This is a genomic window from Terrabacter sp. R4-6 (assembly GCF_057529065.1).
This window is the reverse complement of sequence record NZ_CP197224.1, coordinates 2,769,965-2,827,232: the sequence shown is the minus strand read 5'-3', so window position 1 is coordinate 2,827,232 and position 57,268 is coordinate 2,769,965. Positions and strand designations below refer to the sequence as shown.

The window sequence follows — 57,268 nt, the reverse complement described above, 5'->3', positions numbered from 1 at the left end:
GGGCGTCCCTGACCGCGAGAGGCCACGATCCGGGGAAATTGAGCCCGGTTTGTGGCCTCTCGACGGTTGAAAAGAGGGTGGTGGGTCAGCGGGAGCGGCGGCCACCGGCACGGGTGCCGGCGGAGAACGCCGCGGCGCTGCCGCTGCTGCTGCTCGTGTAGACCGTCGACGAGCCGCCACGACGGCCGGAGCCGCCTGCGCCGCCGGCCGACCGGCGACCGCCGGTCTGGCCCTCGCCGCCCTGACCGGAGCGACCACGGCCCGAGCCGCGGCCACCGGCACCGGGCCCACGACCGCTCTCGCCGGCCGCGCGGCCTGCGCCACGGCCACCACCGGTGATGGTGGCGCCGCCCTGGCCACGCGCACGACCACGGCCGCGGCCGGAGCCGCCGGACGCCGAGTTCGAGCCCGAGCCTGAGCCCGAACGGGCCGGGGCGTCCTCGCGGACGAGGCCGCCGGCATACGACCGGTCGCCGGGGGCGAGCTCGGTCAGGAGCGGGTGGCCGAGCTGGACACGCGTCGTGGTCGGCTTGATGCCGGCCTTGCGGGTCAGGTCGCGCACGTCACGCACCTGCTCGTCGAGCATCATCGTCACGACGATGCCGTCGTTGCCGGCGCGGGCCGTGCGGCCCGAGCGGTGGAGGTAGGCCTTGTGCTCGACGGGCGGGTCGGCGTGGATGACGAGCGCGACGTCGTCGACGTGGATGCCGCGAGCGGCGATGTCGGTCGCGACGAGCGTCTGCGCCCGGCCCGAATGGAAGTCGTCCATGTTGCGCGTGCGGGCACCCTGGCTGAGGTTGCCGTGCAGCTCGACGGCCGGAACTCCCGAGGCGTTGAGCTGCTTGGCGAGCTTCTTGGCCCGGTGCTTGGTGCGCGTGAAGACGACCTTGCGGCCGGGGGCCGCGGTGAGGTCGAGGATGACCGGCAGGTGCGAGCCGTTGTCGACGTGGAGCACGTGGTGGCTCATCGTCGAGACGGGCGACTGCGCGGAGTCGGCCTCGTGCGTCACGGGCTGGTGGAGGAACTTGTTGACGAGCACGTTGATCGCACCGTCGAGCGTCGCCGAGAAGAGGAGACGCTGGCCGTTGCGGGGCGTCTTCTCCATGATCCGGCGCACGCCCGGCAGGAAGCCGAGGTCGGCCATGTGGTCGGCCTCGTCGAGGATCGTGACCTCGATGCTGTCGAGGTTGACGTGGCCCTGCTGCATGAGGTCCTCGAGGCGACCGGGGCAGGCGACGATGACGTCGACGCCGTTGCGGAGGCCCTGGACCTGCGGGTTCTGGCCGACGCCGCCGAAGATCGTCTGCGAGTTGAGCCCGAGCGCCTTGGCGAGCGGGGCCATCGCGGTGTCGATCTGCGTGACGAGCTCGCGGGTCGGGGCGAGGACGAGCGCGCGCGGACGGCGGGCCAGACGGCTCCGACGCGACTGCGAGAGGCGCGTCAGCAGCGGCAGCAGGAAGGCGTACGTCTTGCCGGAGCCGGTGCGGCCACGGCCGAGGACGTCGCGCCCGGCCAGGGAGTCGGGCAGCGTCGCGGCCTGGATGGGGGTCGGGGTGGTGATGCCGAGACCGTCGAGGATCGTGACGAGGTCGGCGGGCACGCCGAGAACGGCGAAGTTCGTGTCAGTGGACACAGGTGGGTACTCCAAAAAAGTGGAAGCGGTCGTTCTGCCCGGCGCGAAGGGCCTCAGCTGTGAGGTGTCGCGGCGCAAGAGCGAATCGACGGGGCCGGCGATTCTCCGCCAGGCCAAGAAGAAGCGGCCCGAGGCAGAACTGGGCGGGCCACTGGGACAAAGACTACCCGAGCGGACGCCGAGGACGTTAACCGGGTCGATTCCGGGGACAGACGCGCCCTGCGCTCCTACCGTCGAGGGCACGACGTCAAGGGACGCCACAGGGGGCGGTCGGGCGCGGGGACTCAGGCCCCCCTTGATATCGAGTAGGGGGTTTGACACATGGCACGAAAGCTACGCGTGAAAGCCGTGGCTGCGGTCGCATGCGGGGTGGCCGCGATCGGACTGGCGGGAGCACCGGGGGCGACCGCCGACAGCATGAACTGGCACAAGGTCCTCTCCGAGTTCCAGCTCGGACCGTTCAACCTCGCGGTGAACCAGCAGAAGGTCTACGTCGCCGACGGGTTCTCCGGGACCCTGACGCGCACCGGCGCGTCGGCGCCCCTCGCCGAGGCGCCCGGGCTGGCCGGCATCGACTTCTCGCCCGACGGCACGGCATACGCGTACGCGTGGAGCAACGACGACCACTCCGTGGCCGCCCTCACCATCCACGCGAGCGGCCGACCGGATGTCGTGGCCGACCTCGCCCAGTACGAGGCCGTGCACAACCCGGACGGGGCCGTCACGTACGGGATCGTCGCCAACGGCAACCCGTGCGCCGAGGAGATCCTCGGCGGGCTCACCGGAGGCCCGGCCACCTACACCGGCATCACGGACACGCACCCGTACTCCGTCGCGTGGAGCGCGTCGGGCTGGTACGTCGCCGACGCCGGCATGAACGCCGTGCTCAAGGTCGACCGGACGGGACACGTCTCGACGGTCGCGGTGCTCCCGCCACAGCCGGTGACGCTGACCCAGCCGATGGTCGACGCCATCGCGGGTGAGGCCGGGGCACCCGCCGGCGCCTTCGACTGCCTCGTCGGGGTGACGTACGCCTTCGAGCCCGTGCCGACCGACGTCGAGGTCGACCAGAACGGCGCCCTCTACGTGTCGATCCTGCCGGGCGGCCCCGAGAGCCCGGCCCTCGGCGCCCGCGGCAAGGTCTTCAAGGTCAACGCCTCGACCGGAGCGCGCACCACGGTCGCGAGCGGGCTGCTCGGCGCGACGAACGTCGCCGTCGCCTCCGACGGAACCCTCTACGCCACCGAGCTCTTCGGGGCGAAGGTCACGAAGTTCGCGCACGGCACGCGGTCCACCGCCGTCACCGTCGACCGGCCGCTCGCCGTCGAGGTCCACGGCGGCTACCTCTACGTGGGTCAGTTCGCCGACATCAGCTTCGGGCCCAACGGGCCGGAGATCAACGCGCCGGGCAGCGTCATCCGCTTCAAGCGCTAGCCCGCGACACGGCATACGCACGTATGCCGTCAGGGAGCGCCCCGGGCCGGCTCGCCCGGGGCGTTCCTGTGTCCCCGCTAACGGTTCGGCACCATCCGTGGGCACCCGCACCGAAAGGTGGAAGGATCGGCCAATCAGCCGGCGCCCCGTCGCGCCTGATCGCCCAGAACGACCTGTTCGCCCCGGAAGGACCATCTTGATGCGTCGCATGTCCCTCATCGCCGTCACCGGTTTCGTCGCCGCCGGCCTCACGCTCTCCGCCTGCGGGTCGGACTCGATGTCCACCACGCCCGGCGCGGGCGGCACCCCGGCCGGGACGTCGGCCGCCGGGGGTGGCGTCGACCAGGCCCTCGCGGCCAAGGTCCCCGCCAAGATCAAGTCCGCGGGCAAGATCGTCGTCGGCACCGACCCGACCTACGCCCCCAACGAGATGCTCGGCACCGACGGCAAGACCGTCGAGGGCTTCGACATCTCGGTGTTCAACGCCGTCGCCGCCAAGCTTGGCCTCAAGACCGAGTACGTCCCGGCCGGGTTCGGCACGATCATCCTCGGCGTCACGAGCGGCAAGTACGACGTCGGCGTCTCGAGCTTCACCATCAACCCTGAGCGCAAGAAGCAGGTCAACATGGTGAGCTACTACAGCGCCGGCACGCAGTGGGTCGTCGCCAAGGGCAACCCCGAGAAGGTCAGCATCGACGACGCCTGCGGCAAGAGCATCGGCGCCCAGAAGGACACCGTGCAGGCCGAGGACCTCGCCGCCCGCAGCAAGAAGTGCACCGACGCCGGCAAGCCGGGCATCACCCAGGTCATCCAGACCGGTCAGGACCAGGTCACGGCCGACGTCGCGAGCGGCAAGACGGTCGCCATGCTCGCCGACTCGCCGGTCGGGCTGTATGCCGTGAAGCAGACGGGCACGCTCGAGGCCCTCGGCGAGATCTACGACTCGGCCCCCTACGGCTACGTCGTGCCGAAGGACCAGACCGACTTCGCCAACCTGCTCGTCGAGGCGCTCAAGGCGGCCAAGGCCGACGGCAGCTACGAGGCGGCGCTCAAGCAGTACTCCGTCGAGGCCGGCGCCGTCGACACCTTCGCCGTCAACCCCTGAGCACGCCGATGACCGACTCCACCTCGGAACGGCCGGGCGTCATCGACGCCCGGCCGGTGCGCCACCCCGGCCGATGGGTCGCACTGGCCGTCATCCTCCTGCTCATCGGCATGATGGTCAGCTCGTTCCTGACCAACCCGCGCTGGAACTTCGCCAAGGCGGTGGAGATCATGCAGCAGACGCCGGTGCTCGAGGGGCTCTGGAAGGGCACCATCGTCGGCACCATCGGCTCGATGGCCATCGGCATCGTGGGCGGCATCATCATCGCCGTGCTCCGCCTGTCGGAGAACCCCATCCTGCGCGGGGTCTCCTTCGTCTACACGTGGTTCTTCCGCGGCATCCCCCGCCTCGTGCTCCTCGCGATGATCGGCAGCGGTGTCGGCTTCCTCTACAACAAGCTCGACTTCGGGGTGCCGTTCGGCCAGCAGCTCGCCTCGTTCATAGGGCTGTCGAGCGACTTCACCTTCTTCACCCTCAACGTCAACCAGTTCTCGAGCACGCTGCTCGCCGGCATCATCGGCCTCGGCCTCTCCGAGGCCGCCTACATGGCCGAGATCGCCCGTGCCGGCATCCTGTCGGTCGACCGCGGCCAGGCCGAGGCGGCTGCCGCACTCGGCATGAACCGCGGCCAGGCCATGCGCCGGATCGTGCTGCCCCAGGCGATGCGCGTCATCGTGCCGCCGACGGGCAACGAGACCATCGCCATGGTGAAGGACACCTCGCTGCTCTCGGCGATCCCCGTCATCACCGAGCTCTACTACCAGACGAGCGCGATCGGCAACCGGACGCTGCTCATCATGCCGGCGTTCGTCGCCGTGACCGCGTGGTACCTCATCGTCGGGTCGCTCCTCATGGTCGGGCAGTACTTCCTCGAGAAGCGCTTCGGCCGAGGTTTCGGCACGGGTGCACCCAACAAGCGCTTCGCGCGACCGGCCGGGGCGGGAGGCGCCTGATGTCAGACACCACCACCACGTCGGGGCCCGACGCACGCTCGCGCACCGGCGAGGACCAGCCGCTCGTCCGGGCCCTCAACGTCCTCAAGAGCTTCCACGGCAACGAGGTGCTCAAGGGCATCGACCTCGACGTGCATCGCGGCGAGGTGGTCTGCCTCCTCGGGCCGTCGGGCTCGGGCAAGACGACGTTCCTGCGCTGCATCAACCAGCTCGAGGAGATCGACGGCGGCCGCATCTGGGTCGACGGCGACCTCGTCGGCTTCCGCGACGACGGCGGGCAGCTGCACCACCTCACCGACAAGCAGGTCGCCGCGCAGCGCCGCGAGATCGGCATGGTCTTCCAGCGCTTCAACCTCTTCCCGCACATGACGGCCCTCGAGAACGTCATGGAGGCACCAGTCCAGGTGCGGGGGACGGGCAAGAAGCAGGCGAAGGCGCGGGCTCTCGAGCTGCTCGAGCAGGTCGGGCTCGGTGACAAGCCGAGCGCCTACCCGGCCCAGCTCTCGGGTGGCCAGCAGCAGCGCGTCGCCATCGCCCGGGCGCTCGCCATGGAGCCGAAGCTCATGCTCTTCGACGAGCCGACGTCGGCCCTCGACCCCGAGCTCGTCGGTGAGGTGCTCCGCGTCATGCGCGACCTCGCCGACCAGGGCATGACGATGATCGTCGTGACGCACGAGATGGGTTTTGCGCGCGACGTCGCCGACCACGTCGTCTTCATGGACGGCGGGGTCGTCGTCGAGGAGGGCAAGCCGAAGGACGTCATCGGCAACCCCCAGCACGAGCGGACGCGGTCGTTCCTCAAGCGCATGCGCACGGAGCGCGACGAGGCACGTGCCGACGACGACGCGGCCGCGGCCGCTGCCCAGGGCTCCGACTCCGCCTCGGCGGGCGCGACGCCCCCGGACGCCTGACCCTCGAGAGGCCACTTCCGGTCGCCTCCGCCCTTCGAGAGGCCACGTCGTGCGACACGACGTGGCCTCTCGTCCGTCTCGGGGGGCCACCATCCGCCTCTCGACGGGCACCGGGGACAACGGGCGGCCTCTCGATGGTTGGGCCCGGGTCTCGTGGGACACAATGGCGGCCATGACGACGGAGTCACCCGAGAGCCGCCCGAGCCTGCCCGACCACGAGATCCCCACGATCGGGGTCGACGAGCTGCGGGACACCCAGTTCGAGCGGCTCAAGCGGACGGTGCGGACGGCATACGACAACGTCCCGCACTATCGGGAAGCCTTTGACGCCAAGGGTTTCCACCCCGACGACCTGACGTCGCTCGACGACGTGGGCCGTATGCCGTTCACGACCAAGGCGGACCTGCGCGCCAACTATCCCTTCGGGATGTTCGCCGTGCCGCGCGAGCAGGTCGTCCGCGTCCATGCGAGCTCCGGCACCACGGGACGCCCGACGGTGGTGGGCTACACGAAGGACGACATCGACACGTGGGCCGACCTCATGGCCCGGTCGATCCGGCTGGCCGGCGGCCACCCGGGTGACGTCATCCACGTCGCGTACGGCTACGGCCTCTTCACCGGCGGCCTCGGCGCGCACTACGGCGTCGAGCGGCTCGGCGCGACCGTCGTGCCGGTCAGCGGCGGCATGACCGAGCGGCAGGTGCAGCTCATCCGCGACTTCCGACCGCGCGTCATCATGGTCACGCCGAGCTACTTCCTCAGCCTGCTCGACGAGATGGAGCGCGAGGGCATCGACCCCGCCGCGACGAGCCTCGAGGTCGGGATCTTCGGCGCCGAGCCGTGGACGGAGTCGATGCGCCGGGAGATCGAGCGCCGCACCGGGATGGACGCCGTCGACATCTACGGCCTCTCGGAGGTCATGGGGCCCGGCGTCGCCCAGGAGGCCGCGACGACCAAGGACGGCCTGCACATCTGGGAGGACCACTTCTACCCGGAGGTCATCGACCCGGTCACCGAGGAGGTGCTGCCCGACGGCGAGGTCGGTGAGCTCGTCTTCACGTCGCTGACCAAGCAGGCGATGCCGGTCATCCGCTACCGCACCCGCGACCTGACCCGGCTGCTGCCGGGCACGGCCGTGCCGTCGATGCGGCGGATGGAGAAGGTCACCGGACGCACCGACGACATGATGATCGTCCGCGGCGTCAACGTCTTCCCGACGCAGATCGAGGAGCACGTCCTCGCCGACCCGCGCCTGTCTCCCTACTTCCAGTGCGTCCTGACCCAGCCCGGCCGGATGGTCGAGCTGACCGTGCTCGTCGAGCCGCTGGAGCGTCTCGAGGCCGGCGCCGCCGAGCAGATCGCCCGCACGCTCGAGCACACGATCAAGGCCCGCATCGGCACGACGTGCCGCGTCGAGGTGCGCGATCCCGGGTCCATCGAGCGGTCCATCGGCAAGGCCCGCCGCATCGTCGACGAGCGGCCGAAGGCATGAGCACACCGTCCGGCGGGCCGGTGCTCGAGCCGTATGCCGTCACGGCACCCGACGGGGCACGTCCCCTCGGCGTGCCGCCCTTCCTCGAGCCCGGCGACGTCGTCATGTGGCGCTACCGCGACCACGCGTGGGAGCCGGGACGCCCCGAGACCGCGTCGCCGATGCGGGTCGTCCGCGACGACGAGAGCGGCCTCGTCGCGTGGCTCGCCCCCGGCACCGTGCACCTGACCAAGCGGTATGCCGACGGCTCGGACCTGCGTGACGTGCCGATGGGTGAGCGCTTCCTCCGCGACGCCCGTCGGGTGCAGGCCCGGTCGCGCTGGCGCGGCGCCGGCATCCTGCGGATCGCCCCGGTCGGGGTGCCGTGGTCGGTCTGGCTCTTCTGGGACGTCCCCGATGTCGAGGGTGCGCCGACGGACCCGGCCGACCCGGCGGCATACGACCGCTGGGAGTTCGAGGGGTGGTACGTCAACCTCGAGACCGTCCACCAGCGCGCCGGCACCGAGACGTTCACCGGCGACCACGTGCTCGACCTGTGGATCGAGGCCGACGGCACGGTCAACGTCAAGGACGCCGACGAGCTCGAAGCCGCGGTCGAGCAGGGCCGCGGGAGCGCCGAGCAGGCCGACGCCATCCGGCACAACGCCGAGCACGCCCGCGCCTCCTTCGCCGCCAAGGACTGGCCCTTCGCCGACGAGTGGACGCGGTGGCGGCCCGAACCGACGTGGACGGCACCAGGCCTTGGTGACGAGCGCTGGGACATCGACCTCGTCGACTGACGCTCGCCGCGACCTGCCCCGGCGGCTCGCCGGCGCGGGTCAGGTGGCCTGGACGCCGACCTCCCACAGCGAGTAGCCGTACGACGTGGCGCGCTTCGTGCCGACGACGCGGACGTAGCGGGCCGTCGTCGGGGTGAAGGCGAGCACGTCGAGGCCACCGTCGGCTCCCGTGCGGCTCGCGACCGTCGTCCAGCTCGACCCGTCGGTCGAGACCTCGACGCGGTAGTCGCGGGCGTGGGCCGACTCCCAGTCGAGGACGACGCGGCCGACCTGCCGCGCGGACCCGAGGTCGACGCGCCACCACTGGTTGTCGCTCCAGGCGCTCGCCCAGCGGGTGTCGCGCCGGCCGTCCAGGGCGCGGGGCGCGCGGAAGTCGGTGAAGAGGTCCCACTGGTAGCTGCTGGCCGTCGCCGGGCGACCCGTGGCGAGGTCGGTCGGCGACGTCCACGTCTGGGCGGCGCGGGCCGTCCGCAGGTAGGACTCGGCGCCCAGGGCGAGCTCGTCGACGACCTGCTGGCCGCCGAGCCGACGCATGTCCTCGACCCAGTCGGGGATGAGGCCGTAGTGCGGGACGCCGTCGACGTTGTAGTCCCACGTGCGCTGGCCCGTGACCTGACGATCGGCCGAGGCGCTCCCCAACGTCGTGAAGGGGTAGGTCACGGTCGAGCCCGGCCGCGGTGCCGGAGTGCCGCCGAAGCCGTTCATGTCCATGCCGAAGCCGTAGCCGACGTGGTACTTCGCGCGCAGCGCCTCGTCGGTGTGCATCGTGTCGACGAACTCGTCGGCGTCGTGGCCGTACTGGGTGACGAATCCGCCCAGCCGGTAGAGGCGCTCGGTGAAGTGGGTGTCCATCCACGAGTGCGACGAGACGACGCCGGGGTAGTTCGCGGCCTCGAGGAGGTCGAGGGTGCGCGAGGCCGCCTTGACGCTCATGTGGTCGACCTCGACGACCATGCCGCGTCGCATCATCCCGGCCAGGGCGTACTCCCCCAGCGACGAGAGCCCGCGCGGGTTGCAGTGCGGCCCCTCGGGATAGATCGGCAGGACGAGGCCGAGCGGGAGGTAGGGCGCGAGCTCCTTGGGGATGACGCCGTTCGCGACGGTGTGGTCGTGCAGCTCACCCGTGCACGTCTGCACCTGCCACCACTGGCCGGTGTTGAGCAAGTTGCCGACGTTGACGATGACGCCCTGCGTGCCCTCGTCGAAACGCACGCCGCACAGGGCGTTGTCGAACTTGTGGCAGAGGAACATCGAGCGCACGCCGAGGCCGTGCAGCTCGGTCAGCCCGGCGTCGATCTGCGCCTTGGTGCAGCCGGGGACACCGAGGATGAGCGTGCAGCCGAAGGGGTTGCTCACCTCGACGCCGAGGATGACGGCGAGCTTGCCCTGGGCGACGTAGGTGCGGGCCTCGTCGGCGGAGTACGCGATCCGGAACCAGCCCTTGCCGGTACCGCCGTACTGCTGGTCGACGAACGCCTCGAGCTTAATCGTCTCGGCGATCTGACGGCGCACCGTGTCCATGTCGTCGCAGGAGTAGCGGTTGACCTGGGTCGGCAGGCTGCACAGGACGTTGTTGTTGACGGCGTCGGCGACCATGATCCGCTGGCCGCCGCGCCAGGCCCGCTCGACCCACCTGTAGTACATCTGCTGGTGGGTGAGGCTGCTCCAGGCCGGCCAGTCGGCGAAGGTGGGCCAGCCGACGGGGTCGTGGGTGGCGAGGGGGTTGCCGCCGGACTTGTTGGTGAGGTTCTCGATGAGCGCGGCCTGGCCGTTGGGGTAGTGGTTGTCGCAGTCCTTGAGCGCATCGGCGATTCCGTTGGCGCTGAAGGTCGCCCCGCAGACGATGTTGCCGCCGAAACCGACGTTCGACATGAGGTGGGTGTGCGCGTCGACGTAGCCGCGCACCGTGCCGTCGGGCTGCGTGCCGCTGAACGGCGGTCCCGTGACGTCGACCTGCGAGTCGGGACTCTGCGGGTTGACCGGCGTGTACGGATCACCTGCGGCGGCGGCCGTGCTCAGTCCCGCCGCCCCGACCACGGCAGCAGCCGCGGCGGCGACGAGAGGTCGACGGATGGCCCGGAACCAGCGCTTCGTCATCGAAGCCTCCCCGAGGAGTGAGGGTCTCCTGATTCCGGCGAAGTTACCACCGGTAAGGGCGCTGCGCGCGCCGAGAACGTATGCCGTCCCGCGGGCATGACGTATCACCGTCGCGACCCTCCACTCTGACCGTCGAGGCTCGCAGACTCCGCGAGCCGTACGAGCACGAGGAGCACAAGGAGCACGTCATGGGCCTCCCTCCACACGCCGCACGCCTTGCCGGAGCCTGGGCCGTGCAGACGACCCGGCCGGCCACCGCGCCCGCCCCGGCCGTTGCACGCACGGGCCGTCGTGACCGGTCGCGCCGGATCGACACGAGCCGCCTCCTGCACCCGCTGCGCCGGCCGATCCCGCTCTCACGCAACGACGCCCAGAGACCGCTCGGCACCCAGCCCGCCCGGCACGCCTGACCTGCACGCCTGACCCGGCGACCCGGCATACGACCGCTCAGCCGGTCTGCGCCTTCAGCGCCGCCCGGACGAGGTCGACCGCTGCAGCGGCGTCGAGTCCCGCGTCGCGGGCAGCCGCGGCGAACTTTGCCGCGAGCGCCATGACGGCGACGTCGGCCGTGTGCTCCCCGGAGGCCACGACGGTGCCGGCGCGCCGCCGCGTCTCGACGAGACCGGCGGCCTCGAGCTCCTTGAAGGCGCGCGCCACGGTGTTGGCGGCGAGGCCGAGGTCGGCGGCGAGCGCCCGCACGGTCGGGAGCCGGTCGCCCGGCAGGAGACGACCCGTCGCGATGAGCCCGGCCAGCTGCGCGCGGACCTGCTCGAAGGGGGGCTCGGCGACCTCGAGGTCGACGACGATGCGCAGGTCGTCGGTCACCGGGACGTCACCTCCACCCGCAGGTTCCCGGCGACGGACTCAGCCGCACGGTGCGACCGCGGCACGGCAGGCGCGCCCCACAGGAGGGAGCAGAGCGCCACGACCAGGGCCACGAGACCGAGGGCGATGAGGGAGAAGGCGACGTTCTGCGTCCAGGCCGGGCCAGGCGCGGCACCCACCGCTCGAAGAGTGCGCCGACGAGGATCCCCGCGACCGCGGCGAGGGCAGGGACGGCCGGGTGCGCGGTGGCGCCCTCGTCGGACGACGACGCGACGGCACGGTCGACGCCTCCGAGCACGACGGCATACGCGAGCAGTGCTCCGACGACGGAGCCGAGCGTCGCCCGGCGGCGGGCCCGGGACGCGAAGGCGTCGAGACGCCGCGAGCCGAGCCACCGCGCGAGGTTGACGACCAGCGCGAGCAGCACCACCGGCCCGAGGTACCACGAGACGACGCGAGCATCCATGCCGAGCCCTTCCCTGACTTTGTCGCAATCATTTAATCCACTGCTACAAAGAACGTCAAGGGCGACGCGTGAGCGGCGTCACGCACGTCCTTGGACAGCATGGCCGTCCGGCGCACGACCACCGGCTAGCATCTACTACGTCATGTAGTTCTGGAGCGACCTCGCGGAGCCCCCATGGGTGCAACGGACCTGGCACGGTGGCAGTTCGCCATCACCACCGTGTACCACTTCCTCTTCGTGCCGATCACGATCGGCATGTCCCTCATCGTCGCCGTCTTCCACACCGCCTGGGTGCGCACGCACAACCCGCAGTGGATGAGGCTGGCCAAGTTCTTCGGCAAGCTCTTCCTCATCAACTTCGCGCTCGGTCTCGTCACCGGAATCGTGCAGGAGTTCCAGTTCGGGATGAACTGGAGCGACTACTCGCGCTTCGTCGGTGACATCTTCGGCGCGCCGCTGGCCGTCGAGGCCCTGCTCGCCTTCTTCCTCGAGTCGACCTTCCTCGGCCTGTGGATCTTCGGCTGGGGGCGCCTGCCCGAGAAGCTGCACGCGACGACGATGTGGCTCGTGCACATCGGCACGGTGCTGTCGGCGTACTTCATCCTCGCCGCCAACTCCTTCATGCAGCACCCGGTCGGTTACACGTACAACGCCGCGAGCGGCCGCGCCGAGCTGACCGACTTCTTCGCGGTGCTCACCAACAAGGTCCAGCTCGTCACCTTCCCGCACGTCATCTTCGCCGCCTACATGGCCGGCGCCGGTGTCGTCATGGGCGTCTCGCTCTGGCTGATGCGCCGCGAGGCCAAGCGCGCCGTCGACGACGCACAGGACGTGGCCCGGACCGACGCCCCGATGTACCGGACGGCCACGCGCATCGGCGCGGTCATGACGCTCGTCGCCGCCATCGGTGTCACCATCACCGGCGACGTCCAGGGCAAGATCATGACCGAGGTGCAGCCGATGAAGATGGCGGCGGCCGAGGCGCTCTACGAGTCCGTCCCCGCGGGCGAGGGAGCACCCTTCTCGGTGCTCACGGTCGGCTCGCTCGACGGCTCGCACGCCAACGCGATCATCGAGGTCCCCGGCCTGCTCAGCTTCCTCGCGACCGGCAACTTCCAGGGCGCGGTGCGCGGCATCAACGACCTCAAGACCGAGTACGCCAAGACGTACGGCGCGAGCGGCAACCCCCGGGTGGCCGACGTCGCGACCGCCTTCGTCCCCAACATCCCGACCACCTACTGGACGTTCCGTCTCATGATCGGGCTCGGCATCGTCACGGCGCTCATCGCCATCGCGGTGCTCTGGATGACGCGCAAGGGACGCACGCCGACGGCGAGGTGGCTGACGTATGCCGCCCTGGCCGCTCCGCTCCTTCCCGTCCTCGCCAACAGCTTCGGCTGGATCTTCACCGAGGTCGGCCGACAGCCGTGGCTCGTCTTCGGCCTCATGACGACGGCCAACGGGGTCTCCCCGAGCGTCTCGATGGGCGAGGTCATCACGTCGATGGTCGTCTTCACGCTCCTCTACGGAGCGCTCGCCGTCGTCGAGATCAAGCTCTTCCTGCACTACGTCCGCAAGGGGGCCGAGCCCTTCGAGGAGCCGCAGGACCCCGCCGACCGGGACGAGGACGCACCCCTCGTCTTCGCCTACTGAGAAGGGCTGAGCTGCAATGGATCTCGCCACCTTCTGGTTCATCGTCCTCGGCGTCCTCTGGACGGGCTACCTCGTGCTCGAGGGGTTCGACTTCGGCGTCGGCATGCTGCTGCCCGTCCTCGGCGGCAAGCGCTACGCGTCCGACGCCGTCGACGCCGAGAAGCGCCGCCGCGTCCTGCTCAACACCATCGGCCCGGTCTGGGACGGCAACGAGGTGTGGGTGCTCACCGCCGGTGGCGCCACGTTCGCGGCGTTCCCGCACTGGTACGCAACGCTGTTCAGCGGCTTCTACCTGCCGCTGCTGCTCATCCTCGTCGCGCTCATCCTGCGCAACCTCGGCTTCGAGTACCGCCACAAGCGGCCCGAGGCACGGTGGAAGGCCCGCTGGGACCTGGCGATCTTCTGGGGCTCCCTCGTGCCCGCGCTCCTCTGGGGTGTCGCGATGACCAACATCGTGCGCGGCGTGCCGATCGACGCGAACAAGGAGTTCACCGGCAACCTCTTCACGCTGCTCAACCCGGCCGGGCTCCTCGGGGGTCTCGTCTTCGTGGCGCTCTTCCTCACCCACGGCGCGATCTTCGTGGCGCTCAAGACCGACGGGAAGATCCGTCACGAGGCGCGGCAGATCGCCGAGCGCGTCGGGCTCGTCGCCGCCGTGCTCGCCGTGGCCCTGCTCCTCTGGATCGGCCTCACCGACGGCAAGCTCGCCTCGTGGGTCACCACGGTGGTCGCGGCGGCCGCCCTCCTCGGCGCCCTCGCAGCCAACCGCGCGGGACGTGAGGGGTGGGCCTTCATCGGCACGGCCGTCACCATCGCCATGGCGGTCGCGACGTACTTCCTCGTGCTCTTCCCGAACGTCATGCCCAGCTCGACGAACCCGGACTGGAACCTCACCATCGCGAACGCGTCGAGCACCGACTACACCCTCAAGGTCATGACGATCGTCGCGCTGATCTTCACGCCGATCGTGCTGATGTACCAGGGCTGGACGTACTGGGTCTTCCGGAAGCGCCTGACCGTCAAGCACATTCCCGAGGACGCACCGCGCGAGACCGTCTCCCGCTGACCTTCTGGTCCAGACGACCAGCCCGTCCGACAGATCGAGAGGACCCGCTCCGTGAAGCCCTTCGACCCGCGACTCCTCCGGGCGGTCCCTGCCGCCCGGAGGCCCGTCGCCGTCCTCGCCGCGACCGGCATCGCGAGCGGTGTCACGACGATCGCCACGGCCTTCGGGCTGTCGGCGGTCGTCGTCGCGGTCGTCGAGGGGACCGACCTCACGTCTCCCCTCGCGTGGCTGCTCGGGCTCTTCCTCGTGCGGGCGTTCCTGGCCGCCACGACCGAGCGGGTCGCCGCCTGGGCGGGCGTCTCCGTCTCCTCGGCGCTGCGGGCGACGCTGCTGCACCGGTGGGGCACCGTCGACGCCGACGCGCGGCTCGAGCCGGGCGCCGCCGTCTCGCTGGCCACCTCGGGCACCGCAGCCGTGGAGCCGTATGCCGCCCGCTTCCTCCCGACGCTCGTCACCGCGGCCGTCGTGCCGGTGCTCGCCATCGCGACGCTCGTCGTCGTCGACTGGCCGAGCGCCCTCGTCGTCGCGCTGACCCTCCCCCTCCTACCCGTCTTCGCAGCCCTCATCGGCAAGGCCACCGCCGAGTCGACCGAGCGCCGCTGGGCCGCCCTCGCCTCGCTGTCCGGCCACTTCCTCGACGTCGTCCGCGGCCTGCCGACGCTCGTCACCTACGGCCGGGCCCACCGCCAGGCCACGACGGTCCGCGAGGTCAGCGACCGGCACCGGCACGCCACGATGGAGACCCTGCGCATCGCCTTCCTGTCGTCCGCCGCGCTCGAGCTGCTCGCGACGATCTCCGTCGCGATCGTCGCCGTCACCGTCGGCCTGCGGCTCTCGCACGGCTCGATGACGCTCGGCGCCGGGCTCGTCGCCATCCTGCTGGCGCCCGAGGCGTACTGGCCGGTGCGCCGGGTCGGCGCGGACTACCACGCGGCCGCCGACGGGGTCGTCGCGCTCGACGCGATCCTCGCCCAGCTCGACCCCTCCCCGGCCGTGGCCGAGTCCCCCGCACCGAACGCCGCGTTCGGTGTCGTGTCGCCGGAGGTCAGCCGGGTCGGGGAGGTGCGGGTCGCCGGCGTCACCTACGCGTATGCCGGGTCGCCGGCTCCCGTCGTCCGGGACCTCGACCTCGTGGCGGGTCCCGGGCTCACGGTCGTCACCGGTCCCTCCGGCGTCGGCAAGTCGACGCTGCTCGACCTGCTCGCCGGACTCCGGCGCCCGGGCGCCGGCACCGTCGAGGCACCCCCCTCGCACTACGTGACCCAGCGACCCTTCCTCTCGACCGGCTCGGTGCGCCAGGCCCTGACGATCGGCCACCCGGCCACCGACGACCAGCTCTGGGAGGCCCTGCGCGCCGTCGGGGTCGACGGGGTCGTCGCGGCGCTGCCGGGTGGGCTGTCCGCCGACCTCGGCGACGACGGCTTCGGCCTGTCCGCCGGCCAGCGGCAACGGCTGGCCCTGGCCCGCGCCTGGCTCGCCCCGGAGACGCTGCTGCTGCTCGACGAGCCGACCGCGCACCTCGACCCCGAGGGCGCAGAACACGTCGCCGCCCTCGTCGCCGAGCTCGCCGAGCGCCGGGTCGTCGTCGCCGTCACCCACCGCGACGAGCTGCTCGCGCACGCCGACCACCACCTCGTCCTGGCCGCTCCGCTCGAGGTGGTCCCGGGGGCGTCGCTGCCGGGACCACCTCGAGACGCGGGAGAGGAGAGCGAGCGATGAGCGCCGTCCCCACGCCCGACCCCCGCGTCGAGGTGACCGCGCCCCCCACGTCGGGGCCGGCATCACCTCGAACCGGCGGCGCGCGTCATCGGGTCTGGTGGCCCTCGGCGGGCACGGTCCGCGGCGGGCTGCTCGGCGGGATCGCCACGGCGTCCGGCATGGCCCTGACCGCGACCTCTGGATGGCTCATCGTCCGGGCGTCGCAGCAGCCCGTCATCCTCACCCTGCTCACCGCGATCGTCGCCGTCCGCGCCTTCGGCATGGCCCGACCTGTCTTCCGCTACTGGGAGCGCCTGACGAGCCACGACGCCGCGCTCGGGATGCTCGCCGACCGACGGACCTCTGCCTACGAGGCGCTCGTCCCGCTCACGCCCGCCCGGCTCGGACGACGCCGCCGCTCCGACGTGCTGACCGGGGTCGTCGACGACCTCACCGACGTCGTCGACGCGCAGGTGCGGGTCACCGTGCCCGTCATCTCCACGGCGGTCGCCGGCGGCATCGCCATCGCGCTCACCCTGGTGCTGTCCCGGCCTGTCGGCCTCGTCATGCTCGGGCTCGGCGTCGCCGTGTGCCTCATCAGCCTCCTCGCGACCCGGCTCGAGTCCCGATCCCTGCCGGAGCTGCTCGCCGCCCGCGCCGAGGTGACCCGCGTCAGCGAGCTCATGGCGAACCAGTCGGGCGAGCTGCGCGCCGTCGGTGGCTGGGCCACGGCGCTCGGCTGGCTCGACGACGCCCACACCTCCCTCGACCGCATCACCCGACGCATCAGCGCAGGTCGCGCGGCCGCCGCCTCGCTCTACCTCGTCGCCGTCGGCGCGGCGGTCGCCGCGACCGCGGTCATCGCCCAGGACCTCGCCGTCTCGACGCCGGTCAAGGCCCTCCTCGTGCTGACACCGGTCGCCGTCTCCGAGGCCGTCACCCCGCTCGTCGACGCCATGCGCGCCCTCGCCCGGGCCCGCGGCAGCGAGCGGCGCATCGACGCCCTGCTCGACCTCACGCCCGCCGTCGCCGACGAGGCCGGGCACGCTGCCGGCGCGGGCGACCCCGGCCACGCGGGCGACCCCGACCACGCGGCCGACGACACGTCAGGCACGCGGCCCGGGCACCCGGCATACGCCGGCTGTGACGTCACGACGCGGGCACTCACCGCCTCGTGGACCGGCGCGCGCACCGACCTCGCGCCGACCGACCTCGACGTGCCGGCCGGCAGCCGCATCGCCGTCACCGGACCCAACGGCAGCGGCAAGTCGACGCTGCTCGCCGTGCTCGCCCGTCACCTCGACCCGTCGGGCGGGACCTACCGGCTCGGCGGGACCGACGTGCTCGGTCAGCCGCTCGAGGAGACCCGCGCACGCATCGCCGTCGTCGACGACGAGACCCACGTCTTCGCCACGAGCCTGCGCAACAACCTGACGCTCGCGAGGCCCGACGCCGACGACGCCGCCGTCGAGCGTGCCCTGCGCGCGGCCGGTCTCACGTCTCTCCTGGAGAGCCTGCCCGACGGCCTCGACACGACGCTCGGGTCGACGGGACGCGGGCTCTCCGGCGGCGAGCGCGCCCGCCTCGGCATCGCCCGCGCCCACGTCAGCGGACGGCCCGTCGTGCTCCTCGACGAGCCGGTCGCCCACCTCGACCCGCCCACGGCGCGCGCCGTCGTCGAGGACCTGACCCGGCTCGGCAGCGCACCGGGTACGACAAGGGTGGCGGGCACGAACGCGCCCGCGCAGACGATCATCATGGTGACCCACCGCGACGACGGCGCCGACCTGTTCGACCGTGTCCTCGAGGTGCGCCGCCCGCCATCGGGGACGATGTCCTCCACCACCGCAGTCCCGGTCCGCCACCCAGGCGACCGCACGCACGAAGCCGGCCCACCCCGTCGGTAGATTGGAACGCCATGCCCAGCACACCCCGCAACCGTCTCGGCGACCTCGAGCGCGTCGTCATCGAAGAGCTCTGGACGACCGCCGACGCCCACCCCGAGGGACGCACGGTCCGTGAGGTCCACGACGCGATCGGTGTCGAGCGCGGGCTCGCCTACACGACCCTCATGACGGTCCTCGACCGGATGGCGAAGAAGGACCTCGTCCACCGCGAGCGCGACGGTCGCGCCTGGCGATACACCGCTGCGTCGACCCGGGCCGAGCTGACGTCCGAGTCGCTGCACCACACGCTTGGCGAGCTCGCCGGCGACAAGCGACGCACTGCGCTGCTGCACTTCCTCGACGAGTCGACGCCCGAGGAGATCGACGAGCTCAAGGCAGCACTCGCCGAGCTCGAGGCCCGCCGCCCCGACGCCGCGAAGCGCTGACTGGAAGCACTGACCGACCGATGACCCCGTCCGCGGCCCGCCGCACCACCTGACCGTGCTCGTCGTCGCGGCCCTCGTCGTCCTCGCGGTCCTGCTCGCGTGGCCGGTGCCGCGCGTCCTGGCCCGCGCGACGTCGCTGCGTCGGGCGCCACGGGCCGCTCTCGTGCTGTGGCAGTCGACCGCCGTCGCCGCCGTGCTCGCCGCCCTGCTCGCGGCGCCGGCCGCCATCCCGCTGCTCGTCGGGCGCCAGGTGCGGCTCTCGGAGCACTGGGTGACGCTCGCCGTGGCCGCCGCGCTCAGCGGCGTCGTCGCCGTGCGCCTGCTCCTCTCGGGTGACCGGGTCGGACGCAACCTGCGCGCGGCCCGCCGGCGCCACCGTGACCTCGTCGACCTGCTCGGCGTGCCCGGCGAGGGCGCCGACCGGCACATGCGCGTCCTCGAGCACACGACCCCCACCGCCTACTGCGTCCCGGGCGTCCGCCGTCGCGTCGTCCTGACGCAGGGCACTCTCGACCGGCTCGGCCCCGACGAGCTGTCGGCGGTCCTGGCGCACGAACGCGCCCACCTCGGTGCCCGCCACGACCTCGTCATGGAGTTCTTCACCGTCGTCCACGAGGCGATGCCCGGCTTCCTGCGCTCCGAGGCGGCCCTGCGCGAGGTGCACCTGCTCATCGAGGTGCTCGCCGACCGTGCCGCGGTCCGGCACGCCGGCGCCGTCAGCACCGGACGCGCCATCGTCGCCATGGCCGGCGGACCCAAGCCCGCCGGCGCCATGGCGATGGCCGACAGCACGCGCGTCGCCACCGCCCGCATCGGGCTGCTCGACGCCGAGCGGATCGCCGGCCTGCCGGTCCCCGCCGTCGCGGCGATGATGTATGCCGTGTCGGCCGTCCTCGTCGCGACGCCCCTCGCGCTCTACCTCGGCGCCATCGCCGAGCTCACGCTCGTCTGAGGGCCTGCCCTCGCACGGGGGCGCCTCGATAGGGTGGCGCCATGCGCGTACTCGTCAGCGGCGGAGCCGGCTACATCGGCTCGCACACGGTGGTCCAGCTGGTCGCGGCGGGGCACGAGGTGCTCATCGTCGACAACTTCGGCAACAGCAAGCCGACGGTCGTCAACCGTCTCGAGGCGCTGACCGGCACGCACCTCGACGTGCGGTCCTTCGACCTGCGCGACCACGACAAGACCGAGCACCTCTTCGCCACCGAGAAGATCGACGCGGTCATCCACTTCGCCGGGCTCAAGGCCGTCGGCGAGAGCGTCGAGCTGCCGCTCGAGTACTACGAGAACAACCTCGTCTCGACCTTCTCGCTCGTGCGCGCGATGCGCCGCCACGGCGTGACCAAGCTCGTCTTCAGCAGCTCGGCCACGGTCTACGGCCACAACAGCCCGCCGCTCACCGAGGAGATGTCGACAGCGGCGACCAACCCGTACGGGTGGACCAAGGTCATGATCGAGCAGATCCTGCGCGACGTCGCGGCCGCCGACCCCTCGCTGCGGATCGCGCTGCTGCGCTACTTCAACCCCGTCGGCGCCCACGCGAGCGGCACCATCGGCGAGGACCCCCAGGGCATCCCCAACAACCTCATGCCGTTCATCGCGCAGGTCGCGGTCGGGCGGCGCGAGAAGCTGCTCGTCTTCGGAGACGACTACCCGACTCCCGACGGCACGCCGCTGCGCGACTACATCCACGTCGAGGACCTCGCCGCGGGCCACCTCGCCGCGCTGGCCAAGCTCGGTCAGGTCGACGAGCCGGTGTCCACGTGGAACCTCGGCACCGGGCACGGCACGAGCGTCCTCGAGGTGCTGCACGCTTTCGAGCAGGCCGTCGGTCGCGAGCTGCCCTACGAGGTGGTCGGCCGCCGCGCCGGTGACCTGCCCGAGTCGTTCGCCGACCCGTCGCGGGCGAACGCCGAGCTCGGCTGGCGCGCGGAGCGCACCATCGAGGACATGTGCGTCGACCAGTGGCGCTGGCAGAGCGCCAACCCCACCGGCTACCCCGACGCCTGACGCGGGCCCGGTCCCCGTACCCCACACCGAAACGACCACTCGACGCGCATACGGCACCCTCCACCACTCGAGTGGCCGCGTAGTCACACAGACCACTCGAGTGGTCACTCCCGCACACCACCCACCACTCGAGTGGCCCCGTCGTCACACGAACCACTCGAGTGGTCACTGAGCACAGCACCCACCACTCGAGTGGCCCCGTCGTCACACCCGCGCCGCGCCGGTGCGTGTGACGACTGGGCCACTCGACGATGGGGTGTCCCGGATTGGTGTGACGACAAGGCCACTCGAGTGAGCGGGTGGTCACAGTCGTGTGGGCGGGCGCTCACTCGACGTGAGGTGGGGTGGGGTGGGTCAGGGCTGGGGGTCGAAGGCGTCGTAGTGGCGGAAGGACGGGACGCGCGCGACGGAGACGATGACGAGGACGACGACGAGGACGCCGCCGACGACGGACGGCACCCACGTCGCCGTCAGGGTCGCGAGCGTGCCGGCGAACATCTGACCCAGCCGGGGTCCGCCCGTCACGACGACGGTGAAGACGCCCTGGGTGCGGCCGCGCAGGTGGTCGGGCACGGCCGCCTGGAGGATCGACTGCCGGAAGATCGCGCTGATGTTGTCGGACCCACCGGCCACGGCGAGGCACAGAGCCGCGAGCGCGAGCGCCCACCGGTTGGCGTCACCGAAGTCCATCGACTCGACCGCGTGCCCGCCGAGCTCGGTGACCGCGAGGACGATGCCGAAGCCGAGGATGGCGAGGCCGTAGGAGACGATCGCGTTGCGGATGGCGAGGCCCTGCCAGCGCAGGCCGGTGACGCGCCCCGACCCGAGGCTCGAGACGATCCCGCCGACGGCGAACGACGCGAGCAGGATGCCGGCCGTGACCGACCCGCCGCCGATGACGATCGCGCCGACGGCGGGGAAGAGCACCATCGGCTGGCCGAACGTCATCGCGATGATGTCGACGATGAAGCTCATCCGGACGTTGGGGGCGCGGCGCAGGTGCGCGAGCCCGTCGACGACCGAGCGGAAGCCGCCGGTCGTCGGCCGCTCCCCCTCCGGCCGGATGCGCGGCAGCGTCCAGAGGCCGAAGAAGCCGGCGAAGAAGAGGACGACGTCGACGGTGTAGGTCCAGGCGTAGCCGGCCCGCGCGACGAGGACGCCGGCGACTCCCGGCCCCACCGTCACCATGATCCCCGCCGAGATGCCGAGGAGCGCCGCCGCCTTGGGCAGCTGCTCCTTGGGCAGCAGGCGCGGCGTGATCGCCTGGCGGGTGGCCGAGGCGATGGTCGCGGCGACGGCGTTGACGGTGGTGATGACGTAGAAGACCCAGACCGGGGTGATGCCCGCCCACACCAGGGAGGCGAGGACCACGGTCGAGGCCCACGCGACCGTGGACGCAGACAGGGCCACCGCACGCCGATCGAAACGGTCGGCGATGGCGCCGCCGTAGAGCCCGGCGACGATCATGGGCAGGAGGGAGAACCACGCGACGAGCGAGACCATGAAGGTCGAGCGCGTCAGGTCGTAGATGTGCAGGCCGACGGCGGTGTTGGTGACGAACGTGCCGATGCCGGCGAGCGTGTTGCCGAACCAGAGCCGGGCGAAGGGCGGGCTGACCCGCAGCGGCGTCAGGTCGATGAAGTGCGACCGACGAGCGGCCGGGGCAGGTGCCTCAGGGCCTGGAGGTGCGTCGGTCACAGAGCGAAACTACGCCACCGCCAGGTGGCCCGTCGGGGCGGGCAGGCAGGCCTCGACCTCGCGCAGGCGCGAGCCGTCGCGGACCCACACCCACCGGCCGTCGGCGGTGCGCCGGGCCACTTGGGTGCGCACCGTGCCGTCGGCCGTCGTCGACGTCGTCATGGCGAGGCCACCGGTGACGACGGCACGGGCCGACACCGCTGCCCCCGACACCACTGCCCCCGACGCCACCGACCCCGACCCCCCGACCGAACCCAGGACGCCCGCTGCCAATGCGGCAGCGAACGCCGAGCGGATGGCGGCCGAGCCCGCCGCCTCGCGACCGCGCGGAAGGCTCACGACGGCGTCGGCGGCATACAACGCCACGATGCCGTCGAGGTCACCCGCGGCGACGCAGGCGGCGAAACGGGCCTCGAGGGCCTCGGGGGCACTGGCCCCCACGGCGGACGGGTGCTCGGTCGTCGTCATGGCCACACCGTCCCACCGGCCACCGACAGCCCCACCGACCCCACGGCCAACCTCCGTACCGGCCGGAGCGACGCCGCCCGACCGCTCGGCGACCCCGTGACGAGGTGGCACTGCGCTTCGGGCCTCGCGGCGCGATCCGCGGTGTTCAATGGGCACCATGTCGTCTCGCCCACTCCACGTCACCTTCGTGTGCAGCGGCAACATCTGCAGGTCACCCATGGGGCACGTCATCCTCCAGCGCCTCGTGGACGACGCCGGCCTCGCCGCGCACGTCCGGGTCAGCTCGAGCGGCACCGGCGACTGGCACGTCGGCGAGCAGGCCGACCCACGGACCATCGAGGTCCTCGCCGAGCACGGCTACGACGGGTCGCGTCACCGCGCCCGCGTGTTCGACCCCGACGAGTTCGACGACCTCGCCCTCGTCCTCGCCTCCGACGAGGGACACGTGCGCACCCTGCGGCGGCTCGCCCGCACGCCGGACAACCGGGGCAAGATCCGGCTCGTGCGCGAGTTCGACCCCGAGGCGGTCGCCGCCGGCACCCTCGAGACCGGCGACCCGTGGTACGGCGGAGCCGAGCACTTCGCCCGGTGTTTCGCGGAGGTGGAGGCCGCCTGTCATGGCATCCTTCACCACGTCAGGGACCAGCTGGACGGCCGGCTGGCCGGACACGCGCACTCCCAGCACGACCCGGAGCAGCCCTGACCCGATGCGAGACCTGAGTCTGACCGTGCCCGACTATCCCTATGGTTCCCCGTGCTGGGTCGACCTGCTCGTCAGCGACGTCCCGCGCGCGCAGACGTTCTACAGCGAGCTCTTCGGCTGGCGGTGGCTGGCCGGTGACCCCGCGACCGGCGGCTACACGATGGCTCTGCTCGACGGCCATCCCGTCGCCGGCATCAGCCGCAAGCCCGAGACGGCGCCGATCCCCAGCCAGTGGACGACCTACCTCCGCGTCGGTGACATCGACGTCGCCGCGCGCGCCATCCACGCCTACGGCGGACGCACCCTCGGCCGGCCCGTCTCCATCGGCGCCCTGTCGCGGACCCTCATCGCCGTCGACCCCGGCGGGTCCTACTTCGGCGTGTGGGAGCCGGGCGACCTCCCCGGCAGCGGCATCCTCGACGAGCCCGGCTCGCTGACGTGGAATGAGCTGCTGACCCGCGACTACGAGCTGGTGCAGAACTTCCAGTTCGGCGTCTTCGGCCACGAGTTCACCGACGAGACCGAGCCCGGCGGCCCGCGCTGGGCCACGGCCCACACCGGCGACGGCAACCCGGCCTACGGTCTCGCCGAGATCGACGGCGAGTGGCCGGCCGAGATCCCGCCGCACTGGGTCGCGTCCTTCGCGACCCGCAATGTCGTGCCCGGCCTGGCGCGCGCGCTCGACCTCGGCGCGACGCTCCTGCAAGGACCCTTCGACGGCCCATACGGCGTCGGTGCGGTGCTGAGCGGGCCTGAGGGAGAAGTGTTCTCGCTCCTCGTCCCCGACCTCGACTGAGCCCACCACACACACTTGGAGCCGCACGTGCCCGTCCACGAGGAGCCCTTCGCCCCCGGAACGCCCTGCTGGGCCGACGTCATGGTCGACGACCTCGACCGCGCCCGCGACTTCTACGGCAGCCTCTTCGGCTGGACCTTCGAGGACCTGCCGCCCGAGGCCGGCGGCTACGTCATGGCCCGCAAGGACGGCCACGTCGTCGCCGGCGCCATGGCCAAGAACCCGGACGACCCCGGACAGGTGAGCGCGTGGACGGTCTACCTCGCGACCGACGACGTCGAGGTCACCGCCGACCGGGCACGCGCGGCCGGTGGCGTCTTCTTCCTCGAGCCGATGGACGTCGTCCAGATCGGCCGCATCGCCGTCGGCGCCGACCCGGCCGGCGCCGCCTACGGACTCTGGCAGTCCAAGGAGCACACGGGCACCGACCTCGTCGACGAGCCCGGCGCTCTCTGCTGGGCCGAGTCCATGAGCCGCAGCTACGAGGCGAGCAAGGCCTTCTACTCCGACGTCTTCGGCTACCGCCTGCAGGAGATCGGCGAGGGTGGCTTCCAGTACTCCGTCGCAACCCTCGACGGTGACAAGCCCGTCGGCGGCATCGGCGCCATCCCCGCCGCAGCGCCCGCCGACGTGCCGTCGCACTGGATGGCCTACTTCGCCGTCGCCGACGCGGACGCGGCCGCCGACCGGGTCACGGCCCTCGGCGGGTCGGTCATGCAGCCGCCGTTCGACACCCCCTACGGCCGGATGGCGCTCGTCGCCGGCCCCCAGGGTGAGACGTTCTCCGTCATGCAGCTCCCCGAGCAGCCCGCCACCGACTGAGGTCCCGACCGACCGAGGGCGTATGCCGCCCAGCCGGGACCGCGACCGCCCACCGAGCGCGCCGGACGGCATACGAACCACTCCTCGCGCTCTGGGAGGATGTCGGCATGGCTTCGCTCGCTGACGCAACCCCGCCCATCGCGCTCGGGGCGCTCGACGGTCGCTACCGTGGCGCCGTCGCGCCGCTCGTCGACCACCTCTCCGAGGCGGCGCTCAACCGGCAGCGCGTGCACGTCGAGATCGAGTGGCTCGTCCACCAGACGACCCACGGCGTCGTGCCCGGCGCGCGGCGGCTCACCGACGACGAGATCGCCGCGCTGCGAGCCGTCGTCGACGACTTCGGCACCGACGAGGTCGCCGAGCTCGGCGAGATCGAGCGCGTCACCGTCCACGACGTCAAGGCCGTCGAGTACTTCCTCAAGAAGCGCCTCACCACGATCGCCCCGGCCGACGAGGACAAGGGACTCGCCGAGCTGATCCACTTCGGCTGCACGAGCGAGGACGTCAACAACCTCTCCTACGCCCTCATGGTCAAGGGCGCCGTCGAGCAGGTCTGGCTGCCCAAGGCGCAGGCGCTCGTCGCGCAGGTGTCCGAGATGGCGCGCGAGCTCAAGGACGTGCCGCTGCTCGCCCACACCCACGGGCAGCCCGCGACGCCGACGACGATGGGCAAGGAGCTCGCCGTCCTCGCGCACCGCCTCGGCCGGCAGCTGCGCCGGATCGAGGGGCAGGAGTACCTCGGCAAGTTCAACGGCGCGACCGGCACGTTCGGGGCGCACGCGCTCGCGCTACCCGACGTCGACTGGCCCGCCGTGTCTCGCGCGTTCGTCGAGGGGCTCGGCCTCACGTGGAACCCGCTGACGACGCAGATCGAGAGCCACGACTGGCAGGCCGAGCTCTACGCCGACGTCGCGCGCTTCAACCGCATCCTGCACAACCTCTGCACCGACGTGTGGACCTACATCTCGATGGGCTACTTCGCTCAGGTGCGCGGCCAGGGCACGGTCGGGTCGTCGACGATGCCCCACAAGGTCAACCCGATCCGCTTCGAGAACGCCGAGGCCAACCTCGAGGTGAGCAACGCGCTGCTCGACGTGCTCGGCGGCACGCTCGTGCAGAGCCGCCTCCAGCGCGACCTCACCGACTCGAGCATGCAGCGCAACATCGGCACGGCCTTCGGCCACTCGATGCTCGCGCTCGACAACGTCGCCCGTGGTCTGGCCGGCCTCGACGCCGTGCCCGAGCGCATGGCCGCCGACCTCGAGGCCAACTGGGAGGTGCTCGGTGAGCCGATCCAGTCGGCGATGAGGGCCCTTGGCGCACAGGGCGTCCCGGGCATGGAGGAGCCCTACGAGCGGCTCAAGGAGCTGACCCGTGGACGTCGCATCGACGGTGACGACCTGCGTTCGTTCGTCCGAGGGCTGGGGCTGCCCGCCGACGTCGAGGCCCGCTTCGTGGCGCTGACGCCGCAGACCTACACGGCCCTCGCGAGCCGGCTCGTCGACGACTACCTCGCCTGACGGCATACGCCCGCTGGTCGGTTGGTCCCCCGCGGGACCGCACGACACAGCAAACCCCGCCTCGGCCGGCTGCCCACGCGTGCGACCAGCTTCGGGGCGCAGCTCGATGTGTCCTCGTGGCCCGGCCTCAGCTCCGCGGACGGTCGAGCCGCTCGGCGGCGTCGCGCAGCACCTGGGCGACGCGTGAGCCGAACCGCTCCCCGGGCGTCGGCTCGGTCTCGACCTGCCGCCGCAGCTCGTCGGCCTCCGCCTGCGCTGCCGCCCTGACCTCGGGGTCGGAGGACTCGAGCCGGGCGGCGAGCGCGGCCACCTGACGCACGGCCTCACCGACCGCGGCCACCGCCGCGGCAGGTGAGGAGGTCAGCTCCTCGGGCGTGCTCCCGCTCTGCCGTGCCACCCACCGCGTCCCGGGGCCGTATGCCGTCCCGTCGGGTTCGTCGCTCATGTGCCCTCCCTCGGGTCGTCCGTCGCGAGCCCCAGCAGGTCGCGTGGGCTGCGCTCCCCGCGTGCCACCGCAGCGAGCTGGTCGAGCGAGGTGACGACGTGACCCGCCTCGGGGCGGGCGGTCAGGTCGAGTCCGGTCGAGCAGGCCCACACGGCGTCGCCGACGCGGTAGCCGACGACGGGCACGCCGGAGTCGGCGAGCTCGACGTTCACCGCGGCGAGATCGGGGTCGTCGAGGGTCACGAGCGGCCCGTCGAGGCCGGCGGCCGCCGTGCGGCTCGGCTCGTCGAGGGGGTTGCCCGTCAGGTCGAGCACCTGCACGCCGCCCAGGCCGATGACGGCTGACGCATCGCGGATCCGGTTGCGGCGCAAGGACACCACCTGCAGAGGTAGGCCTGCGAGGGGTGAGAGGTCGGCGAGGTCGCTGTTCTCGACGGCGAGCACGCGCAGCCGGCCCAGCGACGACATGACCGAGTAGTCACCGACGTCGCACGCGATGAGCGACAGGGTCTCGAGGCGCTCGAAGTGCTCGAGCCCGGCCAGGGAGCGCGCGTGCGACACGATGAGGTTGACGACCTCACCGGGTGGGGTGCCGGGGGGGACGGCGCCGGCTCCGACGAGCTCGGCCAGGGCCCGGTCCACGTCGGTCGTCATGCGCCGGTCTCCGCAGCGACGGCCGCGGACGACGCCGCGAAGCTGGCCTGGATGCGCTGCCAGTTGAGACGCTGCCGGAAGGCGAGCTGGGCCACGGTCAGGGCTGCGTCCTCACCGCTCTCGAGACGGAAGAGCATGCCGACGGGCTGGTTCAGGGCACTCTCCGGGATCATCCCGACGCCGCCGTCCCAGACGCGCCCGGGCAGCTGCGACTGCAGGTGCTGGATGTAGGCCAGCGGGCCGAGGCCGTTCTGCGCGTTGAACTCGGTGCGTAGCCAGTCATGGAACTCCTCCGTGCCCATCGTGCCGGTCATCGAGGTCGGGTCGGCCGGGTCGCGGAAGGCGCCGACGTGACCCGACATCCGCACCGTAGCCACCGTGCTGTCCGCTGCGCGCACGCCTCGCGGGGCCCGCGTGGTCGTGACGACGGGCGGGTGCAGCACGTAGCGGGTCGGCGACCGCAGCGTGTTGTGCGCGACGACCCACCGGAGGCCGTCGCGGATGTTGCCGGTGTTGGCCGTCTCGACCGCAGTCTCGATGACCCGCGGGATGAAACCCGTCGTGATCCACTCGTGGCTCGCCGGCTCGACGTTGCGGAAGAGCCGCTTGACGTAGTTCTTCGTCTCGGCGCTGGCGTTCCAGACGGCGATGAACTGGGCCCACGTGACCCCGTTCGAGCTGCCGGGCGACACCATGGCCCGCAGGAAGGCGATGACGTCGCCCGCTCGGGTGATCGCCGTCTTGATGAGCGGGTTGACGACGTCGGCGGGCAGGCCGACGAACGACCCCCAGCGGCCCCCGGACGCCGTGTAGGTCATCGTCTGGATCTGGCGCAGCAGGGCCGAGTTGTCCTCGGTCGTGATGGTGCGGTTCGCGACCCGGACCATCCGCGTCACCGTGTCGCTGCCCAGCACGCGCAGGAAGTCGGTGCGCACCGTGTGGGCCGGGTCGGGCGAGTCGGTCTCGAACGCGTGGTTCTTGAACGTGCCCGACGAGGCCGACCGCGGGTTGCGCTGGCTGCCGACGAGGAACCACGGCAGCAGCTGCCGGTGCGTCGAGCCCTGGCCGAGGTAGCTGCGCGCACCGTCGGTGGACACGACGCTCGGCTCCCAGATCGGCGTCGTGCCGTCCGGCGCGACCTTGGCCCGACCGATGGTGGGCTCCCACTGCGAGGCGACCGTCGCGGCGTACTCGGACCCGTGTCCCTGGAGGTGCGAGGCGATGTCGCGGAGGTACTCGTCGGGGTCCTTCTCCTCGAAGAGCTCGAAGCACTCGCGCAGGACCGAGGCGAGACCGCGCTGCCGGGACTCGAGCGAGTTGTCAGACGGCGGCTCCTGGTCGTCGCGCGGGTCGCGGTTGGCCGCCTCGAAGGTCTGGGCGAGCGCGTCCGCGTCGGCGTCCATCGACGTGAGCAGCCCGTCGAGCTCGGTCAGCTTGGCCTCGGCCGCCGAGCGGTCCTCGGCGTTCTCGATGGCGGACAGCTGCCCCCGCCACTCGGCCGCCTTGTCGCGGATGGCCGTCGGGGTGGAGGCGACCATGAGGGTGGCATCGTTCCCGGAGCGGTCGATCCACGTGCGGTGGGCCTCGTGGGCGGCGCTGAAGCGCACCGTCGTGCCGAGCTCGGAGTCGTCGTTGTGGCCGGCCTCCTCGGGGTCGCCACCGATCCCCATGCGCGCCAGCAGCGCCCGACCCCGCTCGGCGAGGAAGCCGATGACCCGGTCCATGGCGGCATAGACGACCGCCTGCATGCGGGTGATGACGTCGGCGATCTCGCCGGGCAGCCCGCCGAGGTGGCAGAGGCCGGCGAGGAAGTCGATGACGGGCGGGATGAGGGAGGCGAGCGAGCGCTCGACGGCCGCCGCGAGGCCGCCGATGTTGCCGGCGATGACGTCGGCCATGCCGTTGACGATGGCCTCGACGAACCGGAAGATCCGGGCCGCGTTGCGGAAGATCCACGAGCACACCTGGTAGATGAGGTCGATGGCCTGGGCGATGGCGCCCACCGGGTTGAGCATCCCGATGACGCGGACGACGACCTGCTGGATGAGCGTCTCCACGAGGTACTGCACCGCCGCCTCGAGGATCAGGTTGACGATGTTCTCGGGGGTCAGCTGCTCCTTGACGAGCTCGACGAGCCCCTCGGGTCCGCGCTCGATGAGGACCGAGACGAGCTGCCACGCCGCCTCGATGACCTCGACGGCCGTCGGCCCGATGTGCCGCACGAGGATCTCGCGCACGCGCGGCCACGTGACGCCCATGAGCTGGAGCGCGAAGGAGAAGAGCGAGCGCGCCGAGAAGTCGCGAGGCATCGGGATCGGCGTCTCGAGCCCGGAGAAGAGCCAGTCCCAGAAGCCGTGCAGCACGTGGGTGCCGAAGTGGTCGAAGAACTGCTCGAAGCCCTGCTTGACCCCGGCGACGAGGTTGTTGATGAAGTTCTCGGGGTCGTCGGCGATGTCCGAGATGACCTGCTCGATGCGGGCGATCAACGCCCAGAAGGCTGCCGGCGGGATGCCGACGAGACGGAGCAGGCCGTTGATGATGGCCCGCACCGGGTCGTCGATGAACTCCTCGATGGCGGCGACGACCCGGCCGATGAGCCCGCCGGCCTCGTCCCGGCGTGCCTGTGCCTCGGCGTGCACCTCGTTGACGGCCTGGACGGCCCGCTGCGACACGTCGCGCACGAAGCTCGTCTGGGCGTCGGTGACGCGCTGGCTCAGGCCGTCGAGCATCCCGGCGAACCGCGCCCGCTCCTGCGCCGCCCACTCCGGGAACTCCTCCTCCATGGCCCGGAACGCCGTGTCGATGTCGTCGCGCGCGTGGTTGATGACGGCCTGCGCCGCGGCGACGACGCCGTTGACGTCGCTCGAGATGTCGGTGAGCAGGGTGCAGACGCCGTCGCCGAACTCACGCTCGGCGCGGTTGTACTCGTCCGTCACCCAGTCAGGCAGCCCGCCGATGTAGTCGCCGACGGCGAGGATCGCGCCGCCGACCCCGGAGTGCCGGTCGTCGATCCAGCGCTTGACCCGGTCGAGGGTGTCGTGGAAGTCCTGCGAGAGCCGCGCGAGGCCGGCGTCCCAGCGGGCGATCGCGGTGCGGCTCAGTGGCTCGAGCAGGGCGTTGACCTGCGTCTGCGCCTGGTCGTAGATGCCCTGGGCCCGCGTGGAGACCGACTCGCGGGTCTGCTCCTCGGACGTGACCATGCCGCCCTGGGCGCCGCCGACGGCGCCGACGGTGCCGGACCGCGAGGCGCGCATCGCCGCGACGGCCTGCTGCTGCAGCGCCGCCATGTCGCCCTGGGCCGTGTCGATGGCCTGCTGCTGCTCGGCCTGGATCTGCTGCGGCGTCCGCGCCGCGGCCTCACCCAGCTCGCCGCGCGCGGCCCTGGCCTCCGCGAACGGTCCGTCCGGGATCTCCTGCGTCACCCGGGTGTCGATGCCGGAGTCGGCGATCCGCTGGTCGGTGGCCGCGACGTCGGCGTCGAGCGAGGTGTTCTCCGGCGGGATCGGGTCGGGAGCCGCTCCGGCCGCGTCGACGCCCATCCCCGGTGACGTCGGCGAGGGCGCGGCGATCGGGGTCGGGGTCAGGGCCGGGGTCCCGGCGGGCGGAGAGCCCATGGCGTCGTAGCTGCTGCCGACCTCCGCGGTCTGCGTCTCGACCGACCCCGTGATCGTGGCGCCGGCCGCCTGGGCCTCGTGCGTCGGGTCGGTCTCGAGGAGCTCGTCCTCGTCCTCGGGCCGGTTCTCCCGGATCGCCGTCCGGATGCGCTCGCACAGGGCGACGATCTCGGGGCTCGGAGCGGGCCGTTCACCGAGCTCTGCGGCGAGCTCCTCACGGGCGCGGGCCGCCGTCTCCGCGGCCGGCTCGGTCACGGCCCCGCGGGAGTCGGCGACGTTGGCGTCGGCCGTCGGTAGGTCGCGCGCCGCTCCGGCTGCGCTGCGCGCTCCCCCGGTGACCGAGCCGCCCCGGGCCGCCGCAGCAGGTGTGAGCGTCGCCGGCGGCTCGGGCATGATCAGCTCGACCGGCGGGGCGGCCTCGCCCTCCGCCGCACTCCCGTCGGCACCACCGGGTATGCCGTCCGCCGCGGTCCCGGTCCCGGCGCCCTCCGCGCCGGGCCCGGCCACGGCTGCCGTGGCCTGCTCGGGGGTCTCGCCCGCGCCCGCCGTCGACGCCTCCCTCGTCGCCTCTCCCGTGCGCGCGGCTGCGCCCTCCGCGACCGCGTTCGACGCTGCTCCCTCCGGCACGGTGGCCGGGACGACGGTCGTGTCGGCGGGCGGCGCGGCCGGGGTCGGGGGGGCGGGCGGCACGAGCGGTGCCGGCTCGCCCGTGACGGCGCCGAAGAGGCCGCCCAGCACGGCGCGCACCGCTGCGTCGAGCACGGCGAGCATCTCGGGGCTGTCGACGCCGTAGACGCCGGGCGCGAGGAAGAGGTCCTCGTCCGTGACAAAGGCGGGTGCGCCGGCGACGGGGGCGTCCGGGTGGACGCGGATGCCGCTCACGTCGACGCCGAGCAGCCCCCGGTAGACCTCGGCCACCCGCGGCGTCAGCGGCAGCCCCGGCGGCACCACGTCGCCAGGCAGGTGGATCGTCGCCCGGTCCCCGGCGCGGGGTGCGTCGACGCCCTCCGGCGCGGACCAGCCCGCCTCGGCCGGCAGCGCACGTAGGTCGACGCCGAGCGTCGTGCCCCGCAGCGTGACAGCGGGCGCCGACAGGGCCTGCTCGGGGCTCCAGCCCTCGACGCGCCAGGTCGCCTCGCCGAGGTGCAGCCCGAGCAGGCCGACCCGCGCGCGCATCTCGACGGTCCCGTCGAGCGACCCGTCGGACCGGAAGCCGGCCCGACCCGTCAGCTCGGTGAAGGGGGCCCGTCCACTCAGCACCACGGCACCGCCGTCGACACCCCACTCCGCCTGCACGGCCGAGAGGCCACCTGCGGTCGTGGCCGGGTCGAGCGCGACCACGGCTGCGTCGCCCACCGGGTGTGGCACGCTCCCGAGCACCGGCGCGTCCTCGCCGACCGGCGACCGCGGCGCGACGGCGTCCCGCGGCGACCGCGTCGACCCCTTGGACGCACGCTCGGCGTCCGCGCCGGGCCCCGGTCCCGCCCGGGTCGTGACCGGCGTGCTCACGGCGGCACCGTCCGCCCCGCCTTCTCGAACTGGCGACGGATGCCGTCGAGGAGGTGGTCGGTCGTCACGACCCGGCCGTTCGACGCGGCGCGGTAGGCCGCGTCGAGCGTCGCGTCCCGGATCTGCGCCCCCGTCAGCGGGTAGCGGCGCGCGAGGTCGCGCAGGTCGATCGACGTGTCCATCGGCAGCGACGCGGGCGCCACTGCGGCCCAGAGTCGTTCGCGCTCGCCCGGTCCCGGCTCGGGGAACTCGACCATGACGTGGATGCGCCGCTGGAAGGCGGTGTCGATGTTGGCGAGCAGGTTCGAGGTGAGCACGACGATGCCGGGGTGCTGCTCGACCCGCGACAGCAGGTAGGACACCTCCTGGTTGGCGTAGCGGTCGTGCGCGTCGCCGACCTCCGTGCGTGCCCCGAAGACCGCGTCCGCCTCGTCGAAGACGAGGACGCAGCGCTCGCGTGCCGCCCGCTCGAAGACCTTCGCGAGGGCCTTCTCCGTCTCGCCGATGTACTTCGACACGAGCGCCGAGAGGTCGACGAGGTATGCCGGGAGGCCGGCTGACGCTGCCAGTGCCGCGGCCGTCATCGTCTTCCCGGTGCCCGGCGGGCCGTGGAAGAGGGCGATGAGGCCGCTCGCGTTGTCGTGGTGGGCGCCGAAGCCCCAGTCGTCGACGACGGTGTCGCGCTGGGTGATCCGGCCCGCGAGGTCGTCGATCCGGCCCCTGGCGGCTGCGGGGAGCACGACGTCGGCGAGGGTGTGGACGGTCGTCAGCGGGCGGGCCGGGAAGTCCGAGGACGCGACGGGCGCCTCCTCGGGCAGCCCCAGCAGCCAGGCGACGAGGGACGGGTCGGGGCGCAGCACCCCGGACAGGTCGCCGGGCGGGTCGAGGGACAGCAGGCCCTGGGCGCGCAAGCGCCCCTGCGACGACAGCAGGACGGTGGCGTCGAGGCGGCCGCGGAACGACCGGGCCACGAGGGTGCGGGCCACCTCACCGGTCAGGCCGACGACGGACGGTCGGTCCGTCAGGGCGCCGTAGCGCACGGCGAAGCGCTCGTCGGCGTGCGGCGCGACCGCGGCGACGAGGACGACCGCCTCGGCCGCGGACAGCCCGGTGAGCGTGACGAGCTCGGCGAGGGGCCCGACCCCGGCGAAGCGCTCGATCGACGGCAGTCCCTCGCCGTCGCCCTCGATGCCGAGCGGTCGGCCCGCGGGTCCACCCCGGCGCTCCTCGATGCGCACGGCCACGAGCGCGTCGAGCATCTCGAAGGCCGCGCGCAGCTCGTCGACCTCCGGCGGCCCGCCCGCGGTGCGGGAGGTCCCCGACAGCGGCTCCGGTCCGGCTCTCACCGGAACCTCACGGTGACGGGCGGGGACCACGGCAGCTTGAGCAGGCCGACCGGATAGGGCAGGCGCGGCAGCAGCACGTCGAGCGGGTGCGAGGCGGCGGTGAGCAGCACGGGGTCGCGGTCGGTGTCGAGCAGTCCGGCGCGCACGACCCAGGACGCCCGCACGAAGGCCTCGCTCGACCGCTCGAAGCCCGGGAGCAGCCCCGCGAAGCCGGCGAGCACGCCGCTCGCGGACTCGGCGACCTCGCGGGCTCCGCTGAGCGGCATACGTGCTCGGGACTCGACGTCGGCTGCCGGTGGGCGGCCGGCGAGGAGTCGGACGAGCGGGTCGTCGACGAGCGACGGGTCGTCGGGGTCGACGACGGCGGCGAGTGCCGCCTCGCGGACGTCGACCGGGTCGAGCCGGGGGTGCAGCGCCTCGGCGCGACGGCAGTGGTCGGCGAGCCACGGGTAGAGCAGGACGAGACCGGCCGCCCGGGTGAGGTCGGCGACGACGACGGGGGCACCGCTCTCCGGCGCGACCTGGGCGACGGCCGCGAGGCGGGCGAGCACCTGGGTCTCGTCGTGAGGAGCGGGCGACGCGTCCGCGCGAGCCGCGCCCTGCTGCCCCGAGGCGACGTCGGCCGTGCCAGCGTCCGCCCCCGGCGCGACGGGTCGCTCCGTCGGCCCCGACACGGACCGTGTCCAGGGCTCTTTCGGCACGGAGCCTCTCGCTGGAAGCCCTTGCGGCGCAATGGCTCTCGCGACCATGTCAACGACCGCGAGCCACTCGGCGACGTCCAGCTCGGCTCGGACGTTGGTCGCGACCTGCGGGTCCGCGAGGGCCAGCACGGCGCCCGGGAGCTCGGCGGGCCGCGGGCCGGCCGCACCCGCCCAGAGCCGGGCTCCCGTGGCGACGTCGACCGGCGAGCGCCAGGGGCGCGCAGGCGGCGACGCGTCGGCGAAGCCACGGGCCACGGCCGTCACGCCAGCACCGCCCCCGTCGGCGAGCACCTGCGCGCGGATCGCGTCGGCCCACAGCAGCGCCAGCGTCTCGTCGTCGTAGTCGTCGACGGACAGGTCGAGCGTCACGAGCACGTGGTCGAGCCGGACGTCGCCGATGTCGGCGAGGGCCCGGTCGAGGGCCGCAGGGAGCGCCGTGGCCGCGACGCGCGCGAGTCGTCGCGCGCCCGGCCCGCGCAGGCGCAGCACGTCGACGGCCACGTCGGTCACGGCACCAGGCCCCCGAGGTCACGCAGCTGCGCGTCGAGCTGCCGACCCACGTCCTTGGACACACCCGATGCCTTGACGAGCGTGCGGAGCGTGCCGAGCACCTCGAGCGTCGCCGCCGTCAGGGCCGCGGGCTCGACCGACTCTACGGCCTCCTCCAGCGTGTCCGGGGGTGCCACCGCCTGCGCGAGGGCGGCGTGGGCGCGGTCGGCCGCTGCGGCATACCGGCTGAAGCTGCGGTTGCGCGGGTTGGGCAGCGACCGCAGCGCGTCGACGGTCGTCCGTGCGAAGTCGGCCACGCCCTGGGCGAGCTCGCGGTCGACCTGGCCCGACGGCTTGACGATCCCACCGATCCCACCGATGCCACCGATCCCGCCGACGCCCGGGCCGCTGATGACGCCACCGCCCCCGGGGCCGCTGACGACCCCACCCCCGATGTGCGTGCCGATGTTGGGGTCGACGGCGATGACGCCGCCGCCACCGACCTTGGGGTCGAGCTTGATGCCGTCGCCGAACTTCGAGATGACCTCGACCTTGCCCTCGAGGACGTCGATCCGGTTCTGGACCGTGTCGATGCGCTTGATGCCGGACTCGAGCTCACCGAGGCGGTTCGTGATCGTCACCGCGTCGAAGCTGCCGCGGAACGACGTGAAGTCGGTCTGGAGCAGCGTCAGGGTGCCACCGAGCCCGGCGACCGTCTGGTCGAGCTGCCCGAGGTGGGTCTCGAAGCCGGTCGACAGGCCACGCAGCTCGGTGGCCGCCGCCATCGCCTCGGTCGCCGCACCCACGGCCGCCGGCAGCGCCGACCCCGCGGTCCGCACGTTCTGCACCGTCGGGACGCGCCCCGTCGAGACGACGACGCCGTTCGCGTCGGTGCCGAGCACGACGGAGTCCGAGGCCGCGAAGCCGCCGGCCGGCGCATAACCGTCGAGGGTCATGACGTCCCCGGCCGACATGACCCGGACGTCGGCGATGGCACCCTGCCCTGCGATGAAGCCGCCGAGCACCGTCTTGACGTCGTTCGCGTCGTGACCGAGGAAGTCGGTGAGCGGGAACTCCTGCTCGCCGAGGACGTCGACGGGCTGCCGTTCGTAGACGACGTCGGGGCGCTCCCACGTCTTGATGGGCGGGTTCCACACCGGTTCGCGCGGGTCGAAGATCCACGTGTGCCGCCATTTGTCCGGGATCTCCTTGGGCGGGAAGACGATCTTGATGCACTTGTCGCCGACGCGGATGGATCCGACGGGGCAGGCGACGGGCGGCTTGGGGTCGCCGACGGGCGCCGGGTCGGGTGGGGCGAAGCCGGCCAGGAGCGCCTCGACCTCGTCGCGGAAGGCGCCGGCAGGGTCGGTGCACGAGCCCCCGAGGAAGGCCTCGGTGAAGCCGCGCGGCGGCTCCCACGCGTGCCGGTAGGCGCAGTCGAAGACCCACGTGCTCGACACCTGGTGGAGCCAGCCGAGCACGACCCCGGGGCGCGTCGTGTCGCGGTCCCACGTGAGGGCCAGCAGGGCGCGGACGCGCAGCAGGTCGAGGGTCGCGAAGAGCACCATGTTGAGCCAGCCGCACTTGTAGCCCCTGACGCCCGCCGTGTCCGTGCTCGCGATCGACGTGGCCTGCAGCTTCGCGATGAGGGTGGGGTCGACGAGGGGCTGGGTGCCGTTGGTCAGCCGGGCGGCGATGGCGTTGCGCAGCGTCGGGTAGGAGTTGATCGGCGAGGAGTCGAGGGCGAGGCGGATCGGCTCGACGGTGAGGAGGGGCTCGGCCGCGAAGTCCATCCGGGTGCCGGTGACGCGGCCGGCGACGACCCGAACGGCGACACCGCGGGTGTGCAGCTCGGCGTGCCCCGCGCAGCCCGACTCGCCGCAGTCAGGGCTGGGCTCGACGGTGTCGGTCGCCTCGAGGACGACGCTGAAGCCGCCGGGTGCCGCGTCGACGAAGTCGTAGGTCACCGACTCGGCGACGGGCGGCAGGGCCAGCGTCTGTTCCGCCGCGAGGATCAGCGGCTCACCGCGCTGGTCGATCGCGAGCCCGGGCCCGACCGTGAGGGTCGTCGGCGTCGACACGGTGCCGCCGAGGCCGGCGTTGACGCCGAAGCCGACGAGGCGCCCGACGAGGCGGTCGCGCTGGTGGAGGAAGTCCCTGAGGTCGTTGAGCTCGGCCTCGGTGAGGGTCTGGCCGTCCACGAAGACGGGGTACTGGTTGTCTGCCATCGCTGGTTTCCCTTCGGGACTCACGTCGTCGAATCGGTCGGCAGGAGGCCGACGCCGAGGCGGTCGACGCCTCGACCGGCGTCGATGCACTCGTAGAGGTGGATGCCGCTCGCGTGGCTCACGACCGACACGACGGAGCACAGGAGCGCGTTGAGGTCGGCCTGCTGCTGCTGGACGGCGAGGGCGTATGCCGTCACCTCGTCCGCCGTGGGCGTGGGCGGGAGCGTCGGCGGGGACGCGAGCACCGCGAGGTCGGTGAAGACCGCCGGGTCGGTGAAGCAGACGCGTAGGTCGACGTGCGCGGGGGCGTAGCGCCGGACGAAGTCGACGGCCTCCTCGCGCCGCTCCCAGTCGACGAAGCCCTTCGCCGTCGACGGGTCACCGGTGCTCGGCACGGGGACGCTCGTCGGGACGAAGAGGGTAGCGGTGTAGGCCTCGGCGGTGAGGCCGGCGCCCGGTGCCTTGAAGTGCTCGAGCAGGTAGGGCCGGCCGGCGGCGGGCAGGTCGAACCACAGGCAGAACCAGCTGAGGAAGCCGCGTGGCGTTCCGCGGCGGCGCCAGAGCCGGGTGCAGCGGGCGAGGAGCTCGCGGCGCTGCTGGAGGCCACGCTCGGTGCCGGGCCAGCTCGTCGGGAACGTCACGCTCGCCCACCGCGCGACCTCGTCGTAGGTGTCGAGGTGGTGTGCGAGGAGCGCGTCCGCACCCGCGTCGAGGGGCAGGTCGGCGGGCCAGCGCAGCGTCGCGTCGGGCCCGAGGGCCGTGAGCAGGTCCTCGAGGTGCTCGACGACCGCGTGGCTCAGCTCGTCGGCGAGGCCGAGGTAGGCGTCGACCTGGGCGAACGAGACCTCGTCCTCCTGGTAGACGGCGGGCAGCTGCGACGCGAGGCGGGTGTGGTCGGGTCCGCGCGTGGGAGTGGTGGCCGAGCCCACCGGTCCGGGGCTACGCATCGCCGCACCGGCTCGTCAGCGAGAAGCGCACCCGGATGCAGCGGGCGTCCGCGAGCCGGGGCACCGCGTTGCGCGGGATCGGGAGGTAGCCGTGGCTCGCAGGGAGGAAGTCGGGGTCCCCGTCGACCTTCATCGCGAGGTCCTCGACGCCGCGGACGAGCGGGTTGCCGACGATGGCCTCGACGACCTCGGTGAAGCGCACCGACTCCCCCGGCACCCAGCCGAGGGTGGGCTGGTCATGACGAGGCCAGGGCCCGTCGACGACCGGCGCCGGGCTGGGGGCGAACGTCTCGGGCCGCCCGCGCTCGAAGAAGGCGGTGATGCGGGCCCGCGCGTCGTCGACGACGGCCTCGCGGTTGGCGCCGACCTCGGTGACGAGGGTCGCCTGGACGAGGACGGGTGAGCGCTCGAGCAGGCTCGCGCCGACCTCGTCGCAGACGACGCGTCGCGGCTCGAGGTCGTCGACGTCGTCGCGCCAGTCGGGGAACGGCGCACCGGCCTCGGGCCCGATGGCCGTCGTGAGGACGTCGCGCAGGAAGGCGGCCCGGCGTGCGGGTGTGGTGGGCTCGGTGCGGCTCTCGACGACGAGGGTCAGGGCGGAGGCGTGCTCGTCGACGGCGACGGACGGGATGGCGTCGGTGGGCAGCCCGTTCCACGCGATCCCGCGCAGCCGGCCCCGGACGGTCCACGCGCGCACGACGTCCGGGTGGGCCCGGGCGCGGCGGGCGTAGTCGTCGGCCGTCACGGGCTCGCACGTCAGCGCCTGCACCGGGTGCGGTGGCCACACGAGGGAGCGTCCCTGCTCGTCCTCGAGGTCCTCGGGGAGCAGGCCGGCGGCCTGCGGGGCGGCCGCGACGGCATACGTCACCTCTTCGGCGTCGAGCCCCGCGAGCGCCAGGGTGGCGCGGGTGGCCGCGAGGGTGTCGGCGGTCGTCGCGCGCACGCCGTCGAGGTGGTCGGTGAGCACCTCGCGCGAGCGTCGCCGCCGCTCTCGGCGCACGAGGGCGACGACCTCCTCGTCCCAGAGCGGCAGCGACCAGGCGAGCTCGGCAGCGGCCGCGGCGTCGATGGCCGGGACGTCGAGCGGCGCGTCGGGGTCGCTGCGCCGTGGCGCTGCCGCGACCGCGTCGGCGTAGGCGGCGGACACGGCGGAGGCGACGACGCCGGCCTGCTCCTGCGCGACCTGGCGCACGAGCCGGCTGCGCATGAGCGCGACCATCGCCGGGCGGTCCGCGGGCCGGAAGGCGCTCGCCCACGGCTCGGCCGACAGCAGGGCGACCGCGTCGGCGCGTGACCGGCAGGCGCGGACGAGGGGCTCGAGCACCGTCGCGGACGTCGCCGGTGCGGCGAGGGCGGCGGCGAGGGCCGACACCGGTGCGAGGTCCCCGGCGGCGAGGGCAGGGTCGGACGGGTCGGTCTCTGGGTCCCACCGGCCGGCGGGGAGCGTCGTGTCCCAGTGCCGACCCGCGTCGGCGTCCCAGGCGCGCACCTCGAGCGGCCAGTCGTCGAGGTGCCGCTCGGCGGCCCGGAAGTGCAGGTCGGCGAGGCCGTAGGCGAGGACCTCGAGCAGGGTGATGCCGGGGTCGGCGGCGTTGTGGTCGGTCCACGCCGGTGTCGCCGTCGCGGTGAGGTGGTCGACCATGCGGGCCCGCACCGTCTCCCAGTCCGCGTCGGGGTCAACGGGCACGAACCGCGTGATCGGCGTGGCCTCCTCGGTGGACGGCCCGGTGGCCGGTCGTGGACTCACAGCTGCTCCTCGCACGAGAGGCGGTGGTCGCCGGACGAGCAGTAGAGCCCGCGGCACGGGTCGACGGTGACGACCTCCACGGTGCCGCCCGACCCGTCGTGCAGGGCGAAGTCGAGGACGACGTCGACGTCGGGCTGGCGCTCGAGGAAGGCGATGAGGGTCGAGGCGTAGAGGTCCCGACCCCAGCGGACGGGGACGGTGCCCGTCGGGTGGAGCACCCGCTCGAGGGCTGCGCTGATCGCCTGGGTGCCCGTCAGCGCGGCGACGCCAGGGCGGAGCCGGATCGACGCGACGACGGTGACGGGCCGGTAGTCCGGACAGAGCACGTGGAGGGTGGCACCGATCGGCGCCCGAGGCTGCACGAGGTCGACGACGCGGCCCGCGAGGCTCACGGACGGCCGGGGTGCGACGTCGAGCGGACGGTCCGGCACGACGACGAGGCCGACGTGACCGGGGGCCCGCAGCCCGTCGCTGCCGGTGTGCGGCAGGCACAGCACGGCGGCGACCTCGGGGAGGGCGAGCGCGACGTGCTGCTCGAGGTCCCACGGGGTCAGGGCACGGTCGCGGTGGCGCACCCGTGCCGAGGCACGCGCGAGGTAGGCGGCATCCGTCTCCGGCGCCCGGCCACGCACCGACGCGAGGTTGGTGACCTTCTTGACGCCGGTGACGGGCGCGAGGGTGCCCTTGATCGTGCCGACGGGCACGGCCTGGGCCGAGCTGGGGTCGAGCCCGGGATCCGCTGCCCGGGAGACGAACTCTGCCACGACGGCGTCGACGACCACGGCGAGGAGCACGCCGAGGCGTCCCGGCTGGTCGGTCTCGATCCGCACCCAGCGGCCGGTGTCGGCCGAGACGTCGACGCACCCGACGGCCCAGGTGCGCGGGGCGACGAAGCGGAGCAGACCGGCTTCGCGGAGCTGCCGCGAGCCGTCGGCGACGGCGAGCGGCGACCACCTCGTGCCGTCCCAGAACTGCCACGAGGCGGCGACCGTGTCGGAGCTGCCGCACGGCGACGCGGAGTCGACGTCGAGGTAGAGCGAGACGCTCGACCCGAGGGCGGCGTCGGGCAGCTCGAGACCGATGGCGACCATGCCCGTGGCCCCGAGGTCGGACACGACGAGCCGGAACGGGGTGAAGCGTCCGGCCGCCCCTCCGGCCCGGCTCTGTCGGCGCCACCCGCTGCTCGACTCGACGAGCGTGGCCTCGACGGGGTTCGTCGTGTAGCGCACCGTCACGGCGGACGCGATGGGTGGCACCGGCACGGGCGGCATCGTCGGCTTGGGAGTCGTCCCCGCGACGGCACGCGTCGCGAAGTCGGCGACCTTGGCCTGGTAGTCGGTCCAGCCGAAGTCGCCCTGGGCGAGGAAGGCCCGGAGGTAGTGGCCCGGCTGACCCGCGACCGCGAAGGTCTCGGAGGCGACGGCGGACCCGCTCACCGTGGCCGAGAGCGTGCCGAAGCTCGACGATGCCGTCCCGACCGGTTTCCAGGCCCCGTCCTCGCGGCGCTGCCACACGACCGACGGCGTCGTCGTCGTCGAGACGGCGCCGTAGATGGACGTCCACTGCGTCTCGACCGCGGCATACTGCGACCCGAGGGTGGTCTTGATGCTCATCAGCTGCGTCTTGAGGGTGTCGGCGAGCCAGACGGGGATGCCCGTGCCGCCGGCCGACGACGAGAGGGGCGCGCCGCCCTCCTGCATGACCGAGACCGCGACCTCGACCGTCGCGAGCGCCTTGCCGAACGCCTCGTCCGACCGGACGTAGAAGGCGTCGCCGCGCTTCGCGACGGCACCGAACGGCTGGAACTCCTTGGTGACGTCGACCGCGCCGTCGTTGTAGAAGGCCGCCTCGGGGACGTATGCCGTCCGGTTCGTCACGCGGACGGTGGCCCCGGTGAACGAGAAGCCCACGGGCACCGCCGCTCCGGTCGCGACGACGCCCTCGATCCACGGGGTCTCGCCGTCGGGCGCACCGCAGCCACCGGTCAGCGTGACCGTGACGGTCGACCCGGAGACGGTGCCGCCGGTCGTCCCGCTCGTCGTGCCGTCGGCCCGCGACCAGCGCCACACGAGGACGGACAGGCCGTCCGTGCCGGCCGCACCCGTGAAGGCGACCTGCGCCGTGAGGTCGCCTCCGTCGAAGGCGAGGGCCGGTGAGTGGATCCGGAGGGAGTGCGTGGCCTCCGGACCTGCCGACGGACGCAGCGGGAAGTCGGGCGCCGCGGCCGCGACCCCGTGGGCACGGCCGGGATCTCCGGGCGCGAAGGACCGCACGCCGGTCAGGGCTGCGCCGTGCGCCGTCAGGGCGTCGAGGGTGACGTAGCGGCGCTCGTTGCCGAAGGCGTCCTTGCCGCCGCGGAGGGGCGTGCCCGGCGGCAGCACGGCGGGTGCCGCCTTGGGGTCGACGGTCGCGTGGGCGACGACGCGGTCGGGCAGGGCGGGCAGGCGACCGATGCCGAGGACGTCCTCGAGCCACGTCCGCCGGGTCCGCTCCGGAAGGGTGGCGAGGTGCGCGTCGAGGGCGGCGTACTCGGCGGCGACCGCGGCGAGCAGCTCCCGGTCGGGCGCTCCGGCCGGCGAGGGCGCCGTCGCGCCGTCCGGGTCCGCCGCGAAGAGCACGTCGGCCCAGGTCTCGTCGGCGTCGTAGGGCGTCAGCCGTGCGGCGGCGGCCATCGCGGCGACGACCTGCTCCGGGGTGCGCCCTCCCGCGGTCATGAGGCACCCGCGAGGTAGAAGGGCACGACGAGACTCGTCGGTCGCCGGTGCCGGTCGATGCGGAACTCGATGGTGACGTCGACCCGGTCGTCGGCCTCGCCCGCCGGGACCGCCTCGACGGCGTCGACGATGACCCGCGGCTCGCCGAGCACGAGAGCGCGGCGCACGTCGTCGGCGAGCCGGTGGCAGGCCTCCGAGGTGCGGGGCTCGAAGACATAGCGGTCGACCCCTGCGCCGAGCTCGGGTCGCATGACGCGGCTGCCGATCATGGTGCGCAGGAGCAGGACGAGCGCCTCGCCGACGTGCTCAGCGCCGTCGTTCGTCACGACGTCGACGGACCCGGTGGTGCCGGTGCCGCCTGTGCCGCCGGTGCCGTCGACGTCCGCGCGCTCCCAGCGCGGCGGGAACGCCCAGCCGCGTCCGACCTGCGGATAGCCCGTGGTGCTCATCCGATCACCACCGTCGGGCTGCCCACGACGACCGACGCGCCGCAGCCGCAGGCGTCACCGGCGCGCAGGGCCGGTCGGCCCTGGACGAGGACCGTCGCGGAGCCGGCGACGAAGGGACTGGCGGGGATGTGCGACGGCGGCGGGATGACGCAGGCGTGCATGTCGCCCAGGACGGCGGCCGGCATCCCGGCGATGAGCACGGTGGCGACGCCCGGTCCGACGACCGTGCCCCCGTGCGCGGTGGTGTCACCGACGCGTGCTGCCCCCGGCATGTCTCCTCCTCGTTCGCTGTCGTTGGTGTGGTGGTCCGGACCGGATGCTGTCCGGCTAGTTGATGGTCACGAGAGATCCCTTGAGCCCCAGCGATCCCGAGGCCTTGACGTCGAGGGTCGCCGAGCTCTCGATGCTCGACGGCCCCGACGCCTTGGCGGCGAGCTTGAGCGAGTCGAGCGAGATGGTCCCGGACGACGACGAGAGCGTGATGTCACCCTGCGCCGCGGTCAGCTCGATGCCGTCGCCCGACAGCCGGATCGCGTTGCCGCTGTCCTTGTGGGTGATGACGACCTCGGAGTCCTTGTCGGACAACACGATCGAGTGGCCCTTGCCGGTCTGTAGGGTGACCGCGCCGGCGTCGCCGTCCTCGAGGCGGAGGGTGTGCTGGTCGGGTGAGACGAAGGCGCGCACGGCGTTCGTGTCCGGGTCGACGGTCAGGGGTGGCTGCTGGCTGCCGTTGTAGAGCGAGCCGAGGACGACGGGGTGTGCCGGGTCGCCGCCGACGAAGCCGACGAGCACCTCCTGCCCGACCGAGGGGACGATGACGGCGCCGTAGCCGTCGCCCGCGTCGACGTTGGAGAGGCGGGCCCAGACGCCGTCACCGCCGTCGCTGCGCCAGGGCAGTCGCACCTTGACGCGGTTGAGCGACGCCGGGTCGTCGAGCGCCTCGACGAGCCCGATCCCGATGGCCGGTCCGCGGTCGCCGGAGCGGGCCGAACCGTCGTCGCTGCCCGCGCGCGGGACGAGCCGTGGCGGGGAGCCCACCTGGAACTCGGTGACGTAGCCCTGCGCCGAGAGCCGGTGCCGGGCTGCGGTGACGTAGTGCGGTCCGGACATCCGCCGTCCGACGCCGGCGATGGAGAGCCAGCCGTCGCAGCGCAGCCCCGGCTCGCCCTGCACGACGCCGGTGCCGTGGATGTGCCCGAGCGCGGAGCGTCGTTGGGCGGCGACGGCCCTCGCGTCGGCCTCGTCGGCCGCCCCGACCGCGTCGGACTCGACGCGCTCGGCGCGCAGCGGCCAGCCGGCGTCACCGACGGCGGCCGAGTGCGTCTGCCGGTCGCCGACCTCGAGGTCGGCCGCGCCGGCGCTCTGCTCGCTCTCGGTCGCCTCGGCGGCGTCGACGTCCCAGCCGACCCCGACCGCGGTGTCGATGGCCCGGGTCAGGTCCTCGGTGAGGTGCAGCTCGACGAGCGACCGGGTCCAGTCGAGCTCGAGCGGGTCCTGCGCGGCCGACGGCGGCCGGAGCACGAGCTTCGTGCCGCGGACGAAGACGACCCAGCCGAGCTCGGCCGCCCGTCGTGTCAGGGCGTCCCAGTCACTGACCCGGTCGCTGACCCAGAAGGGGTGCGTGACGCCGTCGGCCGCGTCGGTCTCCAGCGAGTAGTCCGCCGCAAGGGCCGAGGCGATGTCGGCGTCGGTGACGTCGGCGAGCTGGCGCGACCGCGGCGGGTGGTCCATGAGGACGGAGCGCGACCGGCCGTCGACCCGGAGCACCGGCGGGCTGCCGCTGGGGAAGTGCGTCGTCAGCGAGGCGATCACGCCGTCGAAGACCTCGGTGAGGTCGGAGTGGTAGCCGATCGAGACCGCGATGCCCGCCCCGGGTGTGAACGGCCCGTCGTCGCTGTGCCGCACGGCGCGCTGGTCGGCGTCCCAGTTCTGCACGAGGAGCGTGAGCCGTCCGTGGCGGCCGACCTCCTCGTGCACCTCGAGCTCGACGACGTCGGCCGCGACGATCGGCTCGAGCGCCGTGCCGCCGACCCGCACCTCGAAGGCCGGTCGGTCGCGCTGGGTCGTCGGCGCGGTCATCGGACCGTCCCCAGCGGCGGGAGCAGGAGCAGCTGCCCGGTGGTGAGGCCGCGCGGGTTCGTCAGCCGGTTGGCCGCCGCGAGCGGGCGCCAGTAGGCGGGGTCGCCGTAGACCCGGGCGGCGATGGCGTCGAGGGCGTCGCCGTCCTTGACGAGCCACGTCTGGTAGAGGTCGGGCGAGGCCGGCCGGTCCTCGGCGGCGACCTCCTGCGGTGACAGCGCCTCCTTGAGCGAGAGCTTGACCGTGGCCCGCAGCGGCTCGCCGGCGCGGTCGAAGAGCTTGTACGTCACGTCCGCCTGGGTGAGGATCCCTCGGAAGCTGAACCGCCCCCAGTAGCAGTGCACGTAGTAGGGCTGGTGCGTGTCGCCCTGGAACTTCGTCAGCGCGAGCAGCGCGTCGAGCAGCTCGCCGATGCCACCGGGCTCGCCGACGACCCCCGTGCCGTCGAGCAGCAGGTCGACCTGCACCTGGTCGGGCTCGCCGCCGCTGAAGGACTGCTGGGGCGCAGACGTGCCTGCCGACTGGGTCGCCTGGTAGAGGTTCTTGCGCGAGAAGGACAGCTCGGTCGGGTTGAGCAGGGCCTGCCAGCGCAGCCCGGTGGGCTGCTCGAACTTCAGGTCGGCGTACGCGTCGATGGTCAGCTTCGTCAGCTGCGTGGCCGTGAGGTTCATCGGTCCCACTCCCGCCTCAGCACCTCGAGGACGCGCTCGACGGCGCGCCGCACGAGGGCCTCCATGGCCGCGTCGTCGAGCGCCGCGTCGGGCGCCGGCCCGGCGGCATCCGTCCTCGGCGCGACGACGACCTCGGTGACGATCTCCCCGATGACGACGGGCACTCAGACCACCCTCTTGAGGACGAGCCCGTGGTGGGCGATCTCGACGGCCTCGACGGCCACGGCCGAGCTCTGCGCGTCGAGGTCGGGGCCGGTGAGCTTGACCGGCCAGCCGCGGGTGAAGGCCCACACGCGGACCGGAGCAAGAGCGCCCTCGACGGTGCTCATGAGCACGACGGTCCCGTCACGGGGGGTGACGACGCCCGTCACGTGGAACTCGTAGAACCAGTCCCACAGCTCCTGGAGCGGGCCCGCACCCTGGTTGAGCACGAGGTTGGGGAAGGACGCCCGCGTCGGGAAGCGGTGGGCGAAGCGGTTCTCGCCGCCCTCCTGGTACTCCTCGACGGCGACCTCACCCGCGAGCCCGGTGCACTTGCTGAAGCTGACGGACGCGAGCCCGTCGATGGCCAGCACGAAGTGCGCCGTCGTGAACGGCACGAGCGCGGGTGAAGCGAGCGGGAGCATCGGCTACTTCGCCTCGATCTCGATGCCCTCGCAGGCGAACTCGACGGACTCGATGGCGACGTCGGTGCCGGTCGACTTGAGACCGGGGCCCTCGATCTTGACCGGCCAGGCCTCCTTGATCTTCCACGTCATGACGGGCTCGCGCTCCTCGTTGAGGAGGCTCACCGTGACGTCACGACGTTCGACCGCGCCGATGGTGATGGAGCTGTACCACTCGAAGAGCCCGTTGCCGGCCTCCGTCGGGGCGATGCCGCGCTTGAGCGTGACGTTGGAGAACTTGCGCAGTCCGGGCTGCTTGCGCGTCGAGAACTGCGGGTCGGCGCCTCCGCGGTACTCGACGACCTCGGCCTCCATCGTCAGCCCGCTCACCTCCGAGAAGCTCGAGGTCTGCTGGCGGTCGCCCCAGCTGACGGTGAAGTGCAGGGTGGTCATGGGATACATGTCAGGCTCCTTGGCTCACAAGAGGATTCACGCGATGGGCGCACGTGTCGGCTGGTCACTGCGGGTCACTCGGACAGCCGCTTGTGGCTGAAGCGGAAGACGACGAACTCGGCGGGCTTGGCCGGCGCGATGGCGACCTCGGTGATGATGAGACCGAGGTCGATGTCCGTCTCGGTCATCGTCTCGCCGAGCCCGACGCGCACGCGGTAGGCCTGCTCGGGCTTCGTGCCCGCGAGCGCGCCGGCGCGCCACTGCTGGTCGAGGAAGTTCTCGACGGAGACCTTGACGCGGATCCACGTCTGGGCGGTGTTGGGCTCGAAGACGACCCACTGCGTGGCGCGGTCGACGGACGTCTCGACCATGTTGAAGAGTCGTCGGACGTTGACGTAGCGCCACGTCGTGTCGTCGGTCGCGTTGCGCGCGCCCCACAGCCGGGTGCCGCGGCCCGGGAAGGCCCGGATGAGGTTGACGCCGCCGGGGTTGAGCAGGTCCTGCCGGCGCTGCGTGTAGGCCTGCGAGAGCCCGACGATGCCGGTGACCGTCTCGTTGCCGGGGGCCTTGTGCACGCCGCGCAGCCGGTCGGTGCGGGCGAAGACCCCCGCGACGAAGCCCGACGGCGGCACGGTCGTGAAGCGGTCGATCGAGTCGGGGTCGATCGTGACGATCTGCAGGTGCGGGGCGTAGAGGGCGGCGTACGTGCTCGAGAGCGTCGTGTTGCGCCACGACAGCAGGTCGGTGTCGTCGAGGTCGGGCGCGTCGACGATCGCGAAGCGGCGGAAGTTCTCGCAGTGCGCCACGACCTGGCCGACGAGGTCGGCCTGCAGGAGCGGGTCGCCGAGCGTCAGCGCGTCCGGGCAGATGACCATGGCCGGCTCGGACACCTCCTCGAGCCGGGTCAGGCCGGCGCGGAAGTCGTCGTTGGTCGGGGCCTTGTCGGCGCCGATCCGGTCGACGGCCGTGTAGAAGGGCGCGGCTGCGAGCGACACCGCCGGGGCTCCGCCCGCCCGGGCGGTCACGGTGACGAGGGACGAGGCGCCGTTGACGACGTCGTCCCTGGCGAAGTACGCCGCGTGGTCGGGGCTGAGGGACAGGCCCCCGAACGTCTCGGCGAGCACGCCACCGACCGTCACGGCCAGCGTGAACCGCGCGGCGACGACGGAGGCCGACTCGACGGCATACAGCGGGAAGCGCACCTGGGCGGTGTTGGAGACGGCGGTGCCCGCCGCGAAGCGCAGCACGTACGTGTCGCCCCCCGCCGCGTCGACCGCAGTCACCGGGGCGTATGCCGTCCCGAGACCGAGCACGTCGCCGACCCTGGGTGCCACGGCGCAGCGGACGGCGATGCCGTCGTCGGCGTCGGCCTGGAGGGTGAACGTCGCGTCGGTGTACGTGTCGGTCGCGACGGGGACGGGTGCGAGCGTGAACCCGCCGGCCGTGCGGGTCGCGACGACGGCGGGGGTCGGGCCCGCGCCGGTGTACGTCACCCTGGCACCTGCCGGGAGGAAGCCGTAGGCGTTCGCGACGTCGGCGGAGGACAGCCCGGTGATCCCGAGGCCCGAGTCCGCGAGCAGGACCGCGGTGACGGGGGCGTTGACGGATACCGGTCCGCTCGGGGGTGCGGTGGCGCCGACGACGACGAAGCGGTTCGTCTGCCAGGACGCCGTGCGACCGTCGCCGGTCGTGAGACGTGCGGCCGCGTGCTCGGCTCCGCTCGCCGTCAGCTCGGACGCGATCGGCGCCGTGAGCGGACGGTCGAAGGCGAGGGCCGAGGCCGAGACGTTGAGCGAGGGCGGTGATCCCGCCGGGGTGCCCGCGATCGTCGCGGTGGCCCGGTAGTCGGTGCGGCGCTGGACGAACGCCGCGCCGGGAACCGCGCCGAGGGTCGCGTCGAGGGTCAGCGTGACCCCGCTGCCGGCGGTCGTGACGTCGGTGACGACCGCGCTGGAGCGGGTGCCGTTGGGGGCGACGGCGACGACGACGTCGCCCTTCCTGAAGCCCTTGCCCGACGGGAGGAAGACCGAGGTGGCGGCCGCGGCCGCCGCGCTCGCGACGACCGACCCGGCGGGGAGGGTGACGGCGGCGCTCGCGCTGCCGACCGTGATCGACGTCGTGGTCAGGGCCGTGACGGGCGCGGTGGGCGGCGCGGCGACCGACCCGCTCGTCGGGGCCGCCACGAGGGCGACGGTGTCACCGGGCTTGAGCCCGGCGGTCGAGGCGACGGCGATCGTGCCGCCCCCGCCGCTCGCGATGGCGCCCGTCGCCGAGGTCGTCGTCGCGCGGTAGAAGGAGCCCGACGCGGCGGACTCGTCGGCGGAGACCGCGACACCCAGGTCGTTGCCCCACGTGCCGGGCGAGCTCGCCTCGATGTCGAAGCTCTCCGTGCCGGAGACGTCGAAGGCCGTCCACGAGGCGCCGGTCGACGGGTCGACACGGACGATCCAGGCGGCCGGGCCGCCGTTCTCGAAGTAGCCGAAGACCGACTCGCCCGTGAAGCCCCGTGACGTCGCGGCCCCGAAGGTGCGCACGAAGTCGGCCCAGCCGGTGACGCGCGTGGGCTCCTTGACGGGGCCCCGGCGCGTCGTGCCGAGCACGGCGACGACGCTCGTGGGGGCGGCTGCGATCGGTTGCGGCCCCGAGGGGACCTCCTCGACGTAGACGCCGGGTGAAAGGTAGGTCGTCACGGTGCCCTCCTCGGCTCGTGCTCTCTCGTGCGGTTCAGATGGGGGTGCGGTTCGGGTGCGGTTCGGTCGTGGTGCGGTTCGGGTGGTGAGTGGTGCGGGTGGTGACTGGTGCGGGTCCGTCAGGTCGTGTCGACGAGGTGGACGGTGGTGGTCGACGTCGAGACGTCGACGGCGAGCGTGCGCAGCGGCTGGCCGCCGACGAGCACGTCGAGCGGGGTGAAGGCGGCGGTCCACTCGACGGCAGCGGACCGGTAGGTGCCAGGCGCGACCTCGGGCAGGGCGACGCTCGGCCGGGGGTTCGGTCCCGAGGTCGCGCGCGCCGTGACGGTGGCGCCGGTGCGCGGCGCGCCGGTCGACGGGGTCGTGAGCACGACGGTCAGGGTCATCGGCACCGGGTGGACGACGTGCTCGATCTCGGCGGTGTCGAGGTCGATGACCACCGTGCGCGGGGGACGGCCCGCCACCGGCGGCACGACGAGGACGTCGGCGAGTGCCCCGTCGGTGAGGGTCACGACGACCTTCGGGGGCGTGGCGGGCACCGGGGCGTCGGCGCGGGTGCTGACGACGAGGACGTCCGGCAGGACGCGGAGGGTCCAGCCGGCGGGTGCCGGCTCGAGGTGGGCGTCGAGCCCGCGCAGCCGGGCGCCCGTCGAGGCGTGGACGAGTCGCACCGTGTGGCGCAGGGTCGTCGTCACCGTCGCAAGGTGCGGACGGGCCACCGGCTGCACGCTCACGGCGCACCCACCCAGTCGATGCGGTGCTCGCGCACCCGGCCGCGGCCGTCGCGCTCGAGGACCGGCACGGGGGCGACGTCGACCTCGTAGAAGAGGGCGAGCCGGCCCGCTCGGCCGAGCGACCCCCACACCTGGTTGCGCTCGTCGGCGTTCGGGGCGAGCAGCCGGATGCCGAGGCTCTCGACGTCGTCCGACAGCGGCGGCGCGAGGTCGGGCGGCCGCACAACCGGCGTCGTGTGGAAGGCCTGGACGATGCGTCCGAGCCGGGTCTGGGCCTCGTCGTGCTCGCCGATGTAGGTGACGAGGTAGGTCAGCTGGAGCGAGAGCGGGGCGCGGACGAGACCGGTGAGCCCGTCGACGAGAGGCCGGTTGCGCAGGTGCGGGTGCTCGGCGACGGCGATGAGCGCGAGGATGCCCTTCGTGTCCGGCAGGGCCGTCTTGTCGCCCTGCGAGAGCGAGTGGAGCACGACCCACGAGCCGAGGTCGGGAGTCGCTCGGTGGATGACGTCGCGCAGCGCCTCGCTGACCTCGCGGATCACGGTCGCTCCCAGCGCCGGGGGGCCACGCCGTCGTCGTCGAGGCGTGCCTCGACGATCCGCTCGATCTCGGCGAACGATCCCACGTAGGTCTCCTCGTCCGTGGCCATGTCGCGCACCCGGGCCCTGATGACGGCCGGGAGCGAGTCGACGTCGCGGGGCTCGGCCCACACGTCGATGAGGAATCGCCGCCTCCACGCTCGCATCACCAGGCCGTGACCCTTCTGCTCATGGACGAGCGTCCCGGCCACCGATCACCGACCGCTCACGGCGACCCCCACCCCCGATCACGACCCGATCACCACCGCCCCTTCAACCGTCGAGAGGCCACAAACCGGGGCCCCTCGCACGCTCGGGGCCCCGGTTTGTGGCCTTTCGACGGTTTCTGCCGGGGAGGGCGCTCGTGTCGCCTGCCCGGCCACACGGCATACGCCCACGGTGCCCGTCAGGGCATGCGGTGGAGGCGGTCGAGCGCGCGGTCGACGATCTCGGCGAGGCGCACGACCTCGCGCCGGGCCCGCTCGAGCTCGGCGACGAGCGCGGCCACGGACGCGGCCTGACCGGCGTCCCCCCGCGTGATCCGCGCGTAGAGCGCGACCGTCTCGGGCATCGGGTCCGCGCCGAGCTCGGCGAGTAGCGTCAGGCGGCACTGCTCGAACTGCCGCTCGACGAGGTCGTGCCGGCCGGACGCCGCGTAGGCGCCCATGAGGTGGCGGTGGACGTCCTCGCGCAGCGGCTCGATGGCGAGCGCGAGCGCCCCGTAGCGGTCGACGGCCGCGACGTCGCCACGGGCACCGTGGTGCTGCACGAGGTAGTCGAGGGCGGTGAGGTAGAGGGTCTCGATGCGGTGGCGCGCGCCGAGCACCCACTCGTCGTCGCAGACCTCGACGAGACGGCCGCGGTGGAGCGCCACGGCGTCCTCGAGGCGCCGGACGTCGTCGTCGGTGAGGTCGACGACGCTGCGCCGCAGCACGGGCGCGAGGAGGTCCTCGAAGTGCACGGCGTCGACGGTCATCGGCACGGCCGGGCTCAGCGCCACCGACCGTCCACCGGAGCGGCCCACGAGCTCGACGCCCGTGCTGGCCCGCACCTCGGACTGCAGCCGCCAGACGGCGGTGTTGAGCCGGCGTCGGGCCGAGTCCTCCGGGCAGTCGGCGAAGAGCTGGGCAGCCGCGACGGCGCGCTGGCGCCCCTCGCGCGGTGCGAGCGCGAGATAGGCGACGAGCACCGCGGCACCCGGCGACAACGCCACGGGATCGTCTCCCGAGACGAGCGTCGGAGCACCGAGAAGATTGAGTCTGAGCCCCGAGACGGCCACGCTAACCCCCACACATCGAGGTGGGCTGCTCACCCAAGAAAATACGCCCGAACCACGACTTTCGTGACCGGTTCGGCCGGATCCGTCGACGGCGGGCGAGGGCGTGCGCGTGGCCCCTTCAGGTATGCCGCCCGGCGGGCTAACGTGCGAGGGCATGGCCCGCTCGCGCCCCGCCCGGCTCCGCGACATCGACGAGGCAGCCGCCGCGCTGCCCGAGGTGACGCGTGACCCGCCGTCCGGCGGGCGCCCGAGCTTCCAGGTGAAGGGCAGGACGTTCGCCTTCGCGCGCGGCCCGCGCAAGGACGCGTTCGACCCGGGGACGGGCGAGCCCTACGACGACGTGCTCGCCTTCTCGTGCACGGCCGAGGACAAGGAGTCGATGGTCTCGGACCCGGACTCGCCGTGGTTCACGACCCCGCACTGGAACGGCTACAACGCCGTGCTCCTGCTCGAGCGGGACCTCGGGAGGCTGACGGCGGACGAGATCCGCGAAGTCGTCACCGATGCGTGGCTGACCAAGGCGCCGAAGCGGCTCGCGAAGGAGCTGCTCGACGGTCCGTGACGGAAAGAATACCCCAGAGGGGTATCGTGTTGACCACGACGAGGAGGTGCCATGGCTGGATACACCGGCAGCAAGGACGACTACCTGAAGCGGCTGCGCCGCATCGAGGGCCAGGTGCGGGGCGTGCAGAAGATGGTCGACACCGACACCTACTGCATCGACATCCTGACCCAGGTCAGCGCGATCACCAAGGCGCTGCAGGCGGTCAGCCTCGGCCTGCTCGAGGACCACGTCGCGCACTGCGTCGTCGACGCCGCCCGCGAGTCCGACGAGGCCGCCGCCGAGAAGGTGCGCGAGGCCTCGGAGGCCATCGCACGCCTCGTGCGCAGCTGAGCACCCCACCGACCACCGCCCGAGGAGGCACCCGATGAGCACCACCACCCAGACCGAGATCACCGTCACCGGCATGACGTGCGGCCACTGCAGCGCCGCCGTCAGCGGCGAGCTGTCGGCCCTGCCCGGCGTCGTCGCGGTCGCGGTCGACCTGCACCCCGGCGAGGACTCCCCCGTCACCATCACGAGCGAGGCCCCCCTCGACCCGTCCGCCGTCGCGGACGCCGTCGCCGAGGCCGGTTACAGCCTCCGATGACCGAGGGCCGGGCACCGGTGACGACCGCCGAGCGGACCCCGGGCGAGGTCCGCCTCGCCATCACCGGCATGACCTGCGCCTCCTGCTCCGCGCGCATCGAGCGCAAGCTGTCGAAGGTCGCCGGCGTCGAGTCCGCGACCGTCAACCTCGCCACCGAGAAGGCCCTCGTCTCGTTCACCGCCCCGGTCACGGTCGAGCAGATCGTCGCCGAGGTGAAGAAGACCGGCTACGGCGCCACCGTCATCGGCGGCTCGCGCCCTGCGCCGCCGGCCCCCACCGCACCGGGCACGTATGCCGTGTCGCCCGGGAGCGCCCCCGCCGGCGCCGTGGGTGGCGCGGGTGGCGAGGTCGCCAAGCCCGCCGCCGGGGCACTGCTCGAGAAGCTGCGGGCCCAGGAGCTGGCCCGCCAGAAGGTCCGTGACGCCGCCGCGACCGCCAAGCCCGATGCCCGTCCCGCGCCGGCGCCGGCGCACCCCGCGGGACACGACAGCCACGCGGGTCACTCCGGTGACGAGGGTCAGCCGGGCTCCGACGGCTCGGTCGGCTCGGGCGAGAACCACCTCGACCACACGCCCGCGCAGGACGTCCTGAAGCCCCGGCTCGTCGCCGCCATCGCGCTGACGGTCCCGGTGCTGCTGATCGCCATGGTGCTGCCCGAGTTCGCGGCCGGCCCGTGGCTCGAGCTGCTCCTCGCGACACCCGTCGTCTTCTGGTGCGCGTGGCCGTTCCACCGCGCTGCCGCCGTCAACGCCCGCCACCTCGCCTCGACGATGGACACCCTCGTCTCGATCGGCGTGCTCGCGGCGTGGGGCTACTCCGTCGTCGAGCTGCTCCAGGGCGGCATGCACCTCTACTTCGAGGTCGCCTCGGTCGTCACGACGTTCCTGCTCGTCGGCCGCTTCCTCGAGGCGCGCGCCAAGGACTCCGGCAAGGACGCCCTGCGCTCGCTGCTCGACCTCGGCGCCAAGGACGTCTCGGTCCTGCGCATCGACCCGCAGTCTCGGATCACGAGCGAGCTGCGCATCCCCATCGACCAGCTCGTCGTCGGCGACCAGTTCGTCGTGCGGCCGGGTGAGAAGGTCGCGACCGACGGCACGGTGCGCGACGGGTCGAGCGCCGTCGACGCGAGCCTCGTCACCGGCGAGTCCACGCCGGTCGACGTGTCCCCCGGCGACGACGTCACGGGTGGCTCGATCAACACGACCGGACGCCTCGTCGTCGAGGCGCGCAAGGTCGGCGCCGACACGATGCTCGCCGGCATCCAGCGTCTCGTCGAGACCGCGCAGACCGGCAAGGCCGACGTCCAGCGTCTCGCCGACCGCGTGTCCGCGATCTTCGTGCCGGTCGTCCTCGTCATCGCGGTCGTCACGCTCGTCGCGTGGCTCCTGACGGGCCACGACATCGGCACCTCGCTCGCCGTCGCCGTGACGGTCCTCATCATCGCCTGCCCCTGCGCGCTCGGTCTGGCCACGCCGACGGCCCTGCTCGTCGGCACCGGCCGCGGCGCGCAGCTCGGCACGCTCATCAAGGGTCCGCAGGTGCTCGAGGACACGCGCCGCGTCGACACCGTCGTGCTCGACAAGACCGGCACCGTGACCACCGGTGAGCTGCGTCTGCGCAGCATCGCCGTGCGCGGCAAGCTCTCCAAGAAGGCCGCCCTCGCCGCGGCCGCCGCCGTCGAGCAGGGCAGCGAGCACCCCATCGCCCGCGCCGTCGTCGACGGCGCCCGGCTGGCGAAGCTCGACCTGCCGCGCATCCGCGACTTCCAGTCCAACCCGGGCGAGGGCGCCACCGCGCGGATCAAGGACACCGAGGTCACCGTCGGCAAGGCCGTGCTCTTCGAGAGCGTCGACCCCGAGCTCGTCGCCCACGCCCGCAGCCACGCCGGCACGACCGTCTTCGTCGGCTGGGACGGCGTCGCCCAGGCGGCCCTCACCGTCGAGGACACGGTTCGCGACTCGTCCAAGGCCGCGATCGCCCGGCTCCGGGCGCTCGGCCTGACGCCCTACCTGCTGACCGGCGACAGCGCGTCCAACGCGCGCAGCGTCGCCGAGCAGGTCGGCATCGACGCCTCCAACGTGCGCGCCGACGTGCTGCCCGCTCAGAAGCACGCCGTCGTCACCGAGCTGCAGAAGTCAGGTCGCGTCGTCGCCATGGTCGGCGACGGCGTCAACGACGCCGCGGCCCTCGCCCAGGCCGACCTCGGTCTCGCGATGGGCTCGGGCACCGACGTCGCCATGGACTCGGCCGACATCGTCCTCGTGCGCACCGACCTCGACGCCGTCGGGGACGCGATCGGCCTCTCCCGCGAGACGTTGCGCATCATCAAGCAGAACCTCGCCTGGGCCTTCGGCTACAACACCGCCGCCATCCCGCTCGCCGCCTTGGGCCTGCTCAACCCGATGATCGCCGGCGCGACGATGGCCCTCTCGTCGGTGCTCGTCGTCAGCAACTCCCTGCGCCTCAAGCGCTGGGGCCGCTGACCCTCTGTAGAGACCGCGTCAGTCGGATCGGTGCCACACGATCCCGAAGTCGTCGGTCAGCGTGTCGTCCGACCCGTCGTAGGCGAACCCGAGGGCGATGCGGTGATGCAGCGGGTTGCCGCCCGGCGCGCAGGTCAGCGTGCCGACCATGACCACACCGTCGCCCTCGACGTGGCCGGGTCCGGCGATCCGCGCCGGGTCGCCACCGCACGCGTCGGTCGCGGCGTCGTCGACGTAGACCATCGAGTAGACGCGGGCGCCGGAGCCGGCGATGTCGAGGGTCTGGTTGCTTCCGTCGGTGTCGACGGAGGTCCACGTCCCCGCCAGCGGTCCGCCGGCCGCGGCCGCGCTCGTCGCCGTCAGCAGGCCCGTCGTCAGGAGGGTACCGAGCACCATCCCGGTCAGGGTTCGTCTCATGGGGTGCCACCTCTCGTGTCGTGCTTCGGTCGGCCCCCGAGCTGCCGCGTCCCCGTCGTCCCGGCAGCATCCATCCTCCTCGCACCGGCCGGCGGTGTCCGGACAACCGGCAGAACGGACCCACTCCGCGGGTGAGGTGTTCGGTCCACGGAAACCGGAGTCCAAATATCTCAACCGGGTGGCAGCCAGGCCCCCCCGGCCGACGACGGCAGTGCCGCGACCGGCGGAGTCCCGGAGTCGGCGGCGGTCAGCTGCGGCGTCCCCGACCCGGTGAGGTGGGCATGGACGTTCCTGGCCACCTCGCGCAGCGGCCGGGGCGGCAGGTAGGCCGACGCCCCGGCGTCGAGCAGCCGGCTCACGGGCCCAGGCGCGCTGACGCCGAGCTCGTCGTCCTCGATCTCGGTCACGATGATGCGGGCCTGCGGGAACATCCCGCGCAGCGACCCCAGCAGCTGCGGGCTCACCGGGTGGGTCAGCACGACGTCGGCGCTCGTCGGCGCCCTGAGCAGGTCGAGCACGACGTAGCCGTCCCCCAGCTCGTCGGAGAGCCGCTGCCGGGCGGCCTTCGACAGCTTCGTCGCCGTCGCCACGACCATGGCGCCCTCGGGCACGCGCCCCGGACCGCCACCGTCGCCGTCGCCGCGGCCGGCCGGCTCCGGTTCCGGCCCACCCACGACCGTGCCCACCAGCACGCTCGGGCGGTGCACGAGCACGCCGATCTCGCGTCCGTCGCGGCGGAGCGTGACCTCCTGCCCGGCGACCATCGCCTCCACGGCAGCACGCACGTCGCGGGGCAGCGCCTCGAGGTCGAGGCTCGGCGCCGCGCGG

General features: G+C 72.8%; 51 protein-coding genes (1 of these 51 only partly in view). 22 read left to right on the top strand and 29 right to left on the bottom strand.

The window, feature by feature from the left end; translation table 11 throughout:
- Window positions 1–85 precede the first annotated feature (85 nt).
- Window positions 86–1,633: a DEAD/DEAH box helicase gene (locus ACSSS0_RS13225; RefSeq protein ID WP_487228345.1), complete on the bottom strand. Its 1,548-nt coding sequence runs from the start codon at window positions 1,631–1,633 to the stop codon at window positions 86–88.
- Between the two features lie 417 nt (window positions 1,634–2,050).
- Between ACSSS0_RS13225 and ACSSS0_RS13220 the strand changes: the two genes are divergently transcribed.
- From ACSSS0_RS13220 to ACSSS0_RS13195, 6 genes are all read left to right on the top strand, one after another.
- On the top strand, window positions 2,051–3,067 hold the full coding sequence (locus ACSSS0_RS13220) for a ScyD/ScyE family protein (protein ID WP_487228344.1): 1,017 nt from the start codon (window positions 2,051–2,053) through the stop codon (window positions 3,065–3,067).
- A gap of 199 nt (window positions 3,068–3,266) precedes the next feature.
- Window positions 3,267–4,172 (top strand): ABC transporter substrate-binding protein, encoded by a 906-nt coding sequence (locus ACSSS0_RS13215; protein WP_435987469.1) that lies wholly within the window; start codon window positions 3,267–3,269, stop codon window positions 4,170–4,172.
- Between the two features lie 8 nt (window positions 4,173–4,180).
- Entirely contained in the window at window positions 4,181–5,125 is a 945-nt protein-coding gene (locus tag ACSSS0_RS13210; protein WP_487228343.1) for an amino acid ABC transporter permease, read from the top strand.
- A complete protein-coding gene (locus ACSSS0_RS13205) occupies window positions 5,125–6,036 on the top strand; it encodes an amino acid ABC transporter ATP-binding protein (RefSeq protein ID WP_487228342.1) in 912 nt (303 codons plus the stop codon). Before ACSSS0_RS13210 ends, ACSSS0_RS13205 begins: the two co-directional genes overlap by 1 nt.
- A 172-nt stretch (window positions 6,037–6,208) precedes the next feature.
- Window positions 6,209–7,528 (top strand): phenylacetate--CoA ligase PaaK, encoded by a 1,320-nt coding sequence (gene paaK / locus ACSSS0_RS13200; protein ID WP_487228341.1) that lies wholly within the window; start codon window positions 6,209–6,211, stop codon window positions 7,526–7,528.
- The gene (locus ACSSS0_RS13195; protein WP_487228340.1) at window positions 7,525–8,307 is read left to right on the top strand and encodes a DUF402 domain-containing protein; all 783 of its coding nucleotides are present in this window, start codon (window positions 7,525–7,527) and stop codon (window positions 8,305–8,307) included. The genes paaK and ACSSS0_RS13195 overlap by 4 nt, the downstream gene beginning before the upstream one ends.
- A 39-nt stretch (window positions 8,308–8,346) precedes the next feature.
- Here ACSSS0_RS13195 and ACSSS0_RS13190 read toward each other — a convergent pair whose 3' ends face one another.
- The gene (locus ACSSS0_RS13190; RefSeq protein ID WP_487228339.1) at window positions 8,347–10,404 is read right to left on the bottom strand and encodes a galactose-binding domain-containing protein; all 2,058 of its coding nucleotides are present in this window, start codon (window positions 10,402–10,404) and stop codon (window positions 8,347–8,349) included.
- Window positions 10,405–10,592: 188 nt separating this feature from the next.
- On the opposite strand from ACSSS0_RS13190, the gene ACSSS0_RS13185 reads away from it, so the two are divergent.
- Window positions 10,593–10,814, top strand: coding sequence for a hypothetical protein (locus ACSSS0_RS13185; RefSeq protein ID WP_487228338.1), 222 nt, complete (start codon window positions 10,593–10,595; stop codon window positions 10,812–10,814).
- 37 nt (window positions 10,815–10,851) lie between these two features.
- Here the strand turns inward: ACSSS0_RS13185 and ACSSS0_RS13180 are convergent, their stop codons facing one another.
- Complete coding sequence (locus ACSSS0_RS13180; protein WP_435987476.1) at window positions 10,852–11,229, bottom strand: GntR family transcriptional regulator; 378 nt, start codon at window positions 11,227–11,229, stop codon at window positions 10,852–10,854.
- Between the two features lie 7 nt (window positions 11,230–11,236).
- Window positions 11,237–11,695: a hypothetical protein gene (locus tag ACSSS0_RS13175; protein WP_487228337.1), complete on the bottom strand. Its 459-nt coding sequence runs from the start codon at window positions 11,693–11,695 to the stop codon at window positions 11,237–11,239.
- 174 nt (window positions 11,696–11,869) lie between these two features.
- Here ACSSS0_RS13175 and ACSSS0_RS13170 point away from each other — a divergent pair, with 174 nt between their 5' ends.
- Genes ACSSS0_RS13170 through galE form a run of 7 tightly spaced genes read left to right on the top strand, consistent with a single transcriptional unit; the run spans window position 11,870 to window position 20,454 of the window.
- Complete coding sequence (locus tag ACSSS0_RS13170; RefSeq protein ID WP_487228336.1) at window positions 11,870–13,348, top strand: cytochrome ubiquinol oxidase subunit I; 1,479 nt, start codon at window positions 11,870–11,872, stop codon at window positions 13,346–13,348.
- 16 nt (window positions 13,349–13,364) lie between these two features.
- Window positions 13,365–14,414 carry a cytochrome d ubiquinol oxidase subunit II gene (cydB, locus tag ACSSS0_RS13165; protein ID WP_487228335.1) on the top strand — a complete coding sequence of 350 codons (1,050 nt, stop codon included), beginning with the start codon at window positions 13,365–13,367 and terminating at the stop codon, window positions 14,412–14,414.
- Window positions 14,415–14,465: 51 nt separating this feature from the next.
- Window positions 14,466–16,133: a thiol reductant ABC exporter subunit CydD gene (gene cydD, locus ACSSS0_RS13160; protein ID WP_487228334.1), complete on the top strand. Its 1,668-nt coding sequence runs from the start codon at window positions 14,466–14,468 to the stop codon at window positions 16,131–16,133.
- Complete coding sequence (gene cydC, locus ACSSS0_RS13155) at window positions 16,130–18,019, top strand: thiol reductant ABC exporter subunit CydC (RefSeq protein WP_487228333.1); 1,890 nt, start codon at window positions 16,130–16,132, stop codon at window positions 18,017–18,019. The genes cydD and cydC overlap by 4 nt, the downstream gene beginning before the upstream one ends.
- An 11-nt stretch (window positions 18,020–18,030) precedes the next feature.
- Entirely contained in the window at window positions 18,031–18,444 is a 414-nt protein-coding gene (locus ACSSS0_RS13150) for a BlaI/MecI/CopY family transcriptional regulator (protein ID WP_487228332.1), read from the top strand.
- A 55-nt stretch (window positions 18,445–18,499) separates the two neighbouring features.
- Window positions 18,500–19,396, top strand: coding sequence for a M56 family metallopeptidase (locus ACSSS0_RS13145; RefSeq protein ID WP_487228331.1), 897 nt, complete (start codon window positions 18,500–18,502; stop codon window positions 19,394–19,396).
- Window positions 19,397–19,437: 41 nt separating this feature from the next.
- Window positions 19,438–20,454: a UDP-glucose 4-epimerase GalE gene (galE, locus tag ACSSS0_RS13140; RefSeq protein ID WP_487228330.1), complete on the top strand. Its 1,017-nt coding sequence runs from the start codon at window positions 19,438–19,440 to the stop codon at window positions 20,452–20,454.
- Window positions 20,455–20,808: 354 nt separating this feature from the next.
- Here galE and ACSSS0_RS13135 read toward each other — a convergent pair whose 3' ends face one another.
- On the bottom strand, window positions 20,809–22,152 hold the full coding sequence (locus tag ACSSS0_RS13135; protein ID WP_487228329.1) for an MFS transporter: 1,344 nt from the start codon (window positions 22,150–22,152) through the stop codon (window positions 20,809–20,811).
- Between the two features lie 9 nt (window positions 22,153–22,161).
- Window positions 22,162–22,620 (bottom strand): nuclear transport factor 2 family protein, encoded by a 459-nt coding sequence (locus ACSSS0_RS13130; protein ID WP_487228328.1) that lies wholly within the window; start codon window positions 22,618–22,620, stop codon window positions 22,162–22,164.
- Between the two features lie 157 nt (window positions 22,621–22,777).
- On the opposite strand from ACSSS0_RS13130, the gene ACSSS0_RS13125 reads away from it, so the two are divergent.
- The 4 genes from ACSSS0_RS13125 to purB all read left to right on the top strand — a co-directional run bounded on the left by ACSSS0_RS13125 (window position 22,778) and on the right by purB (window position 26,461).
- Entirely contained in the window at window positions 22,778–23,323 is a 546-nt protein-coding gene (locus ACSSS0_RS13125) for a low molecular weight protein-tyrosine-phosphatase (RefSeq protein ID WP_487228327.1), read from the top strand.
- Between the two features lie 4 nt (window positions 23,324–23,327).
- Window positions 23,328–24,119: a VOC family protein gene (locus ACSSS0_RS13120; protein WP_487228326.1), complete on the top strand. Its 792-nt coding sequence runs from the start codon at window positions 23,328–23,330 to the stop codon at window positions 24,117–24,119.
- Window positions 24,120–24,146: 27 nt separating this feature from the next.
- Window positions 24,147–24,941 (top strand): VOC family protein, encoded by a 795-nt coding sequence (locus tag ACSSS0_RS13115; protein ID WP_487228325.1) that lies wholly within the window; start codon window positions 24,147–24,149, stop codon window positions 24,939–24,941.
- A 107-nt stretch (window positions 24,942–25,048) separates the two neighbouring features.
- A complete protein-coding gene (purB, locus tag ACSSS0_RS13110) occupies window positions 25,049–26,461 on the top strand; it encodes an adenylosuccinate lyase (protein WP_487228324.1) in 1,413 nt (470 codons plus the stop codon).
- A gap of 127 nt (window positions 26,462–26,588) precedes the next feature.
- Here the strand turns inward: purB and ACSSS0_RS13105 are convergent, their stop codons facing one another.
- From ACSSS0_RS13105 to ACSSS0_RS13005, 21 genes are all read right to left on the bottom strand, one after another.
- Window positions 26,589–26,906, bottom strand: coding sequence for a hypothetical protein (locus ACSSS0_RS13105; protein WP_487228323.1), 318 nt, complete (start codon window positions 26,904–26,906; stop codon window positions 26,589–26,591).
- A complete protein-coding gene (locus tag ACSSS0_RS13100) occupies window positions 26,903–27,559 on the bottom strand; it encodes a hypothetical protein (protein WP_487228322.1) in 657 nt (218 codons plus the stop codon). Before ACSSS0_RS13100 ends, ACSSS0_RS13105 begins: the two co-directional genes overlap by 4 nt.
- Window positions 27,556–32,682, bottom strand: a complete 5,127-nt coding sequence (locus ACSSS0_RS13095) for a hypothetical protein (RefSeq protein WP_487228321.1) — start codon at window positions 32,680–32,682, stop codon at window positions 27,556–27,558. The genes ACSSS0_RS13100 and ACSSS0_RS13095 overlap by 4 nt, the downstream gene beginning before the upstream one ends.
- Window positions 32,679–34,028, bottom strand: a complete 1,350-nt coding sequence (locus tag ACSSS0_RS13090) for an ATP-binding protein (protein WP_487228320.1) — start codon at window positions 34,026–34,028, stop codon at window positions 32,679–32,681. Before ACSSS0_RS13090 ends, ACSSS0_RS13095 begins: the two co-directional genes overlap by 4 nt.
- A complete protein-coding gene (locus ACSSS0_RS13085) occupies window positions 34,025–35,239 on the bottom strand; it encodes a contractile injection system tape measure protein (RefSeq protein ID WP_487228319.1) in 1,215 nt (404 codons plus the stop codon). Before ACSSS0_RS13085 ends, ACSSS0_RS13090 begins: the two co-directional genes overlap by 4 nt.
- Window positions 35,236–37,446 carry a hypothetical protein gene (locus tag ACSSS0_RS13080; RefSeq protein WP_487228318.1) on the bottom strand — a complete coding sequence of 737 codons (2,211 nt, stop codon included), beginning with the start codon at window positions 37,444–37,446 and terminating at the stop codon, window positions 35,236–35,238. The genes ACSSS0_RS13085 and ACSSS0_RS13080 overlap by 4 nt, the downstream gene beginning before the upstream one ends.
- Before the next feature lie 20 nt (window positions 37,447–37,466).
- A complete protein-coding gene (locus ACSSS0_RS13075; protein WP_487228317.1) occupies window positions 37,467–38,375 on the bottom strand; it encodes a hypothetical protein in 909 nt (302 codons plus the stop codon).
- Window positions 38,376–38,385: 10 nt separating this feature from the next.
- The gene (locus tag ACSSS0_RS13070) at window positions 38,386–40,140 is read right to left on the bottom strand and encodes a hypothetical protein (RefSeq protein ID WP_487228316.1); all 1,755 of its coding nucleotides are present in this window, start codon (window positions 40,138–40,140) and stop codon (window positions 38,386–38,388) included.
- Window positions 40,137–42,854 (bottom strand): hypothetical protein, encoded by a 2,718-nt coding sequence (locus ACSSS0_RS13065; protein WP_487228315.1) that lies wholly within the window; start codon window positions 42,852–42,854, stop codon window positions 40,137–40,139. The genes ACSSS0_RS13070 and ACSSS0_RS13065 overlap by 4 nt, the downstream gene beginning before the upstream one ends.
- Window positions 42,851–43,303 (bottom strand): GPW/gp25 family protein, encoded by a 453-nt coding sequence (locus ACSSS0_RS13060; RefSeq protein WP_487228314.1) that lies wholly within the window; start codon window positions 43,301–43,303, stop codon window positions 42,851–42,853. The genes ACSSS0_RS13065 and ACSSS0_RS13060 overlap by 4 nt, the downstream gene beginning before the upstream one ends.
- Window positions 43,300–43,575, bottom strand: a complete 276-nt coding sequence (locus ACSSS0_RS13055; RefSeq protein WP_256794385.1) for a PAAR domain-containing protein — start codon at window positions 43,573–43,575, stop codon at window positions 43,300–43,302. Before ACSSS0_RS13055 ends, ACSSS0_RS13060 begins: the two co-directional genes overlap by 4 nt.
- 55 nt (window positions 43,576–43,630) lie before the next feature.
- Window positions 43,631–45,382 (bottom strand): phage baseplate assembly protein V, encoded by a 1,752-nt coding sequence (locus tag ACSSS0_RS13050; RefSeq protein WP_487228313.1) that lies wholly within the window; start codon window positions 45,380–45,382, stop codon window positions 43,631–43,633.
- Window positions 45,379–46,053, bottom strand: a complete 675-nt coding sequence (locus tag ACSSS0_RS13045; RefSeq protein WP_435987502.1) for a CIS tube protein — start codon at window positions 46,051–46,053, stop codon at window positions 45,379–45,381. The genes ACSSS0_RS13050 and ACSSS0_RS13045 overlap by 4 nt, the downstream gene beginning before the upstream one ends.
- Window positions 46,050–46,217, bottom strand: coding sequence for a DUF5908 family protein (locus ACSSS0_RS13040; protein ID WP_487228312.1), 168 nt, complete (start codon window positions 46,215–46,217; stop codon window positions 46,050–46,052). The genes ACSSS0_RS13045 and ACSSS0_RS13040 overlap by 4 nt, the downstream gene beginning before the upstream one ends.
- On the bottom strand, window positions 46,218–46,679 hold the full coding sequence (locus tag ACSSS0_RS13035; RefSeq protein ID WP_487228311.1) for a phage tail protein: 462 nt from the start codon (window positions 46,677–46,679) through the stop codon (window positions 46,218–46,220). It abuts the gene before it with no gap.
- A 3-nt stretch (window positions 46,680–46,682) separates the two neighbouring features.
- On the bottom strand, window positions 46,683–47,120 hold the full coding sequence (locus ACSSS0_RS13030) for a phage tail protein (protein ID WP_487228310.1): 438 nt from the start codon (window positions 47,118–47,120) through the stop codon (window positions 46,683–46,685).
- Between the two features lie 65 nt (window positions 47,121–47,185).
- On the bottom strand, window positions 47,186–49,801 hold the full coding sequence (locus ACSSS0_RS13025; RefSeq protein ID WP_487228309.1) for a phage tail sheath subtilisin-like domain-containing protein: 2,616 nt from the start codon (window positions 49,799–49,801) through the stop codon (window positions 47,186–47,188).
- Window positions 49,802–49,920: 119 nt separating this feature from the next.
- Window positions 49,921–50,535: a hypothetical protein gene (locus ACSSS0_RS13020; protein ID WP_487228308.1), complete on the bottom strand. Its 615-nt coding sequence runs from the start codon at window positions 50,533–50,535 to the stop codon at window positions 49,921–49,923.
- Window positions 50,532–51,074: a Pvc16 family protein gene (locus ACSSS0_RS13015; RefSeq protein WP_435987507.1), complete on the bottom strand. Its 543-nt coding sequence runs from the start codon at window positions 51,072–51,074 to the stop codon at window positions 50,532–50,534. Before ACSSS0_RS13015 ends, ACSSS0_RS13020 begins: the two co-directional genes overlap by 4 nt.
- Window positions 51,071–51,277: a hypothetical protein gene (locus ACSSS0_RS13010; RefSeq protein ID WP_435987508.1), complete on the bottom strand. Its 207-nt coding sequence runs from the start codon at window positions 51,275–51,277 to the stop codon at window positions 51,071–51,073. The genes ACSSS0_RS13015 and ACSSS0_RS13010 overlap by 4 nt, the downstream gene beginning before the upstream one ends.
- A 239-nt stretch (window positions 51,278–51,516) precedes the next feature.
- A complete protein-coding gene (locus tag ACSSS0_RS13005) occupies window positions 51,517–52,323 on the bottom strand; it encodes an AfsR/SARP family transcriptional regulator (protein WP_487228307.1) in 807 nt (268 codons plus the stop codon).
- Window positions 52,324–52,543: 220 nt separating this feature from the next.
- Here ACSSS0_RS13005 and ACSSS0_RS13000 point away from each other — a divergent pair, with 220 nt between their 5' ends.
- Genes ACSSS0_RS13000 through ACSSS0_RS12985 form a run of 4 tightly spaced genes read left to right on the top strand, consistent with a single transcriptional unit; the run spans window position 52,544 to window position 56,023 of the window.
- Complete coding sequence (locus ACSSS0_RS13000) at window positions 52,544–52,951, top strand: MmcQ/YjbR family DNA-binding protein (RefSeq protein WP_487228306.1); 408 nt, start codon at window positions 52,544–52,546, stop codon at window positions 52,949–52,951.
- Between the two features lie 51 nt (window positions 52,952–53,002).
- A complete protein-coding gene (locus ACSSS0_RS12995; RefSeq protein ID WP_020143728.1) occupies window positions 53,003–53,284 on the top strand; it encodes a metal-sensitive transcriptional regulator in 282 nt (93 codons plus the stop codon).
- 34 nt (window positions 53,285–53,318) lie between these two features.
- The gene (locus ACSSS0_RS12990) at window positions 53,319–53,540 is read left to right on the top strand and encodes a heavy-metal-associated domain-containing protein (protein WP_435987511.1); all 222 of its coding nucleotides are present in this window, start codon (window positions 53,319–53,321) and stop codon (window positions 53,538–53,540) included.
- The gene (locus tag ACSSS0_RS12985; protein ID WP_487228305.1) at window positions 53,537–56,023 is read left to right on the top strand and encodes a heavy metal translocating P-type ATPase; all 2,487 of its coding nucleotides are present in this window, start codon (window positions 53,537–53,539) and stop codon (window positions 56,021–56,023) included. Before ACSSS0_RS12990 ends, ACSSS0_RS12985 begins: the two co-directional genes overlap by 4 nt.
- A gap of 18 nt (window positions 56,024–56,041) precedes the next feature.
- Here the strand turns inward: ACSSS0_RS12985 and ACSSS0_RS12980 are convergent, their stop codons facing one another.
- Together ACSSS0_RS12980 and ACSSS0_RS12975 are read right to left on the bottom strand one after the other, a co-directional pair.
- The gene (locus tag ACSSS0_RS12980) at window positions 56,042–56,440 is read right to left on the bottom strand and encodes a hypothetical protein (protein WP_487228304.1); all 399 of its coding nucleotides are present in this window, start codon (window positions 56,438–56,440) and stop codon (window positions 56,042–56,044) included.
- A 170-nt stretch (window positions 56,441–56,610) separates the two neighbouring features.
- A protein-coding gene (locus ACSSS0_RS12975; protein ID WP_487228303.1) for a response regulator crosses the window boundary here: on the bottom strand, window positions 56,611–57,268 show its 3' portion. 56 nt of this gene lie beyond the right edge of the window; 658 of the gene's 714 nt are visible here — the last part of the coding sequence; its start codon lies beyond the right edge, outside the window; it ends in the stop codon at window positions 56,611–56,613.

Excerpts from the sequence above, each read along its gene's own strand:
- ACSSS0_RS13220 (WP_487228344.1), top strand. The coding sequence starts at position 2,051 with ATGAACTGGCACAAGGTCCTCTCCGAGTTCCAGCTCGGACCGTTCAAC.
- ACSSS0_RS13215 (WP_435987469.1), top strand. The coding sequence starts at position 3,267 with ATGCGTCGCATGTCCCTCATCGCCGTCACCGGTTTCGTCGCCGCCGGC.
- ACSSS0_RS13210 (WP_487228343.1), top strand. The coding sequence starts at position 4,181 with ATGACCGACTCCACCTCGGAACGGCCGGGCGTCATCGACGCCCGGCCG.
- ACSSS0_RS13205 (WP_487228342.1), top strand. The coding sequence starts at position 5,125 with ATGTCAGACACCACCACCACGTCGGGGCCCGACGCACGCTCGCGCACC.
- paaK (WP_487228341.1), top strand. The coding sequence starts at position 6,209 with ATGACGACGGAGTCACCCGAGAGCCGCCCGAGCCTGCCCGACCACGAG.
- ACSSS0_RS13195 (WP_487228340.1), top strand. The coding sequence starts at position 7,525 with ATGAGCACACCGTCCGGCGGGCCGGTGCTCGAGCCGTATGCCGTCACG.
- ACSSS0_RS13190 (WP_487228339.1), bottom strand. The coding sequence starts at position 10,404 with ATGACGAAGCGCTGGTTCCGGGCCATCCGTCGACCTCTCGTCGCCGCC.
- ACSSS0_RS13185 (WP_487228338.1), top strand. The coding sequence starts at position 10,593 with ATGGGCCTCCCTCCACACGCCGCACGCCTTGCCGGAGCCTGGGCCGTG.
- ACSSS0_RS13175 (WP_487228337.1), bottom strand. The coding sequence starts at position 11,695 with ATGGATGCTCGCGTCGTCTCGTGGTACCTCGGGCCGGTGGTGCTGCTC.
- ACSSS0_RS13170 (WP_487228336.1), top strand. The coding sequence starts at position 11,870 with ATGGGTGCAACGGACCTGGCACGGTGGCAGTTCGCCATCACCACCGTG.
- cydB (WP_487228335.1), top strand. The coding sequence starts at position 13,365 with ATGGATCTCGCCACCTTCTGGTTCATCGTCCTCGGCGTCCTCTGGACG.
- cydC (WP_487228333.1), top strand. The coding sequence starts at position 16,130 with ATGAGCGCCGTCCCCACGCCCGACCCCCGCGTCGAGGTGACCGCGCCC.
- ACSSS0_RS13150 (WP_487228332.1), top strand. The coding sequence starts at position 18,031 with ATGCCCAGCACACCCCGCAACCGTCTCGGCGACCTCGAGCGCGTCGTC.
- galE (WP_487228330.1), top strand. The coding sequence starts at position 19,438 with ATGCGCGTACTCGTCAGCGGCGGAGCCGGCTACATCGGCTCGCACACG.
- ACSSS0_RS13130 (WP_487228328.1), bottom strand. The coding sequence starts at position 22,620 with ATGACGACGACCGAGCACCCGTCCGCCGTGGGGGCCAGTGCCCCCGAG.
- ACSSS0_RS13125 (WP_487228327.1), top strand. The coding sequence starts at position 22,778 with ATGTCGTCTCGCCCACTCCACGTCACCTTCGTGTGCAGCGGCAACATC.
- ACSSS0_RS13120 (WP_487228326.1), top strand. The coding sequence starts at position 23,328 with ATGCGAGACCTGAGTCTGACCGTGCCCGACTATCCCTATGGTTCCCCG.
- purB (WP_487228324.1), top strand. The coding sequence starts at position 25,049 with ATGGCTTCGCTCGCTGACGCAACCCCGCCCATCGCGCTCGGGGCGCTC.
- ACSSS0_RS13105 (WP_487228323.1), bottom strand. The coding sequence starts at position 26,906 with ATGAGCGACGAACCCGACGGGACGGCATACGGCCCCGGGACGCGGTGG.
- ACSSS0_RS13100 (WP_487228322.1), bottom strand. The coding sequence starts at position 27,559 with ATGACGACCGACGTGGACCGGGCCCTGGCCGAGCTCGTCGGAGCCGGC.
- ACSSS0_RS13080 (WP_487228318.1), bottom strand. The coding sequence starts at position 37,446 with ATGGCAGACAACCAGTACCCCGTCTTCGTGGACGGCCAGACCCTCACC.
- ACSSS0_RS13065 (WP_487228315.1), bottom strand. The coding sequence starts at position 42,854 with ATGACCGCGGGAGGGCGCACCCCGGAGCAGGTCGTCGCCGCGATGGCC.
- ACSSS0_RS13060 (WP_487228314.1), bottom strand. The coding sequence starts at position 43,303 with ATGAGCACCACGGGCTATCCGCAGGTCGGACGCGGCTGGGCGTTCCCG.
- ACSSS0_RS13055 (WP_256794385.1), bottom strand. The coding sequence starts at position 43,575 with ATGCCGGGGGCAGCACGCGTCGGTGACACCACCGCGCACGGGGGCACG.
- ACSSS0_RS13050 (WP_487228313.1), bottom strand. The coding sequence starts at position 45,382 with ATGACCGCGCCGACGACCCAGCGCGACCGACCGGCCTTCGAGGTGCGG.
- ACSSS0_RS13045 (WP_435987502.1), bottom strand. The coding sequence starts at position 46,053 with ATGAACCTCACGGCCACGCAGCTGACGAAGCTGACCATCGACGCGTAC.
- ACSSS0_RS13035 (WP_487228311.1), bottom strand. The coding sequence starts at position 46,679 with ATGCTCCCGCTCGCTTCACCCGCGCTCGTGCCGTTCACGACGGCGCAC.
- ACSSS0_RS13030 (WP_487228310.1), bottom strand. The coding sequence starts at position 47,120 with ATGTATCCCATGACCACCCTGCACTTCACCGTCAGCTGGGGCGACCGC.
- ACSSS0_RS13010 (WP_435987508.1), bottom strand. The coding sequence starts at position 51,277 with ATGCGAGCGTGGAGGCGGCGATTCCTCATCGACGTGTGGGCCGAGCCC.
- ACSSS0_RS13000 (WP_487228306.1), top strand. The coding sequence starts at position 52,544 with ATGGCCCGCTCGCGCCCCGCCCGGCTCCGCGACATCGACGAGGCAGCC.
- ACSSS0_RS12995 (WP_020143728.1), top strand. The coding sequence starts at position 53,003 with ATGGCTGGATACACCGGCAGCAAGGACGACTACCTGAAGCGGCTGCGC.
- ACSSS0_RS12990 (WP_435987511.1), top strand. The coding sequence starts at position 53,319 with ATGAGCACCACCACCCAGACCGAGATCACCGTCACCGGCATGACGTGC.
- ACSSS0_RS12985 (WP_487228305.1), top strand. The coding sequence starts at position 53,537 with ATGACCGAGGGCCGGGCACCGGTGACGACCGCCGAGCGGACCCCGGGC.
- ACSSS0_RS12980 (WP_487228304.1), bottom strand. The coding sequence starts at position 56,440 with ATGAGACGAACCCTGACCGGGATGGTGCTCGGTACCCTCCTGACGACG.